Origin of the sequence: Streptomyces sp. NPDC048565 (assembly GCF_040650935.1) — a bacterium.
In the GTDB taxonomy this organism is placed as follows: Bacteria; Actinomycetota; Actinomycetes; order Streptomycetales; family Streptomycetaceae; genus Streptomyces.
Genome location: NZ_JBEZIH010000042.1, coordinates 1 through 45983, shown reverse-complemented (window position 1 = coordinate 45983; position 45983 = coordinate 1). Strand labels below are relative to the sequence as shown.

Below are 45983 nucleotides of genomic sequence, written 5' to 3'. Positions count from 1 at the left end.
TTCCCGAACGACGCCGTCTCCGACGTGAACCGGTCACCCGTCAACTGCATACCATCACCCGAGTCACCCGCGAAACGGATGATCACCCGGTCCAGACTGCGGATCTCTTTCACTCCCGCTCCCCCATCGACGGCACGAGTTGTTTTTGCAGCGCGCGTTCCGTGCTGGTCAGCGGGACATCGGCGCAGAGCCGTTCCGGGTGACCGGCAGGGGGTTCCTTCAGGCGTGTCTCGACCATCGGCAGCGGTGGTCCCATCGTGGGGAGTCCCAGCCAGACCCAGCCCGCCGAGGTCAGCGAGAGGTAGATCTCGCGCAGGGCTCTCGTCACGTACTTCATGCGAGCTGTACCTCCGCCCCTGCCTGGACACGGGCAGCGTCGGTGCCGGTGGTGGACGGCTTCTCCTCGCCCCAGGTCCACAGCCTGGCCACCGCGTTCAGGTCCAGGTCGTGGCCCTCGGTCCAGATGCGGGCCGCCGCGGTGAGCACCGACTGGCGGTCGGCCTCGGGGGTGCCCGCGCGGGCCGGGAGGAGCGGGGTCACGGCGCCGGCGCCCAGGCGGATCGAGCGGTGCCTGCGGGCGAAGGCGGTGAGGGTCTGGCGGGGGCCCGCCTCGATGAGCAGGACGTCGTCGGCGGCCAGCAGCTCGTCCAGGGCGTTGCGGAAGTAGACCGTGTCGGTGATCTGGCGGGCCCAGAAGCGCGGGCTGCGCGCCTCGTCGGGGCTCATCAGGGTTCCGGTGTAGCCGGAGTAGAGGGGGAGCCGGGGAGCCCGGAGAGGGATGTCGCGGTAGGCGACCTCCACAGCGTCGGATGCGGGGGCCATCGCCGGGGAGTGGAAGGGGCTGGTCGCGGGCACCGTGACGACGGTGTGCCCGTCGGCCCTGAGGCGGGCGGCGACCTCGGTGAGCGGGCCCTTCGAACCGGCCAGCATCACCTGCTGGTTGGCGTTGACGGCGGCGATGCCGACGTCCTCCGTCAGATACGGGAGCAGCTGTTCCTCGCTCGCCGCGACCGCGAGCATGCCACCGGCCGGTATCTTGACGGCCTCCCGGACCCGGGCCTGCACCATCCGGGCCGCGTCACGCAGGGACACGACTCCGGCGAAGGTCGCGGCGACGAGCTCCCCCGCACTGTGGCCGAGGAAGGCCGTCGGGCGGACGCCCCAGCTGAGTACGAGGCGGCCGAGCGCGTAGTCGATCGCGAACAGGAGGGGCTGGGCCCGGCGTACGTCGTCGATACCGATGGACGCACGCGCGGGGTCGAGCCAGTCGGCGCGGATACGGGGGCCTTCGCCGCCCATGTGGGAGAGGGCCGCGTCGACCGCCGCCGTGAAGACGGGTTCGGTGCGGTAGAGGCCGGCCGCCATCCCGGCGTGCTGGGAGCCCTGGCCCGGGAAGAGCAGGGCGACGGGCCGGGGGCGCGAGGCGTCGGCGGTGCGGGCCTTGTGCACGGCGCGGGAGGCGAGGGCGGAGACGGAGACGGCCGCGCCGCGTATCGGGCCGGGGGCGGTGCCGCACGGTACCGCGGTGGGCAGGGCGGGGAAGATCTCGCGGTGCACCCCGCCGAGCATCGGCAGGAGTTCGCCGCGTACCCGTTCCTCGTCCTCGGCGTTGCGGCCCGACCAGAGGATGAGGCGGTGGCGGTCCGGGTCGGTGCCGCGCGGGGTCTGGTGCAGTGGTCGCAGCGGCGGGGCGGTGTCCTCGTCCGAGGGGTCGGCCAGGGCGTCGGCCGGGGGGCCGGTGATGTCGAGTACGCCGAGGACCGCGTCGCCCTCGGCCACCGCTTCGGCGGCGCGTTTGACCGCGTACACGGTGATGGTCTGGGGGTCGGGTTCGCCGAAGCCGGCGACGAGGGCGAGGTCGGCGGTTCCCTCGTGGAGTTCCCGGTGGGCCTGGCGCAGCGCGCGGCCGGGGGTGGAGGCGGTGCGGACGGTGAAGCCTTCGTGCTCGGGCCTGATACCCGGTTCCAGTACGGCCGCGCCGAGGAGGACGACGGTACGGGCGGGCAGGTCCTCGGGAGGGCGGCCGAAGGCGCGCAGCACCGCCGAGACTCCGGCGGCCGAGGCCCGTGCGTGCTGCTGGGGCGCGGAGCCTGGGCTGACGATCAGCCGGCGGACCACCGCACTCCGGTTGGTGAGCGACATGGTTCCCTCCTCGTGGGCCGCGGCTCCGGCCCCACTCGGTACGTAAGGGGGCGGTACGGGGGGCAACAGATGAAGAAGACGGGCCTGGGCCCTTTGACGGCCGCCCCGCCCCGGGGGACGGAAGACGGGGCGGCCGTGCGGGACCGGCTCAGGCGGCGGGCGCCTGGCCGGAGTTGATGAGGGCGAGGAGGGCGCCCGGGGTCTCGGCGTCGACGACGGCGTCGTCGGGGATCTCGATGCCGTACTCGCGCTGTATCTGCCCGATGACCTGGAGCAGGGCGAGGGAGTCGTAGCCGAGCTCCATGAACGGGGTGTCGATGACGTCACCGTCGAGGTCGATGCCCTCCTCCTCGCCGGCGCTCTCGCGCAGCATGCGGGTCAGGTCGGCCAGGGTCACTGTGGCGGTCGTGGTGCTCATGGTCGGTGCCGTCCTCTCGGTTGGGCTGTGAGTGGTTGTTCGGTGTGTGCCGGTGTGGGGGTGGGTGCCGGTGGTACCGGTGGTACCGGTGGTGGAGTGGTGCGGGTCGCCCGGGGTGGCTGTTCAGCCGTGACGGCGTACGACGAGTGCGGCGTTGAAGCCGCCGTGGCCGCGTGCGAGGACCAGGGCGTTGCGCAGTCCGGCCTCGCGTGCCTCGGTCACCAGGTCGATGGTGTGGTCCGCCGCGGCGGCGCCGACGTTGACGGTGGGCGGGATGACTCCGTCGCGCAGGGCGAGCAGTGCGGTCGCCGCGTCGAGGGCGGCGCCCCCGGCGAGGAGCCGTCCCGTCATGGTCTTGGGGGCGGTGACGGGGACCCCGTTCGCACCGAAGATCCCGGTGAGAGCCTGGGCCTCCGCCCGGTCGAGGTCGGGTACGCCGGCGGCGTCGGCGAAGACGACGTCGATGTCGGCGGCGGTGATCCCGGCGTCCTTGAGGGCGTTCTCGGCGGCCCTGCGCAGGCCCGGCGGCCTGCCTGTGCCGGGGGCCGGGTCGAGGGTGGCCGCGTATCCGGCGATCTCGCCGTAGACCGTGGCCCCGCGGGCTCCGGCCGACTCGGCGTCCTCGACGAGGAGGATCGCACCGCCCTCGCCCGGTACGTATCCGCCGGCGTCCTCGGAGAAGGGCAGATAGGCGCGGGCCGGGTCGTCGACGGTGCTCATCAGGCCGGAGGCTATCTGCGGCACCCAGCCCCAGGGGCAGATGGCCGCGTCGATGCCGCCGGAGATGACGGCGGGGAAGCCCTTGCGGATGTGGCGGCGTGCGTGACCGAGGGCGTCGACGCCGCCGGCCTGTTCGGTGAGCAGCACACCGCTGGGTCCGCGCAGCTTGTGCCGGATGGAGATCTGGCCGGTGTTGACGGCGTAGAACCAGGCGAACGACTGGTAGGCGCTGACGTACTCCTTGCCCTTGCTCCAGAGGTTCTGCAGTTCCCGCTGGCCGAACTCGACGGCTCCGCCGGATGCCGCGGTCACCACGCCGATGCCGTACTCCGGCAGTTCGGCTGTGTCGATGCCCGCGTCGGCCAGCGCCCAGTCGGCCGCGGTCAGCGCGAGGCGCGTCATGTGGTCGGTCTGCGGCATCAGCCTGCTGGGGATGTGGTCCTCGGCGACGTAGTCGCTGACCTCCCCGGCGATCCGGGAGGGGTACTGGGTGGCGTCGAAGCGGGTGACGGGGCCGAGTCCGGACTCGCCGGCCAGGGTGGCCTTCCAGTAGCCCTCGGTTCCCAGGCCGTTCGGGGCGGTGATGCCCAGGCCGGTCACCACTGCGGTGGTCATACGGTGCTCCTCTCCGGGCGGGCCAGCACCATGGCGCTCTGGAATCCGCCGAAGCCGCTGCCCACGCTGAGGACCACGTCGGTCTTCTTCTCGCGGGCGGTCAGCGGGATGTAGTCGAGGTCGAGCTCCGGGTCGGGCTCGTGGAGGTTCGCGGTGGGCGGCAGCAGGCTGTGCTCCATCGCGAGGGCGCAGGCGGCGATCTCCAGGGAGCCGATGGCGCCGAGCGAGTGCCCGATCATCGACTTGATGGAGCTGATCGGGGTGCGGTACGCGTGCTCCCCGAGGCTGCGCTTGAACGCGCCGGTCTCGTGGCGGTCGTTCATCTTGGTGCCGGAGCCGTGTGCGTTGATGTAGTCGACGGTGTCGGGAGCGAGCCGCGACTCGGCCAGGGCGACGTCGATGGCCTCGGCCATTTCGAGTCCCTCCGGCTTGAGGCCTGTCATGTGGAAGGCGTTGCAGCGGGAGGCGAAGCCCGCGATCTCGGCGTAGATGTGGGCGCCGCGCGCCCGTGCGCTCTCCAGCTCCTCCAGGACCAGGATCGCCGCGCCCTCGCCGAGCACGAGTCCGCTGCGGGTCCGGTCGAAGGGCCGGCAGGAGCTCTCCGGGGTGTCGTTGCGGGGTGTGGTGGCGTGGATGGCGTCGAAGCAGGCCGAGGTGATCGGCGAGATCGGGGCCTCGGTGGCACCGGCGATCATGATGTCGGTGGTGCCCTCGCGGATGAGTTCCACCGCGTGGCCGAGCGAGTCGAGACCGGAGGTGCATCCGGTGGAGACGACCGCTGCCGGGCCTTCCGCGCCTGCCGCCAGGCCGACTTCGGCGGCGATGGAGCTGGGTACGAAGTGCCGGTACAGCTCGGGTACGGCGTACTCGTGGTCCACGTTCCACTTGCGGCCGCCGTCGCTGACGACGGCGTACTCGCGCTCCAGGCTGGTGGTGCAGCCGACCGCGCTGCCCACCGCGGTGCCGATGCGGCCCGGGTCGAGGGAGGAGAGGTCGAGGCCGCTGTCGGCGAGCGCTTCCCTGGTGGAGACCACCGCGAACTGGGAGGCCCGGTCGAGTCTGCGGATCTCCTGGTGGGAGAGTCCGGCGGCCCTGGGGTCGAAGTCGCACTCGGCGGCGACCTGCGAACGGAACGGCGAGGGGTCGTAGAAGGAGATCCTCCGGGTGGCGGTGCGGCCCGCCGTGAGGAGGTTCCAGTACTCCTTGACACCGACCCCACCGGGGGCCACGACGCCCAGGCCGGTGATGGCGACTCTGCGCATGGTCTACCTGGCCTTCGACGGGGCCTGGTGCGGCTCTGCGCACCTGCCGGTTGGCACTGTGGGGGTCACTGTCGATCCCTTCGTCCGTGTCACTGCTGATCTGAGGCGGTGAATCGATGAGGCGGTAATCGGCGGCCGGGGCGGTTCGGGGTTGGGAACCTCCCCGGCCGGCCGGACCGGTCGGCCGCTCGTTCGTGGCGGGCCGCCTTTTCCGGTGAAGCCATGGAACGTCTGTGCCCTAGACCGGGACTCGTGTGCGCGTGGATCTGTGGAATCACCCCGCTATGTGGGGATATTCCCGTGCTTACGGGAGGGCACTTCGGCATGCTTGGAGCGCAGCATGGCCAGGGAACGGATGAGGACGCGCCGGGTGTCCCCCGGGTCGATGACGTCGTCCACGAGGCCGCGTTCGGCCGCGTAGTAGGGGTGCATCAGCTCGGTCCTGTACTCGTCGATGCGCTGCGCCCGCAGCGCCTCCGGGTCGTCGGACGCGGCGATCTCCCGGCGGAAGATGACGTTGGCCGCGCCCTCCGCCCCCATCACGGCGATCTCGTTGGTCGGCCAGGCGAAGGCCAGGTCGGCGCCGATGGACCGGGAGTCCATGACGATGTACGCGCCTCCGTAGGCCTTGCGCAGCACGAGGGAGATGCGCGGCACGGTCGCGTTGCAGTACGCGTACAGGAGCTTGGCGCCGTGCCGGATGATGCCGTCGTGCTCCTGGTCGACGCCGGGCAGGAAGCCGGGCACGTCGACGAGGGTGACCAGCGGGATGTTGAAGGAGTCGCACGTCGAGACGAAGCGGGCGGCCTTCTCGCTGGCGTGGATGTCCAGCACCCCGGCCAGGGCGGCCGGCTGGTTGGCGACGATGCCCACCGGGTGGCCGTCAAGACGGGCGAGCGTGCACACGATGTTGGGCGCCCACGCCTCGTGGACCTCGAAGGTCTCCCCGTCGTCGACGAGCTCCTCGATCACCGCCCGGATGTCGTAGCTGCGCCCCGGGTCGGCGGGCACCAGGTCCGTGAGGGCGTCGGTGCGCCGGTCGGCGGGGTCGTCGCAGGCCACCGCCGGGGGCATCTCCCGGTTGTTGGACGGCAGGAGCGCGATGAGGAACCGCACGTCCTCCAGGCAGGTCATCTCGTCGTCGTACGCGAAGTGGCTGACGCCGGAGACGCTCGCGTGCACATCGGCGCCGCCCAGGCCGTTGTGGGTGATCTTCTCGCCCGTCACCGCCTGTACGACGTCGGGTCCCGTGATGAACATCTGCGCGGAGTCCCGGACCATGAAGACGTAGTCGGTGAGCGCCGGTGAGTAGGCCGCTCCCCCGGCGCACGGGCCGAGCATCACACTGATCTGCGGGATGACCCCGGAGGCGGCGACGTTGCGGCGGAATATCCCGCCGTAGCCCGCGAGCGCCGTGACACCCTCCTGAATGCGGGCGCCCGCCCCGTCGTTGAGGCTCACCAGCGGTGCTCCGGCGGCCTCGGCGAGGTCCATCACCTTGTGCACCTTCGCGGCGTGCGCCTCACCCAGGGCTCCGGCGAAGACACGGAAGTCGTGCGCGTAGGCGAACACCGTCCTGCCGTGGACGAGCCCCCAGCCGATCACGACCCCGTCGCCGTGCGGTTTGCGTGCTTCGAGTCCGAAGCCCGATGCCCGGTGCCGGCGCAGCGGCTCGATCTCGGTGAACGTGTCCTCGTCGAAGAGGAGGTCCAGCCGTTCGTGCGCGGTGAGTTTGTTCTTCTCGTGCTGCCGCCGGGTCGCCGCGGGGTCAGGGCCCCGGCTCACTTCTTCCTTGAGCCGGCGCAGTTCGGCGGCGGAGCGCCGCAGATCGGGTGCGGCCGGTGCGGTGGCGGCGACCGGTGCGGCAGGTGCGGCGGGTGCGGCCTGTGCGGCCGTCAGGTCGTCAAGGATCGTCATCGGCCGAACGTAGGAACGCCGGCTTGAGACGTACTGGAGAGCTCCAGCGATGACCTGGCGCCCAGGCCCGGCCCTGGTCTCAGCCGGAGGCCGGGACGGGCAGGTCCAGTGCCGGGTCTGCGGAGAGAACGGCCTGGTGGAGGCGTTGCAGCCGGGCCGAGGGTTCGAGTCCGAGCTCTTCGACCAGGGTCACGCGCAGCCGCTGGTACGCCTCCAGCGCCCGCCAGGCGCCGCCCGAGCGGTGCAGTGCGGTCATCAGCTGGGCGCAGAAGTTCTCGTGCATCGGGTGCCTGGCGACCAGGACCCGCAGTTCGGGCACGATCTCCGTGTGCCGGCCGATGATGAGGTCGGCGTCTATGCGCCGCTCCAGGGCAGCCATCCGGTCCTCCTCCATGCGGAGCACCTCCAGCTCCAGCACGGTACCGATGCGTACGTCGACGAGTGCGGAGCCCTGCCACATCTTGAGGGCCCGGCCCAGCAGGTCGGAGGCCGCGTAGTGGTCGCCGGCCTCGTGCGCGGCCCGCCCGGAAGCGGTGAGCTGGCCGAACTCGTGGGCGTCCACCTGGCCGGGCTGCACCTGGAGCAGGTAGCCGCCGTGCTGGGTGATCAGGACGTCCTTGGCCTGGCGGGACGGGTCCCCGTCGATCGCGGCCGCGATCTTGCGGCGGAGCTGGAGGATGTAGGTCTGCAGGGTGGTGGCCGCGCTGCGCGGGATGTCCTCGCCCCAGATCTCCTCCATCAGCGTCGCCACGGGCACGACCCGGTCGGACTGCAGGGCCAGCAGGGACAGGATCTGGCGCGGCTTGGCCGCGGTGGGCACGACGGACACCCCGTTCTCACGGGCTGCCAGTGGTCCCAGTACTTTGATCTCCATGAGTGCGCCCTCCTTCTTCGTGCTCCCCCCGTCCGGCCCGATGCGGGCCGGCAGGAACGTGTGGAGTCTGGGCCGAGCCTGACACCTGCGATGTTCGAGTCCCAGTGAGGTGGTCACGAGGGCGCACATGAAAATGTCATGGCCCGGTGGTGAGCCTCGCACTGTGCTGTGCGGCGCGGCTGGACGCAGAATCCTGGCACTCGGAAAACGAGTGAACGACGGAAACGCATCCGGTCTCGTATCACGGACTCTGAGGGGGAACACCATGAACAACACCCTGCGCACTTCCGCACACGAAGCCAAGGCCGGCACAGCCGCCCGACCGCTCCCGTCCGATCACCGGCTGGCCCTGCTGACGGCACGCGCCGGTCTCGAACCCGAGCTGGCGCAGCGTTACACGAGCGATCCCGTCTCCGTGCTCGCGGAGTTCGGTCTGCCCGCGATGGAGCCGGTCTTCGGGGACGTCCACAAGAACAGCATGCCCGGCTTCACGGGGCGGGACCTGGTCATTGACCACCTGGACCGGCCGGGCACCATCACGCTCTACGGGTGCGCCACCGGCATGACGCCCCTGCCCGGGGAAGAGGCCGGGGCGGCGCTTGCATGACCATGACCGGGGGGACGGGGGCGGGTACCGAGTTGCCCGTGGGGTTCAAGAGACATCTGCGGGTGGAGGCGGTCGATGGGGACGCCGTCTACCTCCTGTCGGACCAGGGGACGACTGCCCTGCAGGGGCGTGAGGTTCAGGAGCTCGCGGCCCTGCTGGACGGCACACGCACCTTGACGGGTGTGCTGGCGGACGCGGCGGCGGCGATGCCGCCCGCCACCGCGGCCGGCATGATCGCGGAGCTCGCCCGGGCCGGTCTGATCGGCTATCACGATCCGGCGGCCGACGCCTGCACGGAGGCGTACTGGGAGTACGCCGGTGTCGGCGGTCCCAGCGCCTCCGCGTCGTTCCGTACGACGCCGGTGGATCTCGTGGTCCTCGGCCGGGCGGACCCCGAGGCGGCCAGGGCGGAGTGTCTGGCCGCCGGGCTGCGGCTGGCCGGGGCGGACGACGAGGGGCCCCCGGCTCTCTCCCTCGTCCTGTGCGACGACTATCTGGACCCCCGGCTGGCCGAGGTCGACGCCAGGCACCGGGAGTCGGGCCGGGCCTGGCTGGCCGCCAAGCCGAGCGGTGTGGAGACCTGGGTGGGCCCGGTGTTCGGGTCCCCGCAGGGTGCCTGCTGGGAGTGTCTGGCGCACCGGTTGCGCGGCCACCGGGCCTCCCGGGCACCGGTCCTGCACGCCCTCGGACTCGCGGGCACGGTCCAGGTCCCGGAGGCGTCGTTCGCCACCGTGCGCGCCATCGGGCTGCACACAGCGGTGCTGGAGGCCGCGAAGTGGGTGGCGGGCATGCGGTACGAGGGCCAGCAGGCCGTCTGCACGCTGGACACCCGCACCCTGGACACCAGCCGGCATCCGGTGAGCCGCCGCCCGCAGTGCCCGGCGTGCGGGGATCCGGGGCTCGTCACCGAGCGGGTACGCGGACCGTTCGTGCCGAGGCCGAGTCCGAAGCTGCACACGGTGGGGGGCAACGACCGGGCGCAGAGCGCGGAAACGGTACTGAAGCGCTACCGGCACCTGGCCGATCCGGTCACCGGCATCGTCGCGGGACTCCGCCCGGCGCCCGGTTCCCCCGAGGGCCTCAACCGGTATGTCGCCGGGCGCAACATGGCTCTCGGCGACAGCCGTTCACTGGCCGGTCTGCGGGGCGGGCTGCGGGGCCAGAGCGGCGGCAAGGGGACGACGCCGCAGGAGGCCGAGGTGGGCGCCCTGTGCGAGGCGCTGGAACGTTACTGCGGCACTCGGCAGGGCGATGAGCCCACCGTGCGCGACACCCTGGCCGGGCTCGGGGACGCCGCGCTGCACCCCAATTCCTGTCAGCTGTTCGCCGACCGGCAGTTCCGTGAGCGGGCCGGCTGGAACGCCGCGCACTCCCGTTTCCAGCAGGTACCGCCGCCGTTCGACCCGAAGGAGCCGGCCGACTGGACGCCGGTCTGGTCGCTCACCTCGGGCACCCAGCGGCTGCTGCCCACGTCCATGCTCTACTTCGGCCCCGGGCCGAACGGCGTGCCGGCCGCCCCGTGGGCCGACTCCAACGGCAACGCGGCGGGCAGCAGTCCGGAGGACGCTGTCGTCCAGGGCTTCCTGGAGGTGGTGGAGCGGGACGCCGTCGCCCTGTGGTGGTACAACCGCACGCGGCACCCCGCCGTCGACCTCGACGCCTTCGACGAACCCTGGCTGGCCGGAACCCGGCAGGCGTACGCGCGGCTGCACCGGGACATCTGGGTCCTCGATCTCACCGCCGACTTCGGCATCCCCGTGATGGCCGCGATGTCCCGGCGCACAGACCGGGCGGCCGAGGGGATCTCGTTCGGATTCGGGGCTCATTTCGATCCCCGGCTGGCCCTGCGCAGAGCGGTCACGGAGATGGCCCAGCTGCTGCCTCCGGACGAGAACTCCCCCGAACTCCTCACCGCGGACCGGGACCTGAGCTCCTGGTGGCGCGGTGCGACGGTGGAAAATCAGCCATACCTCAGGGCTGATTCAGCCGAAACCCCACGCACCCCCGACTGCTATTCCTTCACCGCCCTGGGGGATCTGCGCGAGGACATCGAGTTGGCCGAAACCCTCGTACGACGCCAGGGGATGGAGATGCTCGTCCTCGACCAGACCCGGCCCGACGTGGGACTTCCCGTAGCGAAGGTGATCATTCCGGGGATGCGGCACTTCTGGGCGCGTTTCGCCCCGGGGCGTTTGTTCGACATACCTGTGAAACTTGGGCACCGCGATCGCCCGGTCCCATACGAACAAATCAACCCCGTACCGCTGTTCGTCTGAATCCGGGCGGCCCTCCACATCTGCTGGCTCACGGACAACGTGAAGACATAGCATGCGTCCGCCACTGTTGGCCCATGGCAAGGAGGCGGCGATGCCGACACGGAACATTGTTCCGTTCTCACCCCGGTCGCAGGCGCCCGCCCCCCGGCTGGCCCGCGCGATCATCGTGGTGGCGCTTTTGTGCTACGGCACCATGACGGTGCTCAACGTGGTGCGGACCCACCCCGGGACGACGGAACTGGCCGTCTGCGTGGGACTGGTCCTGGCGGTGTTCGGCGTGCAGCTGGCCGTCTCCTCACCGCAAGCCCGCCATTGGCCGACCGGCTGGAAAGTGCTGGTGCTGAGCGTGCAGGCGGTGCTCACCTTCGCGCCGCTCGTCTGGTTCAGCACCAACTGGGGCAGCATGCAGGGGCCGCTCGCCGCCTCGCTGCTGCTCACGCTCCCGGCGCGCTGGGCCTGGCCCAGCTACGGGCTGCTGATCGCCTTCATCCCCGCCTACAACCTGCTGGCCGGGGCGACGATCGACCTGGTGCTGTACTTCACGATCTCCGGCATCCTGACCGGTCTCGTGATCTACGGCCTGACCCGTCTCACCGACCTGGTGCATGAGGTCCACGCCACCCGGGAGGAACTCGCCCGGATGGCCGTGACACAGGAAAGGCTGCGGTTCGCCCGGGATCTGCACGATCTGCTGGGCTACAGCCTCTCCGCCATCACGCTCAAGGGGGAACTGATCCAGCGTCTGATCAGCAGCCGTCCGGACAAGGCGCGCGAGGAGACCGCGTCGGTCCTGCGGGTAGCGCGCCAGGCGCTGGCCGACGTACGGCTGGTGTCCAGCGGGTACCGCGACATGTCGCTGTCCGAGGAGGCCGAGTCGGCGGGGACCGTGCTCGCCGCCGCGGACGTCAGGGCGGATGTCACGGTGGAGTGCGGCCGGCTGCATCCGGTCGTCGACACCGTGCTCGCCACCGCACTACGCGAAGGGGTGACCAATATTCTGCGCCACAGCGGGGTCCAGAGGTGCAGCATCAAGGCTGAGCTGGACGAAGAAACGGTCCGTCTCGGCCTGACCAACGACCACCCGCACGAACAGGCCGACGCCTTCTCCGCCCGGGCCGGCGGCGGAAGCGGGCTGGACAACCTGAGGACGCGGTTCACCGCCATAGGCGGCGGTCTCACCGCGGGACTTCAGGGCGACGGCCGGTTCCACCTTGAGGTCTGGGCACCGATCCGGCCCCAGAACCACGAGGACGAGCTGCTCGTGCTCGGGCCCGTGACCCCGGAGAGATCCGCTGTAGCCTGACTTCACATCATCTGACCGGGGGTAATGATGTTGTCCGTGAGAATCCTCCTCGCCGAGGATGTTCACATGATCCGTGGCGCGCTGGTGGCACTGCTCCAGCTGGAACCGGATCTTCATGTGGTGGCCGCCGTGGACCGCGGGGACACGATCGTGGAAACGGCGCTCATGTCCAAGCCGGACGTGGCCGTGATCGACATCGATCTCCCGGGCATCGACGGGCTGACCGCGGCAGCCGAGCTCCATGAGCAACTGCCCAGCTGCCGCACCCTGATCCTCACGAGCCTCGGACGTCCCGGCACCCTGCGGCGCGCCCTGACCGCCCATGTCTCGGGCTTCCTGCTCAAGGACTCGCCACCCGACCAGCTCGCGCTCGCCGTACGGTCGGTGGCCACCGGACGCCGGGTCGTGGACCCCCAGCTCGCGCTGACCGCCTGGGACTCCCCGGAGAACCCGCTGTCCCCCAGGGAGCTGGAGGTATTACGGCTCGCCACCCGCGGCGCCGACGCCGCCGAGATCGCCGGCTGTCTGTATCTGTCCAAGGGCACCGTCCGCAACTACCTGACGGCCATCGTCGGCAAGCTCGGCGCGCGTAACCGCATCGACGCCATCCGGATCGCCGAGGAAGCCGGCTGGCTCCCCTGACGGCCCCGGCACCGGCACCGGGGCGGGCCCGACGGCCGCACCGGGTGCGCCCAGCAACGTGTCGAGCATGCCGTCGTCCAGGGTGGTGCCGACCGACAGATCGGCCAGCTCGCCGAACCCGGTGTCACAGACCGCGACGCTCACGACGTAGCCCTCGCCCGCCCGGAACGTGCCGAACTGCCACTCCGAGCCGGGGGCGGGCGAGCCGTCCGGGCGGACGAGGCGCGTGCCGTCGCCGCCGTCACCGTCGCCGTCCAGCGCGAAGCCGAATTCGGTGAAGCGGAAGCGCAGTCCCTGGCCCAGCGCCTTGCTGTACGCCTCCTTGAGCGTCCACAGCCGCACCATGGTGTCGTTGCGCGCACCGTCCCCGCCGGCGTCCAGCAGCTCCTTCTCGTACGGGGTGCACGCCTGGCGTTCGGAGCCGGTGTGCGCGAGCCGGCGGTCGGCGCGCTCCACATCGACGCCGATGCGTCCCCTGCGGGTGATGCCGACGACCATCATCTCCTCGGTGTGGCTGAGGCTGACGTCGATCTGGTCGCAGCCGCGCACATAGGGCCGCCCGCCCGGCTGGTACGCCAGGTCCACCAGGTCGGGCCCGGTGCGCAGGACCTCCGCCGCGGCGTGCCGCAGGAACAGCCGGGAGGCGACGAACCTCTCGCGCATCCGGGGCTTGGAGAGGCTCTCGTAGCGGCGCCAGTCGCGTCCCAGCTGCCGGCGCAGCTCGTCCTCGGTGTCTCCGCGCGGTTGCCAGGCCGGCATCGTCGCGTGCATCACGACGCTGCCGGTGCGGTCCAGTTCGCCGTTGATGTCGCCCCAGGGTCCGCCGGGGCCTTCGGCGGGCAGCGGGCGCCCGACCCGCGCCCTCACCTCAGGCTCCGGAGAGGGCAGCCGCCAGCGGCCCGGCGTCGAGGGCGGAGATCACCCCTGCCAGATCGACGGCGTCACTCGCCGGCCCCTGGCACACGGGCAGGCAGACGGGACCGCGCGGTCCCCCGCCCATCCGCCGCAGGTACGGCGTGAGGACGGCCTGGGGCCCGATCTCGACGACATGGGTGGGTGCCTGCTGTGCGAGCAGGCTGCGTGCGGCGTCGGCGAAGCGGACGGGCGCGGTGATCTGTTCGGTCCAGTACGGGGCGTAGAGCGGCTCGGTGGCCAGCCGTCCGTACACCGTCGAGTAGAACGGCACCCGGGCGGCGCCGCCCGGCATCCGCCGGACGATCGCCTCGAACTTGGGTACCACGGGCGCCATCAGCGGGGAGTGGAAGGCGTGCGACACGGCCAGATGACGGCAGCGGATGCCGCGCTCGGCGAGCCGGGCCTCGATGCGTTCCAGGGCGGCACGGTCACCGGAGAGCACGATCGCCTTCGCGGCGTTGATGGCGCTGATGCCCACGGCGGGTTCGGCGGCGACGAGCTCGGCGGCCTCGTACGGGGTGACGCAGACGGCCATCATGCCGCCGCCCGGCGGCAGGTACTGCATGAAGGCGCCGCGCATCGACACCAGCTTCGCGGCGTCGGCCAGGGTGAGCGCCCCGGCGACGGTGGCGGCCGCGAACTCCCCGATGCCGTGGCCCAGTACGGCCACCGGGCGCACCCCTGCCTCCTCCAGGGTCCGGGCCAGGGCGTACTCGACGGCGAACAGGGCGGGCTGGGTCAGCGCGGTGCGGTGGACGGCGGGGTCGTCGGCGAGGATCAGCTTCACGACGGACCGCTTGGTCCACGGCATGATCGCGGCGTCGGCCTCGTCGAGGAAGGCGCGGTAGCCGGTGGAGTTCAGATAGAGCCCGGAGGTCATCCCCGGGTGCTGGGAGCCCTGGCCGGTGAAGACGAACGCGGCGCGGATCCGGCTCTCGCCCTGGTCCACGTCCCGCATCGCGAGGAGGCCGGCGAGCTGCCGCACGGTGGGGTAGGCCCAGATGTCGTCGGGCTCGACGATCGGGCCGAACTCCTCCTCGATGTCACCGTAGAGGCTGAGGGCGGCGACCGAGTCGAGTCCTTCCTCGGCCAGCGAGACGGTCTCCTCCACCGGGCGGCCGATGTAGTGCGCGACCCGTTCGCTGAGCCACTCACGGTGGGCCACGGCGAAGTCGTCCTGAGCGCGGGGCGGTTGGTCCTGCATGAGTCTGCTCCCTGTCGGGCTCTGGGGCGGGGGGCGCCCGGGGGCGGTCGGGGGTTCGGGGGATGGCTGCGGGGCTTCGGGGCCCTGTCGGGTGGCCGCCCGATCAGAGGTCGCCCGACAGGGCTCTCAGGCGAGCGGCGAGCTGTAGAGGTCGTAGCTGCGGCGGTTGTGCAGCCTGGCCATGACCTCGTCAAGCACAAGGCGCTCGCAGTCGGCAGGGCGGTCGGGCAGCGGCAGCCCGAGCCGTCTGACCAGCCGGTACAGCACCGCGGTGGCCCAGGCAGGGGCGGCCAGGAAGGAGTCGACGCGGTCGGCGGGCGCGTTGCGCTGTTCGCGCCACACGCCGAGCGCGGCCGCCCCGGCGAGCACCAGGGTGTAGCGGTCGGCGAGGCCGAAGCTGTACGGGCTGGAGAGGGCCTCCCGGTCGCCCTGCGGCACCTTCTCGAACGCCTTCTTCAGATCGACGAGCTCCCCCGTGAGCGCACGGGCCAGAAAGCGCAGGATGGGGCCGCCCTCCCCCTCCTGGCCAGTCCCTCCCGCCGCTTCGAGCAGATCCGTGCAGGCGACCAGGGTCGCCGCGAGCGGGTCGCCGTCACCGAGCAGGACGGGCTGGGACAGGTCGAGCGCGGGCAGCGCCTCGTGCGGGCGGAACAGTCCTGGGGGCGGTTCGGGATCCGCGAACCAGGCGTGCCGTGCGAAGTAGGGCAGCTGCGGCAGGATGCTGACCTGCCGCCCGGCGCTGCCCGCGTGGCCCAGCGAGGTGACCGGAAGGTCGCGGCGCTGCTTCTGGAACATCCCGTACGCACCGTCCTGGGCGAACGTTTCCTCACCCAGCACCGAGGACATCTCGTCCATGCTCTCGGCCACCAGCTTGGGCGCCAGGTAGGCGGCGGCCGCCGCGTAGGCGCTCATCTGGCGGGGCAGCAGGTGCAGCGCTCTGGTCGCGACGAGGGCCAGGCAGTCGATGACCAGCAGGTCGAGGAAGCCGCCCGTGAGCACGTCGCGCACATGCTGCACGTCCAGGGACGAACGACCGTCGGCCCTGGGCCTGTCGGCGAAGCGCACGACGGTGCGCAGCGCGGTGTCCGCGCCGGCCAGCACGATGGACGGGATCAGTCCCCGGATGAGGAGCGAGGAGCGCAGCGACAGCTCGTAGCCGCCGCCGATCGCGCCGAGCACGGCGCTGTCGGGTACCGGGCACTCGGTGATCCGCAGGCCGCCGAACTCCGCGCTGCGCATGCCCGTGGTGGTGGTGCGGGCGAGGTCCTCGACCCGCTCGGCGGGCAGCTCGTCGCGGTCGAGGAGCAGCACGGTGTGGCTGCGCCCGCGTGCGGCGCCCTCCGTGCGGGCGAAGATGACGAGGCCGGTGGCGCGCGAGGCGTTGGCGATGGCGGACTTGCTGCCGTCGAGCACCAGGCCGCCGGGGACGACGCGCGCGGTGAACTCGTCGCGTACGAAGTCGTTGCCGTGGGCCACCTCGTGGCGGGCGACGGCGACGCGCCGGCCGCCGAGGAGCAGCCGGGCGGCGTATCTGCGCTGTCCGGGGTCGCCCGCGGTCCACACCGGGGTGGTGGCGAAGAAGCAGTTGAGCCCGTACCCGAAGCCGAGGGACGCGTCCCGGCGGAAGACGGGGCGCAGGACCCGGCCCAGTACGTCCATCCGCTCCAGCCGGCCGCCCACGTCTGCGGGCACGAACTCGGCGTTGAGGTCGAAGGTGTCCAGGACCTGTTCCGCATCGTGCAGCACCTCGCCCCCCGCGTCGGCGGCGAGCAGGGCGGCGGTGCCGAGCGGGTTCGCGGGGTCGTCGAGGGGACCGAACGCCTTCTCCAGGGTGTCGATCCGCTCCTGGGCCGTGGTCATCGCTGCCTCCCCGCCGCGAGCAGCAGCTCGACCTCCGGCTCGATCCGCTGGTGCAGCGGGGTGAGCTCACCGCGCAGGAACAGCCGGCGCATGGCCGCCCGCTCCACCTTGCCGCTCGTCGTCCGGCGTACGGTGCCGGGCCGTACGAGCAGCACCCCTGCGGTACGGATCTCGTACTCCTCGCTCAGGCGTTGCTGGACGGCGGTCGCGAGGGCCGCCAGGTCGATGTCGTACCTGCTGCGGGCGCGCAGCTCCTGGACGATGACGACGCGTTCGCGTGCGCCGGGCACCGCGAAGGCGGTGGCGGCTCCGAAGAGGCCACTGACCTGCTGCACCGTGCGCTCCAGGTCCTGCGGGTAGAGATTGCGTCCGGCGATGACGATCATGTCCTTGAGCCGGCCGGTGATGTGCAGCAGGCCGTCGTCGACGGCGCCGAGGTCGCCGGTGCGGAGGTAGCCGCCGCCACCGCCCTCGATACGGCAGTCGAAGGCCGCCGCGGTCTCGGCGGGGCGGGCCCAGTAGCCGGGCCCCACGCTCTCGCCGCGGACCCAGATCTCCCCGATCCGGCGGTCGGGCAGCTCCCGGCAGGTCTCCGGGTCGACGATGCGCACTTCGGCGGATGCGGCGGGGCCGCAGTGCACGAGGGTGCGGCCGGGACCGTCCGGGTCGGTGAGCCGGCCGGCTTCCAGCGCGGCCGCGTCGAAGGTGCGGGCGGCGGCGGGCGGTGCGGTGCGCGTGCCGGACACGATGAGGGTCGCCTCCGCCAGTCCGTAGCAGGGCGCCAGGGCGCCGGGCCGCAGTCCGGCCGGGGCGAAGCGCTCGGCGAACGCCGTGAGGGTGGCGGGGTCGATGGGCTCGCCACCGTTGACGGCGACCTCCCAGCGGGACAGGTCGAGGGCGGCGAGCTGCGAGTCGTTGACCCTGCGCACGCACAGCTCGTACGCGAAGTCCGGGCCGCCACTGACCGTGAGCCCGTAGCGCGAGATGGCCTCCAGCCAGTTCGCGGGACGCTTGACGAACGCGGCCGGCGACATCAGCACCGCGGTCCCGCCGAGCCACAGGGCGTGCAGGAGCTGGCCGACGAGTCCCATGTCGTGGTGGAGCGGCAGCCAGCCGCCCATCCGGATGCCGGGCCGGGTGCCGAGTGCCTCCTGGACGGCCCGCTGGTTGGCGAGCAGGCTGCGGTGGGTGACGGTCACACCGCGCGGGTCGCGGGTGGAGCCCGAGGTGTACTGGAGGTAGGCGACCGTGTCAGGTTCGGGCACGAAGGGCTGCCAGGCCTCGGGGGCGCCGTCGGCCGGCGCTTCGGCCGCCGGCCCGTCGGCCAGGAGACAGATGACGCCGCCGTGTCCGGTGCGGGCGAGCAGCTGGGAGACCTCGGCCGCCTCGTCGGTGGAGGTGAGCACGCAGACCGCGGCTGCCTCCTTGACGATGCCGGCGATGCGGTCGTCGTGGTGGCCGCGGCCACCGGGCGGCGCGACGGGCACGGCGACGGCTCCCGCGTACAGGCAGGCGAGGAAGCCGATGACGAACCGCTCGCGTGAGCGGTCCGCGATCAGCACCCGCTCCCCCGGTTCCACATGGCGGCGCAGTACGGCCGCCAGGGTGCGGGCCGAGCGGTCGAGTTCCGCGTACGCGATGGTCCGCGGGCTCAGACCGCCGTCGCGCTCGGTGAGAAGGATCAGCGCCTCCCGGTCCGGCGTCTCGGCGGCCTGGGCCTGCAAGTGTTCCGTAAAAGTCCGGTGCCCTCTCACGCCTCCCCCTCCCGTGTCGCGGCGCCGTCCCCGGGGACGGGCCACGGCTGGCTCTGCTGTGGGCAAGATAGGGGTGCGCCCTTGAGGGGACCTCGACCTCGCCCGTGGATGTACGGCGGATTCCGCTTCACGGTGCGGTCCAGGTGACCGGGTGCCGGTAGCCGCCACGCTTGACGGTCCATCCGGCGTAGGCCGCCCTGGTCTCGTCGTCCGGTTCGCCCGAGCGGCGGACCAGGGCGAGCAGTACGGCGGTCACAGCTGCCAGCTCGGCCTCGTCGGGCCGGCCGCGGAGCACGGTGATGCGCATCGGATTCGCCATGCCCACAGCCTGCTCCCACCTGCTCGAAGCGGGCTCGCGCCCGGGACGCGCCGGAGCCGAGGACCTGGTGGCCCTCGGCTCCGGCGTGGGTGGAGCGGGGTGCGGCGCGGGGTGTCAGCCCAGGACGCGTTCGTAGGCGATGTGCCGGGTGCGTTCCACGACGACGTCGGCGAGCTCGCGCATCTGCCGGGTCAGCGCCCTGTGTCCGCTGTCGGCCAGGGCGCCTTCGCAGGCGTCGGTGTCCCGCCACCACTGGATGCCGGTGTACACGTCGGGACGCAGGGTGGAGCGCAGCAGATCGCTGCCTCCGAAGCCGCCGAGCCGTCCGAAGTGCTCGTCCGTCTCGGCGAAGCACTGTTCGAAGTGCCCAGGGTCGCGATGGATACGGGCCCGGGTCAGGACCACGTTCTCCGCGCCGACCACGGCGTTCTCGTTCAGTTCCCGCGCCACGCTGACGGCCTGGTCCACCTCGGTGTCGGCCATCGGGCCGAGCTGTCTGACGTGGGCCTGGAAGGTGCCGTCGTGGACGGTGTTCAGGAAGCCCCGCATGGTCCGCCAGTGTCCGAAGTGCACGAAGACCTCGGGACGCTCGACGAGCTGGACGGTCACCAGGAAGTCGAAGTCCTCGCGTTTACGGAGGTACTGGGAGTGATCCCGGAACTCACGCTCGAACCTCTCGGTGTCGCCCTTCACCTCGAAGCGGTTGACCACGGTGACGGGTGTGTCCTGACTACGACTGTGCACGCGCTTCCTCCGCGAACTGCTTGGCGTGACGCAAAGTGGTGGAGCTGTTGGTACCGAGGGACCTGCGCACCAGCGCGCGTGCCTCGGCGAGGGTGGCTTCGGGCCCGAGCGCGGTGCGTACGCCCGCGGGGTCCAGGGTCACGGTGTGCCACGAGGTGGCCCTGACCGTGCCGTCTCCGAGTGACTCGATCACCCAGCGGCCGGTGTGGCCGGCCATGGCGACCGGCACCCGGAGCTGCTTGTAGACGATGACGTCCCGGTCCTCGAAGCAGACCCGGACCGAGGTGGTGTTGTGCGTGGAGCCGTCCGGGCTGCGGGTGTCCATGTCCATGTGCTGGATGCCCGGCTCGTCCTCGGTGAGGTCGAGCCGTGCCACGTGCGGCAGCCGCTCGGGCCACAGCTCGGCGCGGTCCAGGAAGGCGAACACGTCACCGGCCGCCCCGAACACGGTCTCGGAGTCGCTGAAGGTGAAGTGGAGTTCCTCGCGGGCGTCGCCCTGCTCTGCGGTGTTCTTGAGGGCGAGGAGCTCGGAGCGGCTGTTGGTGTCGACGGCGCTCTCGATCAGCTCCTCCGCGGCCGGGTCGCCGTCGACGGCCCGGTAGTCGTGCAGCAGGGTGACCCGGCTGGAGCCGTCCTCCAACTCCTGGACGCGCCATTCGCCTCCCATCGACGCGACGGGTGCGGCCGTGACGACCTGGCGGAAGGAGATGGTGCGGGCGGCCGGGTCCAGGACACGGCGCGAGGTCCACGTGCGGACCTTGTCACCGGCGACGGCCCAGATACGCAGGAGCTGCTCACCGCCTTCGGCGGGTGCCTCCTCCAGCACCTCGACGTGCACGGTCGGGCCGAACACCTGGGGCCACTCGGCGACATCGGCGACCAGTGCGTAGACGGCGGCGGGTGACGCCCCCACGGTGACGGAGTGCTCCGTGACATGGAGTGCTTCGGTTTCGGACGTAGCGGTCGGCGCCACGGCAGACCTTCCCTTCGACAGTCCGCGGCAAGGCGGATCACAAGGCTGACATGAAGTGGTGGAGCAGGACTGGAGAACCGGTGGACCGGGCTATGCCTCGGACCAGTCGGGGCGTTCGAGGATGTCCAGGACGGCGCAGCCCCAGCTGTATCCGGCGCCGACGCTGATCAGGACGCACCGGTCGCCGGGCGCCGCCCGGCCCGAGACCATCAGATGGTCGAGGCCGGCGAACTGGTCGCCCGCGCCGAGGTGTCCGACCGTGCGGCTGAAGTCCCAGGTGGTGCGGGCGGGATCGATGCCGAACGGCTTGTAGTAGATGGAGTTCAGGCGGCGTTGCCCGAAGTGCGGCAGCACCACCCAGTCGGCGTCGGCGAGTTCGCTGCCGGCGTCGGCCAGTGCCTGCTTGATGGCCGTCTGCTGGCCGCTGTGGGCGCGGGTGACGGCGTACGAGATCCCGGTGCGGCCGACGAAGGACCGCTTCGCGGCTTCGAAGTCCACGGGCATGCGGTGTCCGAACGGCGCCGTGGTGAACGGGTCGTCGCCGCGGTGCAGCGGCTCCAGCTCGGGGTCCGCGTGCGTCGCGAGCGAGACGAGCCGGGCGAAGCCGCCGCGCCGGGAGAGCACGAGCGAGGTCGCGCCGTCGGCGTACGGGGTGCCGGGGTCGGTGTTCCAGCGGTCGATGCCGGGGGCGCAGAACCGGTCGGCGGTGGTGAGCAGCGCTTCGCCGTGCCCGTGGCCCGCGGTGAGGTAGGCGGTGGCCAGATCGAGCGCGGCCAGGCCTCCGTTGGACATCTGCCGGATCTCGATGGCCTGGCAGGAGTTGCCGAGGGCCTCGCGCTGGATGTAGGAGGCGACGGGCCACAGGTCCTGGCCCTGGTGGTAGGTGTCGGCGTGCAGCAGCAGATCGACATCGCCGCCGTGCGTGCCGGCCCGCTGAAGGGCGGTCCGTGCGGCGGTCGCGGCCATCTCGGCGGCCGACTCGTGGGGCGAGTACGCCACCGATTCCATGCCGGCGCCCGCGGCCACCCGGGGCGGGCACGCCCCTGACGCGACCGCTTCGGCCACCGGGATGCGGGAGGGAAGCCGTGTGGAGGTCCCCCGTATGTAGACGTCTTCCAGACGCACTGTCACTCCAAGAGAGGTGAGTTCAGCCCGTTGCGGCGGCGGCCAGGGGCGGGGTGTCGTGGACCCGGCCGGGCGGTCCGTCGAGCAGGACGTAGTGGACGGCGTCCAGGAGCGCCTGCCAGCTGGCCGCGGTCGAGTTCCCGTCCACGCCGACGGTGCCCCAGCGGCGCTCGCCGTCCCGGTAGGAGACGAGCACCCGGGCGGCGGCGCCGCTGCCCGTCTCCCCGCTGAGCACCCGCACCCGGTAGTCCACCAGTTCGAGCCGGGCCAGGGCCGGGAAGCAGGGGTCAAGGGCCGTGTGCAGCGCGGTGTCCAGCGCGTTGACGGGGCCGTTGCCCTGGCCGGTCGCGGTGACGCAGCGACCGCCGACCAGGAGCCGTACGGTGGCCTCGGTGCGGACCTCGCCGTTCAGCACCCCGAACACCCCGACGGACCAGGACTCGACCTCGAAGGGGCGGGGCACGGGGCCGTCGGCGAGCTCCTCGCGCAGCAGCAGCTCGAAGGAGGCGTCCGCGGACTCGAAGCTGTAGCCGCTGTTCTCCAGCTCCTTCACCCGGGTCGCGGCGCGGGCCACCTCGTCGGAGCCCGCCGCCAGGTCGTAGCCCAGTTCACGCGCCTTGAGCTCGATCGACGAGCGCCCGCCCATGTCGGAGACGAGGGTGCGCATGGTGTTGCCGACCAGCTCGGGGGTGGTGTGCTGGTAGAGGTCGGGATCGACCCGCAGGGCGGAGGCGTGCAGACCCGCCTTGTGGGTGAAGGCCGAGCCGCCGATGTACGGCGCGGCCACGTCGCCGCCCACCTGGGTGAGTTCGGTGACGGCGCGGCCGGTCACGGCCAGCTCGCGCAGCTTCTCCAGCGGGATGACCTCGCGGCCCCGCTTGAGCACGAGGTTCGCGATGACGGTGAACAGGTCGGCGTTCCCGCACCGTTCGCCGTAGCCGTGTGCGGTGCCCTGCGCCTGGACGGCTCCGGCGTCCACCGCCGCCATGGTGTTGGCGACGGCGCAGCCGGTGTCGTTGTGGCAGTGGATGCCCAGCCGCACCCCGGTCAGGGCGAGTGTCTCGGCGACGACGGACCGCACCTCGTCGGGCAGTGAGCCGCCGTTGGTGTCGCAGAGGACGACGGTCTCGGCGCCGGCCTCCGCCGCGGCGCGCACCACGGCCAGCGCGTACTCGCGATTGAGCTGGTAGCCGTCGAAATAGTGCTCGGCGTCGACGAACACCCGCCGGCCGGCGTGCACCAGGTGGCGTACCGTCCCGCTGATCATGGAGAGGTTCTCGGCGAGCGTGGTGCGCAGCGCGTTGCGCACATGCCCCGTGTGGCTCTTGGCGACCAGGGTCACCACCGGGGTCTCCGCCTCCAGCAGGGCGCGTACCTGCGGGTCCAGGGGGGCGGGTACGCCGGGCCTGCGGGTGGCGCCGAACGCGGCGAGCACGGCGTTCTTCAGGCCGAGTTCGGTACGGGCGCGGCGGAAGAACTCGGTGTCCTTCGGCACGGCTCCCGGCCACCCTCCCTCGATGAAGCCCACGCCGAGGTCGTCGAGCCTTCGTGCGACGGCGAGCTTGTCCTCGACCGTCAGCACCATGCCTTCCTGCTGAGTGCCGTCGCGCAGGGTCGTGTCGTAGAGCTGGAAGCTCTGCTCAGCCATCGCCGCTCCCTCTGTCTGGTGTCTGCCGGCCGGCAGGGATGTGTCCCGACGGCGGTGGCCGGCTTCTCCGGCTGTGGTCCCCAGAGTCGGGCGGGTGCACGGAGGGCCGCTGGAGCCCAGGTCGACCCGGGCTGTGAGGGCGCGAGGAGGCGGCGGGAGCGGGACACACGGAAGCGGCGGTCCTGGACGGCGTGTTGCCGTCCGGGACCGCCGCTCGGTCACCGGGGTGGAGCTGTGGCGGGCCTCAGGAGATCGGGGCCGGCTCGGCGCCCTCCTCCTCGGCGTTGTCCTCGCGCAGCCTGCGCGGTACGGCGAACAGCAGGAAGAACACCACCACGGTGATCCCGATGAACACCAGCAGCAGGGTCTGGAAGCTGGCGGCGAAGGACGTACCGGTCGCGTCCGCCTGGTAGCCGTCGAGCACGGCGGCGACCTCGGGGTTCTGGAGCGGCTCGGTGGTGCAGCTCGGGGGTACGTTCGCGGGGTCCTTCTCGCTCGCGCGGTCCACCGCGCAGGAGCGGTAGGCCGTCGCGACGTCCTCCGCCTGGCCCGGTGTGACCCCGGCGACGGCGACCAGCTCCTTGCGCAGGTCGGGCAGCTGGTCGTCGATGCTCGCACCGGTGTTGCCCACCAGGCCGCCGAAGAAGACCACGCTGACCAGGGCGCCGCCGATCGCGAAGCCCAGCTGGGTGTTGGTGTTGACCAGGCCGGAGGCGGAACCCGCGTCCTTGTGGTCGACCTCGGAGGTCACGATCAGCGGCAGCGGGGTCGCCACCGTGCCGAAGCCGAGACCGATCAGGAAGAGCGGGATCGCGATCTTCCAGGAGGTGACGTCGCTGCCGTACTCCCCGGCGACCCAGAAGTACGAGGCGAGACCCGCGACCAGCACGATCGCACCGATCTGCATCGCCTTGCGGCCGAACTTCGGCACCAGGATCATCACGGACGACGTGGCGGTCAGGAAGGCGCCGACGCAGAACGGGAGGCTGGTGAGGCCCGCGCGCATCGGGGACCAGCCCTGGCCGATCTGCATGTAGAGCGTCCACCCGATGGTGAACATGCCCATACCGGTGTAGAAGATCAGGTTGACCGCGAGGCCCGAGGAGAAGCTGCGCGTGCGGAACAGGCCCAGCTCCACGAGCGGCGAGCCGTCCTTGCGGGTCTTGCGCTTCTGCCAGAGGACGAATCCGACGAGGACGGGGATCGACGCGACCATGGAGACGTACCCCAGCGGCGGCCAGCCGAGCTCACGGCCCTGGAGCAGGGGGAAGACGAGCATGACCAGGCCGACGGTGGCCAGGACGACCCCGAGCGTGTCCAGCTTGAGGGCCTGGGGCGCCTTGGACTCGGTGATCACCTTGGATCCGTAGACCAGGCCGAGCAGACCGATGGGCACGTTGACCAGGAAGATCAGGCGCCAGTCGAGGCCGAAGAGGTTCCACTCGACCATCAGACCGCCGAGGGCGAGTCCGAGGGTGGCCGCGAGACCGCCGACCAGACCGTGCAGGGCGAAGGCCGTGCCCCGCTCCTTGTTGGCGAAGGTGACGTGGATGATCGACAGCACCTGCGGGACCATGAGGCCCGAGAAGGCGCCCTGCAGGACCCGGGAAGCGACGAGCTGCCAGGGCTCCTGGGACACGCCTGCCGCCAGGGACATCGCGGTGAACCCGGCGACGCCGATCATGAACATCTTCTTGCGGCCGTAGATGTCACCGAGCCGGCCGCCGAGGATCAGCAGCAGGGCGAAGGCCAGCTGGTAACCGACCAGCACCCACTGGATGGCCGAGTAACCAGCGCCCAGGTCACGCTGCATGGAGGGAGCGGCGACGTTGGCGATGGTGCCGTCGAGCAGATCCATGAACGCGGAGACGAGCAGCACCAGCAGCGCCGCCCAGCGCTTCGGATCCAGCTTCACCGAGCCGGCATCCGTCTCCTTCCCTTTCACCTCCGTCTCCACGGACGGAGCCTGCTCCGAGGAAATAGCCATGGTGTACCTCTCTGAATCCGATTGCACGGGGGGTGTCCCGGCGGACCGGGAGCGGCCGGTCACGGCCTGCGGCCGTGAGGGTCCACTCCGCAGGATTCCGGTTGCCGGTGGAGTACCGCTGGAGTGCGGCTGAAGCGTGGGGCGGGAGCGGCGGGAGCGCTGCCCCGGAACCGCTGGTGCGGGTGGAGCGCGGCTTCGTCGACGCGCAGTACGGGAGTGACGCAGGCCTCCGTTTCCTCGAAGCGCCGGGCCCAGGTGTCCCGGTCGTGACGCAGGAACCGGTCGGCGAACGCCCGCCGCAGAGCAGGCCAGTTGTCCGTGTCCGACCGGTCCGGGAGATGTGCCTGACCGAGATCGAGGCCGTCCAGGAGAGCGGCGTAGAAGCGGTCCTCCAGGGCGCCGACGGCGACGTGGCCGCCGTCGGCGCAGGCGTAGCAGCTGTAGAACGGCGCGCCGCCGTCGAGCAGGTTCGCGCCCCGCTCGTGGCGCCACTGCCGGGCGTCGGCCATCGCGACGACCATGCCCAGCAGACTGTTCACCCCGTCCACGATCGAGACGTCGACGACCTGGCCGTGGCCCGAGGCCCGGCGCTCGTGGACCGCCGCGAGTACCCCGGCGACCAGATACATCGCGCCGCCGCCGAAGTCGCCCAGCAGATTGACCGGTGGCACCGGCGGCCCGCCCGCCTGGCCGGTCGCGTACAACGCGCCGGTCAGGGCGAGGTAGTTGATGTCGTGGCCGGGGGTGAGCGCGAGCGGTCCTTCCTGGCCCCAGCCGGTCATCCGGGCGTAGACGAGCCGCGGGTTGCGCCGCAGACAGGGCTCGGGGCCGATGCCCAGGCGTTCGGCGACCCCCGGACGGAACCCTTCGACGAGCACATCGGCCCCGTCCGCGAGCCGCAGCAGCTCCTCCCGGCCGGCCGGGTCCTTCAGATCGAGGGCGACCGGTGTTCTGCCCCGGTCCAGCTCCCGGTGCCAGTCGGCGAACGACCGCCTGCCGTCCGCCCGCTCGACCCGGACCACATCGGCCCCCAGGTCCGCGAACATCATGCAGGCGAAGGGGACGGGCCCGATCGCCGAGAGCTCCACGACCTTCAGGCCGTGCAGCGGTCCGGCCGTGGCGGATGGGTTCATCACTGCTCCTCCTGGTCACCGGTCGCGGGCTCGAAGGGTGCGGACCTGTGCTCGCGTGCGGCACGAGGCGGAGCGGAGCCGATGACGGGGCCCATGGGTTCCAGTCCGCCTCTAGGAAAGGTCCGTAGCGTCCCGCCGCACAGCGTCAGCTGGACCGGCCCCTCGAAGCTCTGGAGGAAACCCCGCATGAGTACGGCACTCACGCCCTTCCGCGTCGCGTTTCCCGACGCGGACCTCGACGATCTGAGGGACCGTCTGGCACACACCCGGTGGCCCGACGCCGAGACGGTGGACGACTGGTCGCAGGGTGTCCCGCTGGACTATCTGCGGGACCTGGCGGAGCGCTGGCGCACCACGTACGACTGGCGTGCCACCGAGGCCAGGCTGAACGCGCTCCCGCAGTACAGGACCGAGATCGACGGTCTCGGCATCCACTTCCTGCATGTGCGCTCGCCGCATCCGCAGGCAGTGCCGCTGCTCCTCAGCCACGGCTGGCCCGGCTCGGTCGTCGAGTTCCTGGAGCTGATCGGTCCGCTGACCGACCCGGAGGACCCGGCCGACGCCTTCCATGTGGTCGCCCCGACCCTCCCGGGATACGCCTTCAGCGACAAGCCCGCATCGACCGGCTGGACCGTCGACCGCACGGCAGCGGCCTGGGCGGAGCTGATGGCACGCCTCGGCTACGAGCGGTACGCGGCGCACGGCGTGGACTGGGGCTCCTTCCTCACCGGCGCGCTGGGCACCGTCGACGCGAAGCACCTGATGGGCATTCACCTGGTGATGCCGTTCGCCAGGCCGCCCGAGGAGCAGGTGGAGCTGGACGAGCGCGATCTGGCGGGCCTGGCGGCGCTCAAGGAGTTCCAGCAGAACGAGGGGGGCTACTCGGCGGTCCAGTCGACCCGCCCGCAGACCCTCGGCTACGGGCTCACCGACTCGCCGGTGGCCCAGCTGGCCTGGATGGTGGAGAAGTACCGGGCGTGGAGCGACCACGACGGGGACCTGGAGAAGGTGATCCCCGCCGAGCGTCTGCTGGACGCCGTCACGACGGCCTGGCTGTCGGGGACCGGCGCCTCCTCGTCGCGGATCTACTGGGAGAGCCACAACAAGATGGCGCTCGACCGTGTCGACGTCCCCACGGCCTGCTCGGTCTTCCCCCGTGACGGGCGGATGCCGCGTGCCTGGTGCGAGCACAGGTTCACCGATCTGCGCCGGTGGACGGACCACGAGCGCGGTGGCCACTTCCCCGCGCTGGAGCAGCCGGAGCTGCTCGTGGACGAGCTGCGTTCCTTCTTCCGGCCGCTGCGCTGACCGGACGCCCGAGGAGGCACCGAACATGACGTCCTGCCCCGCCGGCGCTCACGCTGAGCTGCCCGCCTTCCCCTTCCCGGGCTCCGGCTACGACGGCCCCGCCCCGCTCCTCGGACAGCTCGCCGCCGAGCGGCCCGTCCTGCGGGTCGACTGGACGGGCTCCGGCCACGCCTGGCTGGTGACCCGCCACGAGGACGTACGGGCCGTGCTGGAGGACACCCGCTTCAGCAGGGCGGCCTCCTACGCGCCGGACGCACCCCGGTTCAGCGGGCTGTTCCAGGCCCCGCCCGGCATGATCATCTCGCTGGACCCGCCGGACCACACCCGGCTGCGGGACCTCGCCGCGCAGGCCTTCTCGCCCGAACGCGTCGACGCGATGCGCCCCCGGGTCCAGGAGGTGGCCGGCAGGCTGCTGGACACACTGGAGAAGGAGGCGGACGGCGGGCCCGCCGATCTCGTCGCCGGATTCGCGGCCCCGCTGGCGATGACCGTCATCTGCGAGCTGCTCGGTGTCCCGGAGACGGACCGGGACCTCTTCCACTCCTGGGTTCGCCGCTTCGCGGATGTCTCGGCGCCCGAGGAGGAGTCCGCCGAGGGCGGCAGGCTGCTCGGCGGCTACATCGCGGAGCTGGTCGCGGACCGGCTCGGCAAGCCCGGCGACGACGTGCTGTCGGCGCTGGCCTGCGCACGCGCGGGCGAGGACCGGCTCTCCTTCGACGAGCTGGTGGGCCTCGGCTTCACCCTGCTGGGCGCCGGCTTCGACTCGTCGGCGGGCCAGATCGGGAACTTCGTCACCATGCTGCTCGCCCGGTATCCCGAGGTGTGGCACCGGCTGGGCGAGGAGCCCCGGGAGATCCCGGCGGTCGTCGAGGAGCTGCTGCGCATCGTCAATCTGAACGGCAACGACACCTCGGGCCTGCCCCGCATCGCCCTGGAGGACGTGACCATCGGGGGCACCACGGTGCCCAGGGGCGACGCGGTGTTCCTCGCCTTCGTCACGGCCAACCGCGACCCCGCCGTCTTCCCCGACGGCGCGCGGGCCGACTTCGGCCGCTCCGACAATCCGCATCTCGCGTTCGGCCACGGCATCCACCGCTGCCTGGGCGCGCCGCTGGCCCGGCTCGAACTCGCCGTAGCCCTGGAGGAGATGACCCGCCGCTTCCCCGACGCCCGGCTCGCCGTCCCGGAGTCCGAACTCCCCTGGCGTGCGGGCGACGTCAACCACAACCTGTCCCGTCTCCCCCTCTACCTGCGAAGGAGCACCGCATGACCGCCGATCAGCTGCCGGCGACCAGCCGGGAGGTCCGGCTGGCCTCCTATCCCGAGGGCGATGTGGCCCTCGACCACTTCGAGCTCGCCGAGTCGGAGCTCTCCGAGCCCGGCGAGGGCCAGGTCGTCGTCCGCAACGACTGGATGACCCTGGGATCCGTGGCCAGGGACCAGATGAATCCGCACACCACCCTGCCGATCCCGGTGTTCCAGCCGGGTGTCGCCATGTGGGGCAGGACCGTCGGGACAGTCGTACGCTCCAACAGCCCGGACCTGGCCGTCGGTGATCTGGTGGAGCACTTCTCGGGCTGGCGCGACTACGCCGTGGGCACCGCCCACGAGTTCTTCAGGCGCGACCGCTCCCTGCTGCCGTCGTCCGAGTACTTCCTGTCCCAGGGGCCGACCGCCTGGCACGGCATGGCGGAGACCGCGAAGGTGAAGGAGGGGGACGTCGTCTTCGTCTCCGGCGCCACCAACGGCGTCGGCGCCCTGGCCGGCCAGATCGCCAAACTGCACGGCGCGGCGAAGGTCATCGGCAGCACCGGGTCCAAGGAGAAGATCGACTTCCTGGTGAAGGAGGTCGGCTTCGACGCGGCCTTCGACTACCACGACGGGCCGGTCGCCCAGCAGTTGGCCGACCTGGCCCCCGATGGCGTGGACGTGGTCTTCGACAACGTCGGCGGCGAGCAGTTCGAGGCGGCCGTGCAGGTCGCCTCCCGTGGGGCGCGCATCGCGCTGTGCGGGGTGCTGGCCGGCCAGCACGGCGACGACGGCGGCAGCCCCCGGCTGCCCCTGATGTCGGCGATCACCAAGGACCTCACGCTCCGCGGCTTCGCCACGATGCACACCCCGGACCAGATCGACGACTGGAACGCCCGGTTCGGGGCGTGGCTGGCCGAGGAGAGGATCGTCTTCCCGCACACGGTCGTGGAGGGCGGCGTTCCCGCGCTCCCCCAGGCCTTCGTGGACCTGCTGGGCCGTCGCTACAGCGGCACCGTCCTGGTCAGGCTCGGCGGCTGACGCCTCCGCTGCCGGCCGTGGACCGCCGTCGGTGCCCCGGGTCCCTGCGACCCGGGGCACCGACGGCGTTGCCGCGCCCGCGCCCTTCGAGAGCCCCCCGCACCCTTCAGAAGAGGACCGTCAGTCATGGCCGCACCCGCCCCGGACGTACTGGACCACGCACAGCTCAACCGGGCCCTGCTGGCACGCCAGTTGCTCCTGGAGCGTTCGGATCTGGGCGCCGTCGACGCGGTGGAACACCTGGTGGGCATGCAGGCCCAGGCGCCCAACCCTCCGTACATCGGTCTGTGGACCCGGCTGGCGCGCTTCCGGACCCTGGATCTGGCGGCCGGGGTGCAGAGCCGGGAAGTGGTGCGTCTTGTGCTGATGCGCGGGACCATCCATCTGGTGTCCGCCCGGGACTGCCTGCGTCTGCGGCCGGTGCTGGCCGAGTCGCTGGAGCGTTCGCTGAAGGGCACCTTCGGGCGGAAGCTGGCGGGGCTCGACCTCGCCGATGTCGTGGCGCTGGGGGTGGAGGCCGTGGAGAAGGAGGCCCTGACCCTGGGCGCCCTCGGGACCGTACTCGCGGAGCGGTGGCCGGACCATGACGCGTTCGCCCTGGCCAACGCCGTACGCAATCTGGTGCCGCTGGTCCAGGTGCCGCCGCGCGGGCTGTGGGGCGAGAGCGGCCAGGCCGCGCACACCACGGCCTCGTCCTGGCTCGGCCGCGGTCCTGACACGGATCCGGACCCGGGCGCGGTGGTGGAGCGGTATCTCGCCGCCTTCGGCCCGGCCTCGGTGAAGGACATGCAGGTGTGGTCAGGGATGACCCGCCTCGCGTCCGTCGTCGGGCGGCTCGGTACCCGTCTGCGGGTCTTCCGCGGGACCGACGGGCGCACGCTCTACGACCTCCCCGACGCGCCGAGGCCGGCACCCGGGACCCCGGCGCCGGTGCGCTTCCTGCCCGACTTCGACAACATCCTGCTGTCGCACGCCGACCGCTCACGCGTCATCACCGAGGAGCGGCGCCGGCATGTCTTCACCCGGAACGGTCTGATCAGGCCCACCTTCCTGGTGGACGGGGAGGTCGCCGGCATGTGGCGCGTCGACCGGGAGCGGGGAGCCGCCCGACTGGTCCTTCAGCCCTTCTCGCCGCTCCCCCGGTCGGTGCGGGACGAGCTGACCGACGAGGGCGGGCGGCTGCTCTCCTTCGCGGCGGCGGACTCCTCCTCGCAGGACATCGTGTTCGACGGGCACCCCTGAGTCAGGGCCGCCCTGACCCGGGGCGCCAGGACCCGAGTCGGATCCCGGCCCCGTCCCCGCCCGCTCCGCGTCCGCTCGACCGGCACCCCAGCCCCGTTCGGTGTACTGGCGACCCGGCCCCGCCACCATGCCGTCACACCGGCCGAGAGAGGGAACTCCCATGTCGGACCAGCCTTTTGCCGAACGGACCGTCGTCGTCACCGGAGGAGGCACCGGCATCGGCCGCGCCTCCGCCCTGGCCTTCGCCGGCCTCGGCGCCCGTACCGTCATCATCACCGGCCGCCGCGAGGACCGGCTCGCCGAGGTCGCCGCCGGGCACCCGGCCATCGTTCCCGTCACCGCCGATGTGACGACGCAGGCCGGGGCGGACGCCGTCGCGGCCGCGGTGAAGGACCACGGCGGCGCGCTGGACGTCCTGGTGCACAACGCGGGTGTCTTCCGCTTCACGCCCCTCGCCGCACTGGATCCCGACACCGCGCGTGAGGTGCTGGAGACCAACGTCCTCGGACCTGTGCTGCTGACCCGCGAGCTGCTCCCGCTGCTGCGCACACCCGGCGGCAGCATCGTGCTGGTGTCCAGCAGGGGCGGGCACAACCCGGGCCCGGAGAGTTCGCTGTACTCGGCGAGCAAGGCGGCCGTGCACAGCTTCACCCGGAGCTGGGCGGCCGAGCTCGCCCAGCAGGGCATCAGGGTCAACGCCGTCGCCCCCGGCTTCGTACGCACCGACGCCTATCTGGCCAACGGCCTCTCGCCCGAACAGGTGGAGGGGCTCTTCGCCGGTGTCGCGCAGTCCGTGCCGCTCGGCCGGATCGCGGAGGCCGAGGAGATCGCCACCTGGGTGACCCGGCTCGCCGAGCCCTCCGACTCCCTTGTCACCGGTCAGATCCTGACCCTGGACGGCGGCATGGACGTGGCCGCACGCTGAGCGCCGTACGTCTCGAACCCGTACGTCTCCACCCGCGCACACCGCAGGAACAGCCGCACAGCCGTGCGTCGCACCATCCGCGTGTCATCACCTTTTACGGACCGGAGAGGATCGATCCCCTGTGACCATCAGTGACCTGGAGTCAGCCGCCGCCCCCGCCGAGGCGGAGGCGTTCCCGTACAAGCGTCAGTGCCCGTTCACTCCCCCGCGGGCCTACACCGAGATGGCCGAGAAGGACGTCTCGCAGGTCACGCTGGACGGGTCCGGCCTGCGCATATGGACGGTGACGGGCTATCAGACGATACGTGACCTGCTCACCGACCCGCGTCTGAGCGCGTCCCGCAAGCACGACAACTTCCCCTTCTACTTCGTCGCGCCGCCGGAGTACCGGACGGAGACGTCCTTCATCGGCTACGACGGCCAGGCCCACAGCAGCACCCGCCGCAAGGCCGCGCTCACCTTCACCCACCGGCAGGTCCAGCGGCTGCGTCCGCGCATCGAGGAGATCGTCGACGACCACCTGGACCAGCTGCTGGCCCTTCAGGCCCCGGCCGACTTCCACCGTGTCTTCTCCCTCGCCGTGCCGATGACGGTGATCTGCGAGCTGCTCGGCATCCCGCAGGACCAGCACGAGTTCTTCATCAAGCACGGCACCGCGCTGCTCGGCGGGCACAGCTCCACCGAGGAGCGGCAGGCCGCGATCGTCGAGGTGAACGCGTACATCAGCGAGCTGATCCAGCTGAAGAAGGCGGAGCCGGGCGAGGACCTGCTCAGCCGGGCGATGGCCGATTACGAGGAGTCGGGCGAGGAGTACACCGACCGCGACCTGTTCAACATGGTCCGCCTCCTCATGAACGGCGGCCACGAGACCACCGCGAGCCAGATCTCGCTGGGCACGGCCTGCCTGCTGGAGAACCCGGACCAGCTGGAGCTCCTGATCAACGACCCCTCCCTGGTCAAGCCGGCCGTGGAGGAGCTGGTCCGCTTCGCGACCATCGGCGACACCGCCGTGCCGCGGGTCGCCCTGGAGGACATCGAGGTGGCCGGCCAGACCATCCGCAAGGGCGACGGCATCCTCTGCCTGGGCCTGGCCGCCAACCGCGACCCCGAGGTCTTCCCCGAGCCGGAGAAGCTCGACATCCGGCGCGGCAGCCGCAAGCACCTCGGCTTCGGGCACGGCGTCCACCACTGCATCGGCGCGGACCTGGCCCGGCTGGAGCTGGAGATCGTCTGGAGCAAGCTGTTCCAGCGCGTTCCGACGCTGAAGCTGGCCAAGCCGTTCCTGGAGATTCCCCGCAAGGAAGGCGCCGTGATCTACGGCCTGTGGGAGCTGCCGGTCACCTGGTGACCGGATGCGGCCGGCCGGGTGCCGGCGCGCAGGACAGGGGCGGTGCCGTCCGGGGAGGACGGTGCCGCCCCTCGCCGTGGGTACGAACGCACCGGCCCGGCGGGTCCGTACCTGCGGGCACGACGGAGCTACCGTCCGGGACGTACCTGCGGGCACGACGGAACGCCCGGCCGGTTCGTACCGGCCGGGCGTTCCGTCGTCCTGTCGTCGCTCAGGCGTCCGCGGGAAGGTCCGGACGCGGGGTCAGGCCCGTGCACGAGGAGCGCGCGGGCGGCAGGACGCCGTCGACCAGATAGCGGTGGACGACCTCGTCCACGTGCGGGTTGCCCCCGAGCACGTACACCTCGTGCTCACCGGAGTCCTCGACCGTGAGCAGATGGTGTCCGAGCAGCTCGGCCATCGCCACGCCGCCGTCGTAGTGGTCCATGGGATCGCCGTCGGCCTGCACGATCAGCCCCGTCGGATAGCCGTCACGGGTCAGCGCGACCGGCTCCTCGGGGGCCTCGAACGCACGGAACGCCCCTACCCACGGCGAGGCCCGCAGGACCCCGTAGCCGTACGGGAAGCGCTTACGGAACTCACGCATGTCCTGGTAGTAGACCTCCAGGTCCGCCGGCCAGGCGTGCTCCAGCGTGATGGCCTCCAGGACGCCGATGCGCAGGTCGCCCTCGCTGTCAGCGGGACGCCAGGTGCCCTGTTCGGCAAGCAGCTCACGGCAGGCGTCCTGGTCGGCGTCGACCGCTGCCCGGCGCACCCCGGCGACCAGGACGGCGAGCCCGTCCCACCGGCCGCGGTCGGCGGCCCTGTTGCCCACGGCCCCGTCGAACAGGGTCCGCAGCCGTACGGATTCCTCGGGAAGCGACTCCAGGGCGGTGACCGCCTCCTCGACGGTGGTGAGCACCTGCTCCGCCGACGCACCGATGCCGAAGGTGTTCTGCCGCGCGCCCACCCACCCGGCCCACAGCTCGACATTGCGCTGCACCGCGTCGCCCTGCTGGAGGAACTGCTCGCGCCAGGTCCAGTGCGGCCCGACGCAGGAGTCCAGCACCAGCCGGTCGAGGCCACCGGGGAAGAGGCTGCCGTAGACGGCCCCGACGTAGGCGCCGTACGCGTAGCCGACGAAGCTGATCCGCTCCTCGTCCAGCACCGCCCGGATCACGTCCATGTCGCGGGCGGTGTTACGGGTGCTGATGTGCGGGCGCAGCTCACCGCCGCCCCGTGCACAGGCCTCCTCACGCAGCCGCATGTCCTCGGCGATGCCGGCGAAGGCGGTGTCCGGCGGGCGGGAGTCGAACGGCTGGGCCGGTACGGCGACTTCGGCGTGGAGCTGGGTCGAGTCGCCGATGCCCCTGGGGTCGAAGCCGATGAGGTCGTAGACCTCCTGCAACGGCGTGCCCGCATAGCGTCCCGGCAGGTCCTTGCCACCGCCCCAGTCGCCGCCGGGGCCTCCGTTGACGGCCAGCAGAATGCCGCGCCGCCGCGCCGGGTCCGTGGCGCGGCGGCGGCTGAGGGCCAGCGTGATCCGCTCGCCCTCGGGGTCGGCGTAGTCGCGGGGGACCTCGATCGTCGCGTGCTCGACCTGGTCCTTGTCGGGTGCGGGCGACCATCGCGGTCGCTGTGTGTGGAACTGGCTCACCACCGCAAACCTCCGTTCTCGTCAGGCCGCCACCTTCTCGGTGTCGCCTAGAGGGGTGCTGGACTGCTTCCGGACCGGCACGAACAGGGCCGCCACCAGACCCGCCACGGCGAAGACCCCGGCCCCGGTGAGGGCCAGGCCGTAACCGGAGGCGAGCGCGTCGGTGGGGGTCGCGCCTTCGGCCGCACGGGAGTCGATTCGGGCCGCGGACAGGGCGGCGAGGGTCACCAGGCCGACGGCGCTGCCGAGCTGGCGTGTGGTGTTGAGCAGTCCGGAGGCCAGACCGGCCTGGTGGGCGGGGAGCCCGGCCGTGGCGGCGTTGGTCGTGGCGTTCAGCACGGCGCCCATACCGAAGCCGAGGAGCGTGGCGGGCCCCAGCACGTCCCCGGTGTAGGTCGATCCCGCGTCCACGGCGGAGAGCCAGAACAGCGCGGTGCCTGACAGTGCGAGGCCGCCGAGCAGGATCGGGCGCGGGCCGGTCCTGGGCACCAGCGATGCGACACCCCAGCCGCCCAGTGCGATCCCGAGCGAGAGGGGGAGGTAGCTGAGACCTGTGCGCAACGGGCTGTAGTGGAGCACCTGTTGGAGGACCAGCGTGAAGAAGTAGAAGGTGCTGAAGAGTGCCGCGATGCCGAAGAAGGCCACCAGGTTGGCGGCGGTGACCGAGCGGTTGCGGAAGACGCCGAGCGGCACCAGGGGGCTGGTGGCGAACCTGGCCTGGATCACCAGGAAGACGGCGAGCAGTGCGGCACCGCCGAGCAGCGGGGCGAGCACCCGGGCGGATCCCCAGCCGTGCACATGCGCCTCGGAGACTCCGTACACGGCGGCCATGAGGCCGAGTGTGACGGTGACCGCGCCCGGCAGGTCGAGCCCGCGTCCGGCGCCCGTCCTGCGGGGGCGGGTCTCCGGCACGACCCAGCGGACCGTGGCGAACAGGAGCAGTCCGATCGGTGCGTTGACCAGGAAGATCCAGCGCCAGGAGAACCACTGGATGATGACACCGCCGGCCAGCACCCCGATGGCTCCCGCGGCTCCGGACACCGCGCTCCACCACCCGAAGGCGCGTGCTCTCGCGGCGGGTTCGGTGAAGGTGGTGCCCAGCACGGTGAGGGTGGCGGGGGCCATGACGGCCGCTCCGAGGCCCTGGAAGGCGCGGGCCAGCACCAGGGTCACCGGGGCGTCGGCTGCTCCCCCGACCACGCTGGCCAGGGTGAACAGGCCGACGCCGAAGAGGAAGACGCGGCGCTGGCCGAAGAGGTCGGCGAGTCTGCCGCCGAGCAGCAGGAAGCCGCAGACCGCCACCGTGTAGGCGTTGTTCACCAGCTGGAGGTTGTGCGCGTCGAAGTGCAGGTCGCCCGCGATGACGGGCAGCGCCACGTTCACCACCGAAGCGTCCAGCACGTTCATGAACTGGCCCAGGCAGCAGGCCGCCAGGATGAGGGGCAGCCGGTGGCCTGAGCCGCCCCTGCCGGGTGGGGAAGCCGTGTCCTGTATCCGCTCGGTCACTGTCATGCGGGCACGCTGCGCCGGTCCGATCGGCCGGGGCTCGACCTTCGGTGGTGGCCGGGTCGAGCCCGCCGGGGGAAGTCGAGAAGCGCTCCACCGTGCCTGCAGGGAGCTGTCCCACAGTCCGTGCCGTACCTCCGCACGGCCGGCCGATATTCCACTAGGAGAGCTCGCCATGGCCAAGATCACCTACAAACATCCGAACGGAACCGTCACCGTTGTCGACGTCGAGGCCCCGAGCACGGTCATGCGCGGTGCGAAACTCAACAACGTCGACGGCATCGAGGCCCAGTGCGGCGGCTCCGCCCAGTGCGGTACCTGCCACGTCTACATCGACCCGGCGAACACGCTGCCGCTGCCCGCGATGGACTCCGTCGAGGACGACGTGCTGTACGGCACGGCCTGCGAGCGCTCCGACACCAGCCGGCTGAGCTGCCAGCTGCCGGTCTCGGACGCGATCGACGGGCTGCTGGTCCACCTGCCCGAGGCGCAGAGCTGATGGCCGCCGAATCCGTCGTCGTGGCGGGTGCGGGGCAGGCCGGGTTCGAGACCGCCGTCGTCCTGCGCAGCCGCGGTTTCCAGGGGCGCATCACCCTCATCGGGGACGAGCCGGAAGGGCCAGGCCAGCGGCCTCCGCTGTCCAAGGGCTATCTGGACGGCTCGGTGTCCGCCGAGGAGATCGCGCTGCGGCCGCCGTCCTTCTACGCCGGCCAGGACATCGAGCTGATGGCAGGTCACCGGGTCGCCTCGATCGACCGTGAGCGCCGCACCGTGCGTCTGGAGTCGGGGCTGCGCCTGCCCTACGGCGCCCTCGTACTGGCGACGGGCAGCCGCCCCCGCACGCTCCCGGTGCCCGGCGCCTCCCTGGCCGGGGTGCTGACGCTGCGCGACCTGGCCGACGCCGAGGACCTGCGGCTGCGGCTGGCCGGGCCCTCCCGCAGGATCGTCGTGGTCGGCGCGGGGTTCATCGGCCTGGAGGTCGCGGCCACCGCCCGCAAGCTCGGTCACGAGGTGACGGTCGTGGAGGCGCAGCCACGCGCCCTGACCCGGGCACTCACTCCCACGATGTCGGAGCGGATCGTCGCCGAGCACCGTGCCGCCGGGGTCCGTGTCCTGCTGGGCCGCGAGGTGTCCGCGCTGTACGGCGACGAGTCGGGCCGGGTCCAGGTGATGGAGCTGAACGGCGGTGAGCGGATCGCGGCCGAGCTGGTCGTGGTCGGCATCGGCGTGGTGCCCCGCACCGATCTGGCGCTCGCCGCGGACCTGCTGGTCGGCGACGGCGTCGTGGTCGACGACCGGCTGCGGACCGCCGACCCCGACATCTACGCACTGGGCGACTGCGCCCGCTTCCCCAGCCCGCACGCCGGCCGTCACATCCGCCTGGAGTCGGTGCAGAACGCCACCGACCAGGCCCGGTGCGTGGCCGCCGGGATCTGCGGCGATCCGGTGCCGTACACCGCGGTGCCCTGGTTCTGGTCCGAGCAGTACGCGCTGCGGCTCCAGATGGCGGGGCTCACCTCGGACCATGACGAGGCCGTGACCGTGGGCGATGTGGAGGGCGGGCGCTTCTCCGTCCTCTGCTTCCGCGAAGGGCGCCTGATCGGCGCCGAGTCCCTGAACCGTCCCGCCGACCACGGCATCACCCGCCGGCTGCTGGCCGCGGGCACGGACCTCTCGCCCGCGACGGCCGGCCGGCCTGGCTTCGACCTCAAGACCTACACCCGTCCCCCCACGCCTGTTCGGAGCAACGCACACACCCAGGAAAGGCAGACCGTCCATGTCTGAGAACCTCACGTCGCCGGAGCGCCCGGCGCCGACCGTGTCACGCCGGTCGCGTCCGGCCACCCTGCGGATCCTCGGGATATGGCTCGCGGTACTCGCGGTCCTGGCCGGGGTCGGCACGGCGAGCGCGTCCGCCGGGGAAACCTCCCGCCACCGCTCGGCGCCCACGAGCCTGGAAGGCGTCTGGGACCTGACGGTGACCGTCCACGCCCCCGACGGCCCGGCGACGACCACGCCGCGCTTCACCTTCAGGGCGGACCACCAGCTTTCGGCGGAGGGCCCGCCGGAGGAGGACGGCGCCCCGCAGTACGAGGCCCAGGGCTTCTGGAACGAGAAGGAGGACGGCACGTTCGCCTTCTACGTCACCCACCCGGGCCGTGACGACGGCGCCATCCTGGGCAGCGTCCAGGCCGTGCACATGGGCAAGATCACCGGCACGCACTTCAGCTCGGTCGCCTACGCCTTCGTCACCACGAGCGAGGACGGCGCCCCGGAGGGCCCGATCGACGTGGACACCACGGCCACCTGGGTGTCCCCGCTGCCCGCGTCCTGATCTCCCGCACCCCCTGACCGACCGGCGCCCGCGCCCGGCTCCCACGAGCCGGGCGCGGGCGCGGCTCGTCCAGGGCTCGAGCGGCACCGGCTAGCGTCGGAACCACCGTGACCACCCGCTCACCCTGTGCAGATGGAAAGAGGCGAGACATGACCTCGTTCGACGCTGGAGCCCCCTGCTGGGCCGATGTGACCGTGCCCGATCTGGAAGCCGGCAAGCGCTTCTACGGCGAACTGTTCGGCTGGACCTTCGAGGCCGGCGCCGAGGAGTTCGGCCACTACACACCCGCGCTCAAGGACGGCAAGAACGTGGCCGCGCTGGCCCCCGCCAGGGACGGCGCGCCCGCGGCCTGGAACCTCTACCTGGCCACGGCCGACGTCGAGGACCTGGCCGAGCGGATCGGCAAGGCCGGCGGCAAGGTGACCGCGGGCCCCCTCGCGATCGCCGACGCCGGCACGGTGCTGGTCTCGACCGACCCGGGCGGTGCGTCGTTCGGCGCCTGGCAGCCCGGCAGCCGGGACGGCTTCGAGCTGAAGGGCGCCCCGGGCTCGTTCTTCTGGCCGGAGATCTACACCCGCGACAAGGCCGCGGTGGACCCCTTCTACGAGGGCGTGTTCGGCTACGAGGGGCAGCAGGTCTCCGAGGGCGAGTTCGACTTCAAGCTCTGGTCGCTGCCGGGAGCGCCGTACCCGGTCGCCGCGCGCCTCCAGATGGGCTCGTACATCCCCTCCGAGGTCCCGGCGCACGCGCTGGTGTACTTCTCCGTCGAGGACACGGACGCCACCGTGGCGAAGGTACGGGAGCTGGGCGGGGACGTGAGCCGTGAGCCGTCGGACAGCCCGTTCGGCCGCTCCGCGCTGGTCTCCGACGACCAGGGCGCCAGGTTCGCCGTGATGGGCCCCGTCAAGGACGCCGGCTGACACCCGGCCACCGACAGCACGGGAACGGTCCCGGACGCCCTTTCGCGGGCGTCCGGGACCGTTTCCGTGCGCCACCGGGGTGCCACCCGTGTGCCGGGTCCGCCGCGCACGCGCGAGGGCCGGTCCCCGCCGTGGCGGGAACCGGCCCTCGGACGCGGTAGCTGTCTCTGCCGCTGTCAGTCGCCCCGTACCACCGGGAGGCTGGTCAGCGTGTGGTTGATCTCCCCGTTGTGCCAGGGCAGTTCACTCTCCGGCACGTCCAGCCTCAGGTTCGGGAAGCGCCGTACGAGGCCCTCGATGGCGATCTCCATCTCCATGCGTCCCAGGTGCTTTCCCAGGCAGTGGTGAACCCCGTGGCCGAAGGAGATGTGCGGGTTGCGCTCACGGCCGAGGTCGAGGCGGTCCGGCTCGTCGAAGACGTCCGCGTCCCGGTTGGCCGAGGCGAGGGAGAGGAGTACGGCGTCGCCCTTGGGGATCGTCACGTCGCCGACCTCGATGTCCTCGGCCGCGATGCGGGGGAAGCCCGAGGTGTCGGTGGCGAACAGGTTGACGTGCCGCAGGAGTTCCTCGACCGCCTTCGGGATGCGGGAGCGGTCCTCGACCAGATGGCGCCACTGCTCCTGGTGATCGACCAGCAGGGCGAGCACGGAGTTGGCCAGCTGGTTGGCGGTGGTGTCGAAGCCGGCGCCGATCAGGGTGAAGCCGAAGGTGACCAGCTCGGGCTCGCTGAGCCGGTCGTTGTCGTCGCGGGCCGCGATCAGCTCGGACAGCATGTCGTCGGAGGGGTTGGCGCGCTTCTCGGCGATCAGCCCGACGATGTACTCGCTGAGCTTGCCCAGCGCGTGCAGCGAGGCCTCGCCGCCGGCCCGGTCGTCGACGGTGGCGAAGGCGCGCGCCCACTGCTCGAACTCCCGCAGGTCCTCGGAGGGTACGCCCAGGAGCTCACCGATGACGGTCAGCGGGAGCGGCACCGCGAGCTGCTGGACCAGGTCCACGGTCCCGTCCTTGGCCTCCATGTCGTCCAGGAGCCCGTCGGTGACCCGCTGGACGTTCTCCCGCATCCGCTCGACCCGCCGCATGGTGAAGGCTCCCGCCACCAGCTTGCGCAGCCGGGAGTGCTCGGGGGCGTCCAGCGAGATGATCATCTCCGGGGTGGTGTGCATGGTGCCGCCCACCCGCGGGGCTCCCTCGCCACAGGCCTGGGCGCGGCTGAGCCGCGGGTCGGCGGACAGCCGGCGGACGTCCTCGTAACGGGTGATCAGCCAGGCGTCGACACCCCCCGCGGTGGGGACCTTCGCCACCGGCTGTTCGGCACGCAGCCGGCTGTAGGCGGGCGCCGGGCCCCGGTAGCTCGACCCCTCGAAGGGGAAGGTGTGGGCCACCGGGCAGCCGGTGCCCTGGGGCGCCGTCTCCTGGGTGGCTGTCTCCTGGGTGACTGTCACGATGAAAACCTCCGCTTGGGGCGTTACCGGTCGGGGCCAACGTACGTACGGCCGATGGAGGCCAAGTCGCCCGCGACTGGAGCGGGTCGGCGGTGGCGCGACGGGGACGGTGAGGAACGCGACGGGTGGGGGCGCCCGGAACCTCCCGGACGCCCCCACCCGTGCCTTCGGCCGAACCGCTTACTCCGCGGGGCCGAGCAGCACCGCCGAGTAGTTCTTGCGGGCCGCCGTGTCGTACTGGAGCGCGACATGGCTGGTCGCGGACGTGATGTCCCGCCAGAACCGCTGGAGCGCGTGCCCCTCGCCGAGACCGCCCGTGCCGGCCGCGCTCACCAGGAGCGCCACCGCCTCGCGCAGGCTCTCGGCCGCGTAGGTGGCGTTGCGCTCGTTGCGCGCCATGTGCTCGGTCGTGAACAGCCGCTGGTCCAGGACCTGGGCGTTCTGCTCGACGAGGCCCCGCGCGGCGTCGATCCGGCCGGAGGCGCGGACGAAGGTCAGCTCGGCGGTCTGGTTGCGCCGCCTTCCGGTGACCGATCCCGCGGCTGCCTCCAGCGCGCCGGCCGCCGCGCCGACGACCGGGGCGATGAACGTGAGTCCGCCGACGGCCTGGAAGGGCACGTTGTGCGCGGCGACACCCGACGTGGCGTTGCGCCCCGTGAGCATGTCGGCCCTGTCGAAGGACAGATGGGCGGGCACGAACACGTCGTCGACGACGACGGTGTGGCTGCCGGTGGCCCGCATCCCGACGCTGTCCCAGGTCTCCCGCACGCTGTACGAGCCCCTGGGCAGTGTGAAGAAGCGCAGTTGCGGCGGTCCCTCACCGCCCCCGACCGCGCCGCAGAGCATGACCCAGTCGGCGAAGTCGATCCCGCTGACGTAGGCCCACTGGCCGGTGACACGCCAGCCGCCGTCCACCGCCCTGGCCCGCCCGGCGGGCATCAGACCCGTCGCCACGACCGTGTCGGGGCTCGCACCCCACAGCGCCTGGTGGCCCTCCTCCGGCAGGTGCGCGGCGAAGCGCGCCGAGTAGGCGGCGAGCGAGGCGCACCACGCCGAGGCCGCACAGCCCTGGCCGACGGAGATGACGGCGCGGGTCAGCTCGTCGAAGGAGCCCTCCGCGCCGCCGAACCGCGCGGCGACGAAGTGCCGGGCGAAGCCGGCCTGCCGTATCGCGTCGGTGACCTCGCGGGACAGGACGCGTCCGGTGTCCGCGTCGCCGGCGTGCACGGCGGCCAGCAGCCGCAGCCGGTCGGCCGCCTCGACAAGCCCCGTGCCCGTGGCGGCCGCGCCCTCGATGACGCCGGTGTCGACGCTCATGCTCCGGCCCCGTTCGCGACGGCCTGGGCGAAGCGCTCCAGCGTCTCCCCCGGGCTGGGACCGTCCAGGGCCTTGAAGATCCGCTCGGCGCCCGGGCCGTGCTGGTCCAGCTTGACGTGGGCGAGCGACACCTTGGTGTGGCCCGCGTCGACGGCCTCGAAGTCCACCTCGATCCGGCTCGCGCCCTCGTCCGTGGGGATGGACTGCCAGTTGGGGTCGATCCGCCAGGTCATGGCGACACGGCGGCCCGGCACCCACTCCAGGACCCGGCCCCAGGCGATCTCGGTTCCTTCGACGTCCCATTCGTAGTAACGCCCGCCCACGCCTCCTTCGAAGGCCAGTCCCGCACGCTCCTTGCGCACCAGGATGTGGCTCGGCGGCCACCAGTCCGCGGGGCGCTCGGTGAAGATCTTGAAGCACTGGTCGGGCGTCGCCGCCACGGTCACCGACTTCCTGACGTCGGGCAGGGTCTGCGTCTGCTCGGGCACGGGGGCCTCCTCGCTCCAGCCGGGTGTCCGCCCGGTCGCCGCATCGAATGGCGTTCACGCTGACCCTTCGCACTAGGCCCGGTGTCGAGTCCGCCTTGAGGAGCGGGGCTCCACCCCGGGTCGACCGGCGCGCGAGAACCCCGCAAGGACACGGGCCCACCGTCGAGCCTCCGGACAGGACCGGCACGAGCGATGGGGAGAGCACGATGACAGACGCGGGACGACGAGTGGCCTTCGTGACCGGTGCGACCAGCGGGATCGGCCTGGCCGTGACCGAGCTGCTCGCCCGGCAGGGGGTCGCGGTGTTCGGTGTGGCGCGCAGCGCCGAGAGCGTACGCACCGTGGTCAAGCAGCTCCGTGAGGAGGGCCTCGAAGTGGCCGGCACGGTGTGCGACGTGACGTCCCTGGAGCAGATCCAGGAGGCCGTACGGGCCGCGGTCGCCGAGTACGGGCGGATCGACATCCTGGTCAACAACGCGGGCCGGGGCGGCGGCGGTGTGACGGCCGAGATCGAGGACTCCCTCTGGGACGACGTCATCGAGACCAATCTGAACGGCACCTTCCGGGTCACCCGTGAGGTCCTCAAGGCCGGCCTGATGCGGGACGGCGACTGGGGCCGGATCATCAACATCGCGTCCACCGGCGGGAAGCAGGGCGTCGAGCTCGCCGCGCCCTACTCGGCCTCCAAGCACGGGGTGATCGGCTTCACCAAGGCCGTGGGCAAGGAGCTCGCCCCGACCGGGATCACCGTGAACGCCGTCTGCCCCGGCTATGTCGAGACGCCGATGGCACAGCGCGTGCGCCAGGGCTACGCGGGCCACTACGGCGTGAGCGAGCAGGCGATCCAGGACAAGTTCAACGCGAAGATCCCGCTGGGCCGTTACTCCACCCCCGAGGAGGTGGCCGGCCTGGTCGGTTACCTGGCATCGGACACCGCCGCGTCGATCACCGCCCAGGCGCTGAACGTCTGCGGCGGCCTCGGCAACTACTGAATCGGAGTACCTGACATGCCTGCTGTGACCGCCGGCGCACTGCTGGCCGAACCCGACGTCGCCACCTTCCGTACCGCGATGGGCAGATTCCCCACGGGCGTCACCCTGCTCACGCAGGGAAGCGGCGACGACACCATCGTGATGACGCTCAACAGCCTGACCTCGGTGTCGCTCGACCCGATGCTGATCCTGGTGTCCGTGAAGGCCGACGGCCGGATGCGGCCGCGGATCTCGCGCGCCGGGAGCTTCGCGGTGAACATCCTGAGCGAGGCGCAGCGCGACCTGGCTCAGCACTTCTGCCGCCCCGACCGCTCGGAGGGCAGGGCGGCGATGCTGCGGCTGTCCGCCGAGGAGGGTGTCACGGGGAACGCCGTGCTGCCCGACGCGGAGACCTACGTCGAGTGCGTCCTGGACGCGGAGTACGCCGCCGGGGACCACACGCTCCTCATCGGCAGGGTGGTCGCCCTGTCCGGCGGCCTGTCCGCCCCCGACCCGCTTCTCTTCCACCAGGGCAGCTTCGGCCGGCTGACCTCCGCCGCCGAGGAGGACGCCACGTGACGACCGCTCAGGCCCCCCGGGTGGCGCCGCCGGGATCGCTGGTCCCGGTCGCCGACGACGTGTACGCCTTCGTCCAGCCGGAGGGCGGCTGGTGCCTCAACAACGCGGGCCTGATCGCCGGCGGTGGCCGCTCCGTCCTGGTGGACACGGCGGCGACGGAGTCCCGCACCCGGCGGCTGAAGGAGGAGGTCGCCCGGATCGTGCCCGACGGTCCCGGCTACGTCGTCAACACGCACTTCCACGGCGACCACACCTTCGGCAACGGCCAGTTCGCGCCGCACGCGGTGATCGTGGCCCACGCGGGGACCCGGTCCGACACCGAGGAGGCGGGCCTCGGGCTGCGCCATCTGTGGCCGGACGTGGAGTGGGGCGAGACCCCCCTGACGCTTCCCACGCTCACCTTCAGGGACGAGCTCACCCTGCACGGCGAAGGGCCGCGCACCGAGCTCCTCCATGTGGGGCCCGCCCACACGGCGAACGACATCGTGGCCTGGGTGCCCGAGCGTCAGGTCCTGTTCACCGGTGACGTCGTCTGGTCGGGTGTGACCCCGTACATCCTGATGGGGTCGGTCACCGGTTCGCTGAAGGCCCTGGAGCGGCTGCGTGCGCTGCGGCCCGCGGTGGTGGTCGCCGGGCACGGTCCGGTGGGCGGCCCGGAGCTGATCGACGCGACGGAGGCGTATCTCCGTCTGCTCCAGGGGCTGGCCGAGGACGGTCTGCGGCGCGGCGCGAGCCCGCTGCGGGCCGCGCGTGAGGCGGACATCGGCCCGTTCGCCGGGCTTCTGGACTCCGAACGTCTGGTGGGCAACCTGCATCGCGCGTACGCGGAACTCGAAGGCCTCGCCCCGGGCGACCGTATCGACGTGGCGGCGTCCTTCAAGGAGATGGTCGCCTTCAACGGGGGGCCGCCGGCCTGCCACGCCTGACCGCGCGGCGCACCCGCCGCGCACCTGGATCCTCGCGCAACCCGCGCAACTCAAGGAGGAGTCGTCAATGGAGACGATGCTGCTGGACCGCGTCACGGTGGTACCGCCACCCCCGCCCCTGGACGAGACGCCCGACTGGGTCCCCCTGCTGCTGGCCGGGGACCTCGACGACGACGGGAGCGAGCCGCACATCTGCCGTGGCATCGACTGACGGCCTGCCGGACCCGCATCCGGCGCATGGACGAGGGGCCCTTCGCGAAGGGCCCCTAGCCCTCCTGGGAGCGGCGGCGGCCGTGCAGAGCCCCTTCCACAG

42 protein-coding genes and 1 pseudogene are annotated in these 45983 nt (G+C 71.8%); 18 read left to right on the top strand and 25 right to left on the bottom strand.

The window, feature by feature from the left end; translation table 11 throughout:
* The 8 genes from AB0C75_RS34175 to AB0C75_RS34140 form a co-directional block, all read right to left on the bottom strand.
* On the bottom strand, nt 1-188 hold a 188-nt coding region (locus AB0C75_RS34175; protein ID WP_362896134.1), incomplete at its 3' end, for a hypothetical protein.
* Nucleotides 110-337, bottom strand: a complete 228-nt coding sequence (locus AB0C75_RS34170; protein WP_362896132.1) for a DUF6059 family protein — start codon at nt 335-337, stop codon at nt 110-112. The genes AB0C75_RS34175 and AB0C75_RS34170, both read right to left, overlap by 79 nt.
* The gene (locus AB0C75_RS34165) at nt 334-2142 is read right to left on the bottom strand and encodes an acyltransferase domain-containing protein (protein ID WP_362896130.1); all 1809 of its coding nucleotides are present in this window, start codon (nt 2140-2142) and stop codon (nt 334-336) included. Before AB0C75_RS34165 ends, AB0C75_RS34170 begins: the two co-directional genes overlap by 4 nt.
* A gap of 148 nt (nt 2143-2290) precedes the next feature.
* Entirely contained in the window at nt 2291-2560 is a 270-nt protein-coding gene (locus tag AB0C75_RS34160) for an acyl carrier protein (RefSeq protein ID WP_329207366.1), read from the bottom strand.
* Between the two features lie 123 nt (nt 2561-2683).
* Nucleotides 2684-3895 (bottom strand): ketosynthase chain-length factor, encoded by a 1212-nt coding sequence (locus tag AB0C75_RS34155; protein WP_362896128.1) that lies wholly within the window; start codon nt 3893-3895, stop codon nt 2684-2686.
* Nucleotides 3892-5157 carry a beta-ketoacyl-[acyl-carrier-protein] synthase family protein gene (locus tag AB0C75_RS34150; RefSeq protein WP_362896126.1) on the bottom strand — a complete coding sequence of 422 codons (1266 nt, stop codon included), beginning with the start codon at nt 5155-5157 and terminating at the stop codon, nt 3892-3894. Before AB0C75_RS34150 ends, AB0C75_RS34155 begins: the two co-directional genes overlap by 4 nt.
* A gap of 282 nt (nt 5158-5439) precedes the next feature.
* Nucleotides 5440-7074, bottom strand: a complete 1635-nt coding sequence (locus AB0C75_RS34145) for an acyl-CoA carboxylase subunit beta (RefSeq protein ID WP_362896124.1) — start codon at nt 7072-7074, stop codon at nt 5440-5442.
* Nucleotides 7075-7153: 79 nt separating this feature from the next.
* On the bottom strand, nt 7154-7948 hold the full coding sequence (locus AB0C75_RS34140; protein ID WP_362896122.1) for an AfsR/SARP family transcriptional regulator: 795 nt from the start codon (nt 7946-7948) through the stop codon (nt 7154-7156).
* Nucleotides 7949-8213: 265 nt separating this feature from the next.
* On the opposite strand from AB0C75_RS34140, the gene AB0C75_RS34135 reads away from it, so the two are divergent.
* The 4 genes from AB0C75_RS34135 to AB0C75_RS34120 all read left to right on the top strand — a co-directional run bounded on the left by AB0C75_RS34135 (nt 8214) and on the right by AB0C75_RS34120 (nt 12776).
* Nucleotides 8214-8555, top strand: a complete 342-nt coding sequence (locus tag AB0C75_RS34135) for a hypothetical protein (RefSeq protein ID WP_362896120.1) — start codon at nt 8214-8216, stop codon at nt 8553-8555.
* The gene (locus AB0C75_RS34130; protein WP_362896118.1) at nt 8552-10831 is read left to right on the top strand and encodes a TOMM precursor leader peptide-binding protein; all 2280 of its coding nucleotides are present in this window, start codon (nt 8552-8554) and stop codon (nt 10829-10831) included. The genes AB0C75_RS34135 and AB0C75_RS34130 overlap by 4 nt, the downstream gene beginning before the upstream one ends.
* 91 nt (nt 10832-10922) lie before the next feature.
* Complete coding sequence (locus AB0C75_RS34125; RefSeq protein ID WP_362896117.1) at nt 10923-12134, top strand: histidine kinase; 1212 nt, start codon at nt 10923-10925, stop codon at nt 12132-12134.
* Between the two features lie 27 nt (nt 12135-12161).
* Nucleotides 12162-12776 carry a response regulator transcription factor gene (locus AB0C75_RS34120; RefSeq protein ID WP_362896115.1) on the top strand — a complete coding sequence of 205 codons (615 nt, stop codon included), beginning with the start codon at nt 12162-12164 and terminating at the stop codon, nt 12774-12776.
* A gap of 147 nt (nt 12777-12923) precedes the next feature.
* Here the strand turns inward: AB0C75_RS34120 and AB0C75_RS34115 are convergent.
* The 12 genes and pseudogenes from AB0C75_RS34115 to AB0C75_RS34060 form a co-directional block, all read right to left on the bottom strand.
* Nucleotides 12924-13274 (bottom strand): annotated as a pseudogene (locus tag AB0C75_RS34115) (4'-phosphopantetheinyl transferase superfamily protein); the annotation flags it as partial.
* Between the two features lie 370 nt (nt 13275-13644).
* Nucleotides 13645-14895 (bottom strand): acyltransferase domain-containing protein, encoded by a 1251-nt coding sequence (locus AB0C75_RS34110; RefSeq protein WP_362896113.1) that lies wholly within the window; start codon nt 14893-14895, stop codon nt 13645-13647.
* Between the two features lie 126 nt (nt 14896-15021).
* Entirely contained in the window at nt 15022-16755 is a 1734-nt protein-coding gene (locus AB0C75_RS34105; RefSeq protein WP_362896111.1) for an acyl-CoA dehydrogenase, read from the bottom strand.
* Complete coding sequence (locus AB0C75_RS34100) at nt 16752-18479, bottom strand: fatty acyl-AMP ligase (protein ID WP_362896109.1); 1728 nt, start codon at nt 18477-18479, stop codon at nt 16752-16754. Before AB0C75_RS34100 ends, AB0C75_RS34105 begins: the two co-directional genes overlap by 4 nt.
* 157 nt (nt 18480-18636) lie before the next feature.
* Nucleotides 18637-18828, bottom strand: a complete 192-nt coding sequence (locus AB0C75_RS34095; RefSeq protein ID WP_362896107.1) for an acyl-CoA carboxylase subunit epsilon — start codon at nt 18826-18828, stop codon at nt 18637-18639.
* A gap of 114 nt (nt 18829-18942) precedes the next feature.
* Nucleotides 18943-19572, bottom strand: coding sequence for a hypothetical protein (locus AB0C75_RS34090; RefSeq protein ID WP_362896105.1), 630 nt, complete (start codon nt 19570-19572; stop codon nt 18943-18945).
* Complete coding sequence (locus tag AB0C75_RS34085) at nt 19559-20545, bottom strand: aromatase/cyclase (protein WP_362896103.1); 987 nt, start codon at nt 20543-20545, stop codon at nt 19559-19561. Before AB0C75_RS34085 ends, AB0C75_RS34090 begins: the two co-directional genes overlap by 14 nt.
* 90 nt (nt 20546-20635) lie before the next feature.
* Complete coding sequence (locus tag AB0C75_RS34080) at nt 20636-21670, bottom strand: ketoacyl-ACP synthase III family protein (protein WP_362896101.1); 1035 nt, start codon at nt 21668-21670, stop codon at nt 20636-20638.
* Between the two features lie 22 nt (nt 21671-21692).
* Nucleotides 21693-23318 (bottom strand): citramalate synthase, encoded by a 1626-nt coding sequence (gene cimA, locus AB0C75_RS34075; RefSeq protein WP_362896099.1) that lies wholly within the window; start codon nt 23316-23318, stop codon nt 21693-21695.
* 244 nt (nt 23319-23562) lie between these two features.
* Nucleotides 23563-25305, bottom strand: a complete 1743-nt coding sequence (locus tag AB0C75_RS34070; protein ID WP_362896097.1) for an MFS transporter — start codon at nt 25303-25305, stop codon at nt 23563-23565.
* A 59-nt stretch (nt 25306-25364) separates the two neighbouring features.
* Nucleotides 25365-26438, bottom strand: coding sequence for a CaiB/BaiF CoA-transferase family protein (locus tag AB0C75_RS34065; RefSeq protein WP_362896095.1), 1074 nt, complete (start codon nt 26436-26438; stop codon nt 25365-25367).
* Nucleotides 26438-26641 (bottom strand): hypothetical protein, encoded by a 204-nt coding sequence (locus AB0C75_RS34060; RefSeq protein ID WP_362896093.1) that lies wholly within the window; start codon nt 26639-26641, stop codon nt 26438-26440. The genes AB0C75_RS34065 and AB0C75_RS34060 overlap by 1 nt, the downstream gene beginning before the upstream one ends.
* On the opposite strand from AB0C75_RS34060, the gene AB0C75_RS34055 reads away from it, so the two are divergent.
* From AB0C75_RS34055 to AB0C75_RS34030, 6 genes are all read left to right on the top strand, one after another.
* Nucleotides 26625-27746: an epoxide hydrolase family protein gene (locus AB0C75_RS34055; protein WP_362896091.1), complete on the top strand. Its 1122-nt coding sequence runs from the start codon at nt 26625-26627 to the stop codon at nt 27744-27746. The two genes, AB0C75_RS34060 and AB0C75_RS34055, sit on opposite strands and share 17 nt — an antisense overlap.
* 25 nt (nt 27747-27771) lie before the next feature.
* A complete protein-coding gene (locus AB0C75_RS34050) occupies nt 27772-29016 on the top strand; it encodes a cytochrome P450 (protein WP_362896089.1) in 1245 nt (414 codons plus the stop codon).
* Nucleotides 29013-30035, top strand: a complete 1023-nt coding sequence (locus tag AB0C75_RS34045; RefSeq protein WP_362896087.1) for an NADP-dependent oxidoreductase — start codon at nt 29013-29015, stop codon at nt 30033-30035. The genes AB0C75_RS34050 and AB0C75_RS34045 overlap by 4 nt, the downstream gene beginning before the upstream one ends.
* Nucleotides 30036-30161: 126 nt before the next feature.
* Nucleotides 30162-31277 carry a winged helix DNA-binding domain-containing protein gene (locus tag AB0C75_RS34040; protein ID WP_362896085.1) on the top strand — a complete coding sequence of 372 codons (1116 nt, stop codon included), beginning with the start codon at nt 30162-30164 and terminating at the stop codon, nt 31275-31277.
* A gap of 160 nt (nt 31278-31437) precedes the next feature.
* Complete coding sequence (locus AB0C75_RS34035) at nt 31438-32202, top strand: SDR family oxidoreductase (RefSeq protein ID WP_362896083.1); 765 nt, start codon at nt 31438-31440, stop codon at nt 32200-32202.
* Between the two features lie 121 nt (nt 32203-32323).
* Nucleotides 32324-33550 carry a cytochrome P450 gene (locus tag AB0C75_RS34030; RefSeq protein WP_362896081.1) on the top strand — a complete coding sequence of 409 codons (1227 nt, stop codon included), beginning with the start codon at nt 32324-32326 and terminating at the stop codon, nt 33548-33550.
* 211 nt (nt 33551-33761) lie between these two features.
* Here the strand turns inward: AB0C75_RS34030 and AB0C75_RS34025 are convergent, their stop codons facing one another.
* Both AB0C75_RS34025 and AB0C75_RS34020 read right to left on the bottom strand, forming a co-directional pair.
* A complete protein-coding gene (locus AB0C75_RS34025) occupies nt 33762-35186 on the bottom strand; it encodes an alpha/beta fold hydrolase (protein WP_362896079.1) in 1425 nt (474 codons plus the stop codon).
* Nucleotides 35187-35207: 21 nt separating this feature from the next.
* Nucleotides 35208-36698, bottom strand: coding sequence for an MFS transporter (locus AB0C75_RS34020; RefSeq protein WP_362896077.1), 1491 nt, complete (start codon nt 36696-36698; stop codon nt 35208-35210).
* Nucleotides 36699-36867: 169 nt separating this feature from the next.
* Here AB0C75_RS34020 and AB0C75_RS34015 point away from each other — a divergent pair, with 169 nt between their 5' ends.
* The 4 genes from AB0C75_RS34015 (at nt 36868) to AB0C75_RS34000 (ending at nt 39947) form a co-directional block, all read left to right on the top strand.
* Nucleotides 36868-37191: a 2Fe-2S iron-sulfur cluster-binding protein gene (locus AB0C75_RS34015; RefSeq protein WP_362896075.1), complete on the top strand. Its 324-nt coding sequence runs from the start codon at nt 36868-36870 to the stop codon at nt 37189-37191.
* A complete protein-coding gene (locus tag AB0C75_RS34010) occupies nt 37191-38477 on the top strand; it encodes an FAD-dependent oxidoreductase (RefSeq protein WP_362896073.1) in 1287 nt (428 codons plus the stop codon). The genes AB0C75_RS34015 and AB0C75_RS34010 overlap by 1 nt, the downstream gene beginning before the upstream one ends.
* Entirely contained in the window at nt 38470-39027 is a 558-nt protein-coding gene (locus tag AB0C75_RS34005; RefSeq protein ID WP_362896071.1) for a hypothetical protein, read from the top strand. The genes AB0C75_RS34010 and AB0C75_RS34005 overlap by 8 nt, the downstream gene beginning before the upstream one ends.
* A 149-nt stretch (nt 39028-39176) precedes the next feature.
* Nucleotides 39177-39947, top strand: a complete 771-nt coding sequence (locus AB0C75_RS34000) for a VOC family protein (protein ID WP_362896069.1) — start codon at nt 39177-39179, stop codon at nt 39945-39947.
* Between the two features lie 176 nt (nt 39948-40123).
* Here AB0C75_RS34000 and AB0C75_RS33995 read toward each other — a convergent pair whose 3' ends face one another.
* The 3 genes from AB0C75_RS33995 to AB0C75_RS33985 all read right to left on the bottom strand — a co-directional run bounded on the left by AB0C75_RS33995 (nt 40124) and on the right by AB0C75_RS33985 (nt 43194).
* Nucleotides 40124-41389 (bottom strand): cytochrome P450, encoded by a 1266-nt coding sequence (locus AB0C75_RS33995; RefSeq protein ID WP_362896067.1) that lies wholly within the window; start codon nt 41387-41389, stop codon nt 40124-40126.
* 180 nt (nt 41390-41569) lie between these two features.
* Complete coding sequence (locus tag AB0C75_RS33990; protein ID WP_362896065.1) at nt 41570-42706, bottom strand: hydrolase; 1137 nt, start codon at nt 42704-42706, stop codon at nt 41570-41572.
* Complete coding sequence (locus tag AB0C75_RS33985; RefSeq protein ID WP_362896064.1) at nt 42703-43194, bottom strand: SRPBCC domain-containing protein; 492 nt, start codon at nt 43192-43194, stop codon at nt 42703-42705. The genes AB0C75_RS33990 and AB0C75_RS33985 overlap by 4 nt, the downstream gene beginning before the upstream one ends.
* A gap of 206 nt (nt 43195-43400) precedes the next feature.
* Here AB0C75_RS33985 and AB0C75_RS33980 point away from each other — a divergent pair, with 206 nt between their 5' ends.
* From AB0C75_RS33980 to AB0C75_RS33965, 4 genes are all read left to right on the top strand, one after another.
* Nucleotides 43401-44186: an SDR family NAD(P)-dependent oxidoreductase gene (locus AB0C75_RS33980; RefSeq protein WP_362896062.1), complete on the top strand. Its 786-nt coding sequence runs from the start codon at nt 43401-43403 to the stop codon at nt 44184-44186.
* 15 nt (nt 44187-44201) lie between these two features.
* The gene (locus AB0C75_RS33975) at nt 44202-44744 is read left to right on the top strand and encodes a flavin reductase family protein (protein WP_362896061.1); all 543 of its coding nucleotides are present in this window, start codon (nt 44202-44204) and stop codon (nt 44742-44744) included.
* Nucleotides 44741-45670 (top strand): MBL fold metallo-hydrolase, encoded by a 930-nt coding sequence (locus AB0C75_RS33970; protein WP_362896060.1) that lies wholly within the window; start codon nt 44741-44743, stop codon nt 45668-45670. Before AB0C75_RS33975 ends, AB0C75_RS33970 begins: the two co-directional genes overlap by 4 nt.
* 67 nt (nt 45671-45737) lie before the next feature.
* Entirely contained in the window at nt 45738-45881 is a 144-nt protein-coding gene (locus AB0C75_RS33965; RefSeq protein ID WP_362896059.1) for a hypothetical protein, read from the top strand.
* The last annotated feature ends 102 nt before the right edge of the window (nt 45882-45983 follow it).

Bases quoted from the DNA above. Each gene is read 5' to 3' on its own strand.
- AB0C75_RS34170 (WP_362896132.1), bottom strand. From the start codon at position 337: ATGAAGTACGTGACGAGAGCCCTGCGCGAGATCTACCTCTCGCTGACC.
- AB0C75_RS34165 (WP_362896130.1), bottom strand. From the start codon at position 2,142: ATGTCGCTCACCAACCGGAGTGCGGTGGTCCGCCGGCTGATCGTCAGC.
- AB0C75_RS34160 (WP_329207366.1), bottom strand. From the start codon at position 2,560: ATGAGCACCACGACCGCCACAGTGACCCTGGCCGACCTGACCCGCATG.
- AB0C75_RS34155 (WP_362896128.1), bottom strand. From the start codon at position 3,895: ATGACCACCGCAGTGGTGACCGGCCTGGGCATCACCGCCCCGAACGGC.
- AB0C75_RS34150 (WP_362896126.1), bottom strand. From the start codon at position 5,157: ATGCGCAGAGTCGCCATCACCGGCCTGGGCGTCGTGGCCCCCGGTGGG.
- AB0C75_RS34145 (WP_362896124.1), bottom strand. From the start codon at position 7,074: ATGACGATCCTTGACGACCTGACGGCCGCACAGGCCGCACCCGCCGCA.
- AB0C75_RS34140 (WP_362896122.1), bottom strand. From the start codon at position 7,948: ATGGAGATCAAAGTACTGGGACCACTGGCAGCCCGTGAGAACGGGGTG.
- AB0C75_RS34135 (WP_362896120.1), top strand. From the start codon at position 8,214: ATGAACAACACCCTGCGCACTTCCGCACACGAAGCCAAGGCCGGCACA.
- AB0C75_RS34130 (WP_362896118.1), top strand. From the start codon at position 8,552: ATGACCATGACCGGGGGGACGGGGGCGGGTACCGAGTTGCCCGTGGGG.
- AB0C75_RS34125 (WP_362896117.1), top strand. From the start codon at position 10,923: ATGCCGACACGGAACATTGTTCCGTTCTCACCCCGGTCGCAGGCGCCC.
- AB0C75_RS34120 (WP_362896115.1), top strand. From the start codon at position 12,162: ATGTTGTCCGTGAGAATCCTCCTCGCCGAGGATGTTCACATGATCCGT.
- AB0C75_RS34110 (WP_362896113.1), bottom strand. From the start codon at position 14,895: ATGCAGGACCAACCGCCCCGCGCTCAGGACGACTTCGCCGTGGCCCAC.
- AB0C75_RS34105 (WP_362896111.1), bottom strand. From the start codon at position 16,755: ATGACCACGGCCCAGGAGCGGATCGACACCCTGGAGAAGGCGTTCGGT.
- AB0C75_RS34095 (WP_362896107.1), bottom strand. From the start codon at position 18,828: ATGGCGAATCCGATGCGCATCACCGTGCTCCGCGGCCGGCCCGACGAG.
- cimA (WP_362896099.1), bottom strand. From the start codon at position 23,318: ATGGCTGAGCAGAGCTTCCAGCTCTACGACACGACCCTGCGCGACGGC.
- AB0C75_RS34070 (WP_362896097.1), bottom strand. From the start codon at position 25,305: ATGGCTATTTCCTCGGAGCAGGCTCCGTCCGTGGAGACGGAGGTGAAA.
- AB0C75_RS34065 (WP_362896095.1), bottom strand. From the start codon at position 26,438: ATGAACCCATCCGCCACGGCCGGACCGCTGCACGGCCTGAAGGTCGTG.
- AB0C75_RS34055 (WP_362896091.1), top strand. From the start codon at position 26,625: ATGAGTACGGCACTCACGCCCTTCCGCGTCGCGTTTCCCGACGCGGAC.
- AB0C75_RS34050 (WP_362896089.1), top strand. From the start codon at position 27,772: ATGACGTCCTGCCCCGCCGGCGCTCACGCTGAGCTGCCCGCCTTCCCC.
- AB0C75_RS34045 (WP_362896087.1), top strand. From the start codon at position 29,013: ATGACCGCCGATCAGCTGCCGGCGACCAGCCGGGAGGTCCGGCTGGCC.
- AB0C75_RS34040 (WP_362896085.1), top strand. From the start codon at position 30,162: ATGGCCGCACCCGCCCCGGACGTACTGGACCACGCACAGCTCAACCGG.
- AB0C75_RS34035 (WP_362896083.1), top strand. From the start codon at position 31,438: ATGTCGGACCAGCCTTTTGCCGAACGGACCGTCGTCGTCACCGGAGGA.
- AB0C75_RS34020 (WP_362896077.1), bottom strand. From the start codon at position 36,698: ATGACAGTGACCGAGCGGATACAGGACACGGCTTCCCCACCCGGCAGG.
- AB0C75_RS34015 (WP_362896075.1), top strand. From the start codon at position 36,868: ATGGCCAAGATCACCTACAAACATCCGAACGGAACCGTCACCGTTGTC.
- AB0C75_RS34010 (WP_362896073.1), top strand. From the start codon at position 37,191: ATGGCCGCCGAATCCGTCGTCGTGGCGGGTGCGGGGCAGGCCGGGTTC.
- AB0C75_RS34005 (WP_362896071.1), top strand. From the start codon at position 38,470: ATGTCTGAGAACCTCACGTCGCCGGAGCGCCCGGCGCCGACCGTGTCA.
- AB0C75_RS34000 (WP_362896069.1), top strand. From the start codon at position 39,177: ATGACCTCGTTCGACGCTGGAGCCCCCTGCTGGGCCGATGTGACCGTG.
- AB0C75_RS33990 (WP_362896065.1), bottom strand. From the start codon at position 42,706: ATGAGCGTCGACACCGGCGTCATCGAGGGCGCGGCCGCCACGGGCACG.
- AB0C75_RS33980 (WP_362896062.1), top strand. From the start codon at position 43,401: ATGACAGACGCGGGACGACGAGTGGCCTTCGTGACCGGTGCGACCAGC.
- AB0C75_RS33975 (WP_362896061.1), top strand. From the start codon at position 44,202: ATGCCTGCTGTGACCGCCGGCGCACTGCTGGCCGAACCCGACGTCGCC.
- AB0C75_RS33965 (WP_362896059.1), top strand. From the start codon at position 45,738: ATGGAGACGATGCTGCTGGACCGCGTCACGGTGGTACCGCCACCCCCG.